Here is a 56,216-nt window from a genome sequence, read left to right as displayed (position 1 = left end):
AGATCGGCGGCGACTCCCGTGACGCCGACAAGCCGATGGCCTTCTCGTACTAGGCCGAGGGAGCTGCACAGTCATGGAACTGCACGACGTCTGGTTCGTCCTGATCGCCGTCCTGTGGATCGGCTACTTCTTCCTGGAGGGCTTCGACTTCGGGGTCGGTGTGCTCACCCGGCTGCTCGCCCGGGACCGGGCCGAGAAGCGGGTGCTGATCAACACCATCGGCCCCGTGTGGGACGGCAACGAGGTGTGGCTGCTCACGGCGGGCGGCGCGACCTTCGCCGCCTTCCCCGAGTGGTACGCCACGCTCTTCTCCGGCTTCTACCTGCCCCTGCTGGTCATCCTGCTCTGTCTGATCGTCCGCGGCGTCGCCTTCGAGTACCGGGCGAAGCGGCCCGAGGAGCGCTGGCAGCGCAACTGGGAGAGCGCGATCTTCTGGACCTCCCTGATCCCGGCCTTCCTCTGGGGCGTCGCCTTCGGCAACATCGTGCGCGGGGTGAAGATCGACCGCGATCTGGAGTACGTCGGCGACGTCTGGGACCTGCTGAACCCGTACGCCCTGCTCGGCGGCCTGGTCACGCTGACGCTGTTCACCTTCCACGGAACGGTGTTCACCGCGCTCAAGACCGTCGGCGACATCCGGGAGCGGGCGCGGACGCTGGCCCAGCGCACGGGACTGGTCACGGCCGTCCTGGCCCTGGTCTTCCTGATCTGGACCCAGGCCGACAACGGCAACGCCAAGAGCCTGGTCGCGATGGTCGTGGCCGTAATCGCCCTGGTCGCCGCCCTGGTGGCGAACCGGGCCGGGCGCGAGGGATGGTCCTTCGCCCTCTCCGGCATCACCATCGTGGCCGCCGTGACGATGCTCTTCCTGTCGCTCTTCCCGAACGTCATGCCGTCGACGCTGGACCCGGCCTGGAGCCTCACGGTCACCAACGCCTCGTCCAGTCCGTACACGCTGAAGATCATGACGTGGCTGGCCGTGATCGCCACGCCGGTCGTCCTGCTCTACCAGGGGTGGACCTACTGGGTGTTCCGCAAGCGGATCGGCACCCAGCACCTCGCGGAACCCGCACACTGAGGGCCTGTTTCACGTGAAACCGATCGATCCCCGTCTGCTGCGCCACGCCCGTGCCACCCGGCTGTTCCTGGTGGCGATCGTCGCCCTGGGCGCGGTCGGGGCCGGGCTGGTCGTCGCCCAGGCGATGCTCATCGCCGAGGTGGTGGTGGGTGCCTTCCAGCACGGCACCACCACCGGCGGCCTCCGCACCCCGTTGCTGCTGCTGGTGGCCGTCGCCTGCGGCCGGGGACTGGTCGGCTGGCTCACCGAGCTGGCCGCCCACCGGGCGAGCGCGGCCGTGAAGTCGGAGCTGCGCGGCCGTCTGCTGGAACGGGCGACCGCGCTCGGCCCCGGCTGGCTGAGCGGCCGGCGGACCGGTTCACTGGTCGCCCTGGCCACCCGGGGCATCGACGCCCTCGACGACTACTTCTCCCGCTATCTGCCCCAACTGGGGCTCGCGGTGGTCGTCCCGGTGGCGGTGCTGTCCCGGATCGTCACCGAGGACTGGGTCTCCGCCGCGATCATCGTCGCCACCCTGCCGCTCATCCCGGTCTTCATGATGCTGATCGGCTGGGCCACCCAGTCCCACATGGACCGGCAGTGGCGACTGCTCTCCCGGCTGTCGGGGCACTTCCTGGACGTCGTCGCCGGGCTGCCGACGCTGAAGGTGTTCGGCCGGGCCAAGGCGCAGGCCGAGTCAATCAAGCGCATCACCGGCGAGTACCGCAGGGCGACCATGCGGACCCTCCGGATCGCCTTCCTCTCCTCCTTCGCCCTCGAACTGCTCGCCACGCTCTCCGTGGCCCTGGTCGCCGTCACCATCGGCATGCGCCTGGTCCACGGCGACATGGACCTGTACGACGGGCTGGTCGTGCTGGTGCTGGCCCCCGAGGCCTATCTGCCGCTGCGCCAGGTGGGCGCCCAGTACCACGCGGCGGCCGAGGGGCTGGCCGCCGCCGAGGAGATCTTCGAAGTCCTGGAGACGCCCGCGCCCGAGCCCGGCACCCGCCCGGTACCGGCGCACGGCGCCCTGTCCGTCGAGGGGCTGACGGTCCGCTACCCCGGCCGCACCACGGACGCCGTGACGGAGCTGAGCCTGACCGTCGCCCCCGGGGAGACGGTCGCCCTGGTCGGGCCCAGCGGCGCGGGCAAGTCGACCCTCCTCGCCGCCCTGCTGGGCTTCGTCCGCCCCACGGCCGGGCGGGTCCGCGTCGGCGGCACCGATCTCGCCGACCTCGACCCCGAGCAGTGGCACGCCCGGATCGCCTGGGTACCGCAGCGCCCGCATCTGTACGCCGGGACCATCGCCGAGAACGTCCGGCTGGCCCGGCCGGACGCGGACGACACCGCCGTACGGAGGGCGCTGAGGGACGCCGGTGCGCTCGGGTTCGTGGATGCCCTGCCCGACGGCGCGGCCACGATGCTGGGAGAGGACGGCGCCGGACTGTCGGCCGGACAGCGGCAGCGGCTGGCGCTCGCCCGGGCCTTCCTCGCGGACCGGCCGGTCCTTCTGCTGGACGAGCCGACCGCCGCCCTGGACGGCGCCACCGAGGCGGAGGTCGTGGCCGCCGTGCGCAGGCTGGCCGCGGGGCGGACGGTGCTGCTCGTGGTGCACCGCCCGGCGCTGCTGGAGGTGGCCGACCGGGTGGTCCGGCTGGAGACCCCGGCTCCGGCCCCGACCCTGGCCCCGGCACCGCGCACCGCCGCACCGGAACCGGCGGCCCCGCCCGCCGCCGGAGCGCCGCGGGTGCCATCCGCCGACTCCGTTCCGGGCGATGCCCCCGTCGCCCAGGCCGCCCAGGTCGCCCAGGGCGTCCCGTCGGCCCCGGAGCCCAACGGTACGGCCCGGGCCGGGACGCTGGCCCGGGTACGGGCGATGTCCGGTGCCCGGCGCGGACGGCTCGTCCTCGCCCTGCTGCTCGGCAGCCTCGCCCTCGGCAGCGCCGTCGGGCTGATGGCCACGTCGGGCTGGCTGATCTCGCGGGCCTCCGAGCAGCCGCCGGTGCTGTACCTGATGGTGGCCGTGACCGCGACCCGGGCCTTCGGCATCGGGCGCTCCGTGTTCCGCTACGCCGAGCGGCTCGTCTCGCACGACGCCGTGCTGCGGATGCTGGCCGACACCCGCGTCGCCGTCCACCGGCGGCTGGAGCGGCTGGCCCCCGCCGGGCTGCGCCGCAGCCGCCGGGGCGATCTGCTCTCCCGGCTGGTCACCGACGTGGACGCCCTCCAGGACTACTGGCTGCGCTGGCTGCTCCCGGCCGGGGCCGCGGTGGCCGTCTCGGCGATGACGGTCGGCTTCACGGCCTGGCTGCTCCCGGCGGCCGGTGCCGTGCTCGCGGCCGGGCTGCTGGCCGCCGGGGCCGGTGTGCCGCTGGTGACCGCCGCCGTGGCCCGGCGGGCCGAGCGCAGGCTGGCCCCCGCCCGGGGCGTGCTCGCCACCCGGGTGACCGATCTGCTCACCGGCACCGCCGAACTGACCGTCGCCGGGGCCCTGCCGGCCCGGTCGGCCGAGGCCCGGCGCGCCGACGGCACCCTCACCCGGATCGCCTCGCGCACCGCCACCGCCACCGCCCTGGGCGACGGACTCACCGCGCTGGTCTCCGGACTGACCGTCGCGGGCGCGGCGCTCGTCGGGGCGGCGGCGGTCGCCGAGGGGCGGCTCGCCGGGGTGGCCCTGGCCGTCGTGATCCTCACCCCGCTGGCCGCCTTCGAGGCCGTCCTCGGCCTGCCGCTGGCGGTGCAGTACCGGCAGCGGGTGCGCAGGAGCGCCGAGCGCGTCCACGAGGTCCTGGACGCGCCCGAACCGGTGGCGGAGCCCGCCCGGCCGCGGCAGGCGCCCGCCTCCCCGTTCCCGCTCGTCGTCGAGGGGCTGACCGCGCGCCACCCCGGGCAGGACCGGGACGCGCTGGCGGGACTCGGGCTGACCCTGGCCGAGGGCCGCCGCGTCGCCGTGGTCGGGCCGTCAGGATCGGGGAAGACCACCCTGGCCCAGGTCATGCTCCGGTTCCTGGACCCGGACGCCGGTTCCTACACCCTGGCCGGGGTGGACGCCCGTGCTCTGGCCGGGGACGACGTACGGCGGATGGTCGGGTTGTGCGCCCAGGACGCGCACCTCTTCGACAGCTCGGTGCGCGAGAACCTGCTGCTGGCCCGGAAGGACGCCACCGAGGCGGACCTGCGCGACGTGCTGGCCCGCGTCCGGCTGCTGGAGTGGGCCGACGGACTGCCCGACGGCCTCGACACCCTGGTCGGGGAGCACGGCGCCCGGCTCTCGGGGGGCCAGCGGCAGCGGTTGGCGCTGGCCCGGGCACTGCTGGCGGACTTCCCCGTCCTCGTCCTCGACGAACCCGCCGAGCACCTGGACCTGCCGACCGCCGACGCGCTCACCGCCGATCTGCTGGCCGCCACGGAGGGCCGCACGACGCTGCTGATCACCCACCGGCTGGCGGGTCTGCACGCCGTCGACGAGGTGGTCGTCCTGGAGGGCGGCCGGGTGGCGCAGCGCGGGACGTACGCGGAACTCGCCGCCGAGGAGGGACCGCTGCGGACGATGCTGGAGCGGGAGACGGCGGTGGAGCGACTGGTGGGCGCGGCACGGTGACCGGGGGTCCCGGTCCCCGGGGCGCCCGGACGCGTTCCCCGCAGGCCGGGGCGGCCCGGTGGGCGGCGGCCCGAGGCACCGTGGTCCCGCGGTGGCGGGCCTGATGACCGGGCCCTCCGGGAACGGGGAGTCCCGGGAGTCCCCTGATCACCGGGGTCTTCCGGGGGCGAGGGTTCCCCGGTGACCGGCGTCGGCGGCGTCGGACGCTGACAGGTGGTCAGCGGCGGCAGACGGCCGGGGGCGAACGGTGGTGACCGCGCGGGACGCGATCAGTGCCCGGCCGGACCGGTCGTAGGCGCTGTACGGGTCCCGCGCACCCGTGCGGCCGGGGGGGACTGCCCGGCCGGGCGGGGACGTCGGCCGGGTGAAGGCGTCGGCACGGGGGAGCACGGGTCAGGGCATCCGTCCGGCCGCCCCACCCAGCGCTCCGCCCGCCGGGCCGGTGCTCCCCGTCCTCGCCGGGCGGCGCACCGCCGGGGCCGCCGTCCTGGGCAGGGTCATCCCGCCGGAGAGCGGCATCGTGGCCGAACTGACGGCCGGACGGGCCGTGTTCGTGGACGACGCCGCCACCGATCCGCGTCTGCGGGACGGGCCGGTGCGCGCCTACGGGCCGATCCTGCCTCTGCCTCTGCCCCTGCCCCTGCGGCAGCGAGGGGCGGGTCCTCGGCGGCCTCGTCATGTCCCGGCCCGGGGCGGGCGCCCCTTCACCCCGGAGGAGTGGGCCCCCGGCGCCCGGTTCGCGGCGCAGGCCGCCCCGGCGCCGGTCGTGGCCGAGGCCCGGCGGCACCGGGAGCGGCCGGCGGTCTACGAGGAGCGCGACCGCATCGCGCGCGATCTGCACGGCCTCGTCGTCCGGCGGCTGTTCGCCACCGGGGAGCTGCTGGAGGGCGCGCGGCGCGCCGCCTCCGTCCCCGACGTCCGCGACGGTGTCGGCCGGGCCGTGGACGAACTGGAGACCACCGTCCAGGAGATCCGCTCGGCGGTCTTCGCCCTGGGCCGTCCCGCTGAGGCCCCGGCCCCCTGACCGGGTGTGTGCTGCGCGAGATCGCCCCGGCCGCCGTACCGCTCGGCTTCGCCCCCGCGCACCGCCTCACCGGGCCGGTCGACACGGCCGTGGGCGATCCGGCGGGGAAGAACCTCATCGCCGCCCTGCGCGAGGCGCTGTCCAACGCCTTCCGGCACGCCCGCGCCACCCGGATCGAGGTCGCAGTCGACGCGGCGGTGGCCCTGCCGGACGGGACGCCCGCGGTGCGGCTGATGGTCGCGGACGTTGGCGTTCCCGAGGGCGGCCGGCGCGGCGGACTGCGCAATCTGCGGCACGGGCCGAGGCGCTCGGCGGCACCCTGAGCATCGGCCCGGGTCTCGGGGCGGACGGAGGGGGGACCACGGTGCGCTGGGAGGCGCCGCACTGAGCACCCGGGCGGCCGTGGCCGGGGAGGCGGTCGCGCGCGGTCCGGGAGAGCCGCGCGCCCCGCCCGGGAGGCGAGCGCCCCGTTCCCGGCCGATGTGGTGCCCCCGCCGTGCCCGTCCCCCCGCACGGCGGCGCCGGCCCGGTTGACCCGTGTGCAGCAGTCCCGCTGGGCCGTGTGCAGCAATGGTTACCCCGCCCGTACGACGCGGGCGGGACCGGGCCCCCGTCCCCGGGACACCATCACTGACATGCGCTCACCTCGCCGACGTCCGCCGCTCGTTCCGGTGCTGCTGTGCGCGCTGGCGGTGCTCGCGGCCCGGCCCTCCGCCGGCTCGGACGGGGACCGGGGGGCCGGGGGTGCGCCCGGGGCCGCCGAGGTGGCGCGGCTGTACGAGGCGGCGGCCCGGACCACCCAGGAGTACGAGAAGGGCCGCCGGGAGGCCGAGACCCAGCGGGCGAAGGCCCAGGAGTACGAGGAGCGGCTGGACCGGGAGCGGCGGCGCAAGGCGGTCCTGCGCGAGGAGCTGGGCCGTCTCGCCCGCGCCCAGTACCGCACCGGCGGGGGGCTGACGCTCACCGCCCGGGTGATCCTCGCGCGCGATCCCGATCAGTTGATGCGCAGTCAGCGGGTCGTGGCCCGGGAGGGCCGGGCCGTCGACCGCGCGGTCACCCGGAGCCGCCGGGCCGAGGCGCGGCTGAGCGCCGACGAGGCCAGGGCCACGGCGGCGTGGAAGGCGCTGGAGCGGCGCAACGCCGGGCTGGTGAAGCTGAGGAAGGACATCGAGGCGAAGCTGGAGACGGCGCGGGCCCGCATGGAGAGCGAGGCCGAGGCCTCGGTCTCGGCGGGCTCATGCCCCGGCGCGGTGCGGCTGGACCAGCCGGACGGGGACCGGGGCGACGCCCCGTGGGTCGCCCCGGTGCGGAGCTACGACCTGTCGGCGTCCTTCGGCAGCGGCGGGACGCGGTGGGCCGACCGGCACACGGGGCAGGACTTCGCCGTGCCCACCGGCACCCCGGTGCGGTCGGTCGGCATGGGCCGGGTGGTGACGGTGACGTGCGGCGGGGCCTTCGGCATCCAGATCGTGCTCCAGCACCCGGAGGGCTACTACACGCAGTACGCGCATCTCTCCGCGGTCGCCGTCGACCAGGGCGACCGGGTCGAACCCGGGCAGTGGATCGGGCAGTCGGGCACCACCGGCAACTCCACGGGGCCGCACCTGCACTTCGAGGTGCGGGTGACGCCGCAGATGGGCTCCGCGCTCGATCCGGTGCCGTGGCTGGCCCGGCACGGGGTGACGGTGTGAGCGGCCCGGGTGTCCGGGGGCGCCCCGGCGGTCGCCCCGCCGTGGGCACCGTCGTCGGGCGGCGGCCGGGGCACCGTGCGGGGCGGGCCGTCACCGGGTGACGGCCGGGGAGTCCGCCGGGCGGTCCCGTCAGCGGGCGGCCGTCAGGGAGCCTCCGCCAGCAGGCGCTCGATCACGACCGCGACCCCGTCCTCGTTGTTGGCGACCGTGCGCCCCGAGGCGGCGGCGATCACGTCCGGGTGCGCGTTGCCCATGGCGTAGGACCGGCCCGCCCAGGTGAGCATCTCGATGTCGTTCGGCATGTCGCCGAAGGCGACGACCTCCTCGTGGGAGATGCCGCGCTCGGCACAGCACAGGGCGAGGGTGCTGGCCTTGGAGACCTCCGGGCCGCTCAGCTCCAGCAGGGCGCTGGGGCTGGACCGGGTGACGTTGGACCGGGCACCGACGGCGAGGCGGGCCAGGGTGAGGAAGGCGTCGGGGTCGAGCGTGGGGTGGAAGGCGAGGATCTTGAGGATCGGCTGGTCGCCGGCCGGGCCGTCCGGGGCGAGCAGCTCCTCGGCGGGAGCAACGCTGTCGGGGGTCTCCAGGTGCAGCCGGGGATACCCGGGCTCCTGGTGGAAGCCGTACGTCCGCTCCACCGCGCACAGGGTGCCGGGCGCCGCCTCGCGCAGCAGCCGCACCGCCTCCAGGGCGTTCCGCCGGGGCAGCTCGCGGACCTTAACGAAGCGGTGGGCGCCGGGGCCGCCGTGCAGGTCGACGACGGCGGCTCCGTTGCCGCAGATGGCCAGGCCGTGGCCGTCGACATGCTTGCTGACGACGTCCATCCAGCGGGCGGGGCGGCCGGTGACGAAGAAGACCTCGATGCCGGCCCGCTCGGCGGCCTCCAGCGCGGCGACGGTCCGCGGGGAGACCGAGCGGTCGTCGCGGAGGAGCGTGCCGTCGAGGTCGGTGGCGATCAGCCGCGGGCGCGTGGCGGCGGCCGGGGCTCCGGGGAGGCGGGTCGCTGAGGTCACCCCGCCATTGTCCCGCATATGCCCGTACTCGCGGTCCTCCGCGCGCATATGTGAGCGACGGCTCCCCGGCCCTGCCGCCGGCCGCGCCGGTTCAGCCCTCCAGTTGGGGCAGCGCCTCCAGGGCGACGCGCTCGAAGACCCTCTCGTCGGCGGCGAAGTCCGAGTCGGGGATCGGCCAGTGCACCACGATTTCGGTGAAGCCCAGCTCCCGGTGGCGCCCCGCGAAGTCGACGAACGCGTCCACGGACTCCAGCGGACGGCCCCGGTCCGGGGTGAATCCGGTGAGCAGGATCATGTCCAGCTCCCGCGGGTCCCGCCCGATCCCGGCGCAGGCGTCGGCCAGCCGCTCGGTCTGCCCGCGCAACGCCGCGACGGACTGCTCCGGGGTCCCCTCCTCGTACAGCGACGGGTCACCCGTGGTCACCCACGCCTGGCCGTGCCGCGCGGCGAGCCCCATGCCGCGCGGTCCGGTGGCGGCCACCGCGAAGGGGAGCCGGGGGCGCTGCACACAGCCGGGGATGTTGCGCGCCTCGTGCGCCGAGTAGAAGTCGCCCGTGCAGGAGACGGCGTCCTCGGTCAGCAGGCGGTCGAGCAGCCCGAGGAACTCCGCGAACCGGTCGGCCCGCTCACGCGGGGTCCAGGGCTCCTGCCCGAGCGCGGTGGCGTCGAAGCCGGTGCCGCCCGCTCCTATCCCGAGGGTGATGCGCCCGGCGGAGAGGTCGTCGAGGCTGATCATTTCCTTGGCGAGCGTCACGGGGTGCCGGAAGTTCGGCGAGGTCACCAGCGTGCCCAGGCGCAGCCGCTCGGTGACGGAGGCGGCGGCGGTCAGGGTGGGCAGGGCGCCGAACCAGGGGCCGTCCCGGAAGCTGCGCCAGGACAGGTGGTCGTAGGTGTAGGCGGCGTGGAAGCCGAGGTCTTCGGCCCGCCGCCAGCTGTGCTGACCCTCGCTCCATCGGTGGACGGGAAGGATTACCGTGCTCAGTCGCATGCCTGCGACCCTATGTGCCGGTGACTGTGGGCGACAGAGCGCCAGACTCCCGGTGGGGGCCCTGTCGGTCCGTGGTGCGCGTGTGCGCTCCGGAGCGGTACCGGCACCCTTCAGTTCGTCGTCACTTCCCATCCCCGTTGCCGGACCACGGTGAGCGCGGGATGGCGTCGGCGTCGGCGCGCGCCGCGGGCCGCCGCGCGTCCTGCTCAGACGCAGGCCCATGCGGAGACCGCGAGTGTCCGCAGGCGGCGTCTCCGTGTGTTTCACGTGAAACGCGGGGGCTGTCCTCCGGCGGAGGGGGCGGGCCGGACGGCGGGGTCGGGGCCCGCCGGTCGCCGGAGCGGGGCCATGGCGTCCGCCCCGGGACTGCGGCGCCTACAGCGGTGGCCGTACCCGTGCCAGTCGGCGCAGCGCGCCCGGCAGGAACCGGGACAGCAGATGCGCGCCCCGGGCCTCGGGGGTGACCGGGACCACGGCGCGATCGTGCGCCACGGCGTCCAGGATCGCGTCCGCGACCTTCTCCGGAGGGTAGTCGCGCATCCGGTAGAGCCGTGCGCCGCGCTCCTGGCGCCGCTTCTCCTCCTCCGCGTCGACCCCGGCGAACCGGGCGGTCGAGGCGATGTTGGTGTTGACGATGCCGGGGCAGACGGCGGTGACGCCGATGCCCCGGTCGGCCAGTTCGGCGCGCAGGCACTCGCTGAGCATCAGCACCGCCGCCTTGGAGGTGCTGTAGGCGGGCAGCACCCGCGACGGCTGGAAGGCGGCGGCCGACGCGGTGTTGACGATGTGCCCGCCCTGCCCGCGCTCGGCCATCTGCCGGCCGAAGAGGCGGCAGCCGTGGATGACGCCCCACAGATTGACGCCGAGGACCTGGTCCCAGTCCTCGGGGGTGGTGTCGAGGAAGGCGCCCGACAGGCCGATCCCGGCGTTGTTCACCAGGATGTCGACCACGCCGTGGTCGGCGGCGACCCTTGCCGCGAGCCGCTCCATGGCCCGCGCGTCGGACACGTCGACGGTCTCGGCCCAGGCCGCCGGGGCGCCCCCGCGACGGCACAGCTCCGCGGTGCGGGCGGCGGTGCCGGCGTCCCGGTCGACGGCGAGCACGCGCGCGCCGGAAGCGGCGAAGGCCAGCGCCGTCGCCCGGCCGATGCCGCTGCCCGCCCCGGTGACCAGGACCAGGCTCCCGGCGAACCGGTCGGCGTGCCTCCCCCGCGGCACCGCCCGCGGGCGGCCGTCCTCGACGGCGGTGACGAACTCCGTGATCCAGTCCGCCAGCCGGTCGGGACGAGTGCGTGGGACCCAGTGGCCGGCGGGCAGGGTGCGGCGGGTCAGCCGGGGCACCCAGCGCTCCAGCCCGTCGTGGAGCCGCTCCGAGAGGAAGGGGTCCCCGAGCGGGGTGATGAGCTGGACCGGGGCGTGCGCGTGGGCGTCGGGGCGGGGGCGGCGCAGCCGGGGGCGGACGTTGTCCCGGTAGAGCCAGGCCCCGTGCGCGGCGTCCGAGGGGAGGGACGCGGTCGGGTAGCCGCCGCCCGGCACCTTCTCGATCCGCCGAAGGATGTCCGGCCAGCGCCTGCCGAGGGGACCGCGCCAGGCCAGCTCCGGCAGGACCGGGGTGTGCAGCAGACAGATGTACCAGGACTTGGCGCCCTGCCCGAGGAGCTGGCCCACCCGGCGGGGCGTGGGCCGCTTCAGACGGCTGTTGATCCAGTGGCCGAAGTGGTCGAGGGAGGGGCCGGACAGGGAGGTGAAGGAGGCGATCCGCCCCTCGGTGCGCCGGACCGTGACGAACTCCCAGCACTGCACCGAGCCCCAGTCGTGGCCCACCAGGTGCACGGGGCGGCCGGGGCTGACCGCGTCGGCCACGGCCAGGAAGTCGTCCGTCAGCCTCTCCAGGGTGAACCCGCCGCGCAGCGGCACCGGGGCCGAGGAGCGGCCGTGCCCGCGCACGTCGTAGAGGACCACGTGGAACCGGTCGGCGAGGCGGGCGGCCACCTCGGACCAGACCTCCTTGCTGTCCGGGTAGCCGTGCACGAGGAGGACCGTCGGCCGGTCCGGATCTCCCAGCTCCACGACGCACAGGTCGATCCCGCCCGAGCGCACCCGCCGCTCCCGCGCACCCCGAAGCACCGTCATTCCTCCTCCGCCCCGCACCCCGTGAGGTGCCGCCCGCCGCCGGGCCGCCCGACGCGCCGAATCTCCCAGCCGCTGGACCGGCCGTCAATGACGGTCCAGTCGCCGCCGGCGGAGACCGTCGGCCGGGAACCCGCCCTGGCCGGCACCACCCTGGACCGTCGTCCCGTGGGACCGTCCCCGCCCCGGAGCGTTCCCGCCCCGGACCGTCCCCGCCCCGGGCCCCGGAGCGTTCCCGCCCCCGGACCGTCCCGTACGGCCGCCCCCGCCCCGAGCGCCCCGCCGTCGTCCTCAGGCACCGCATCCCCTACGGGAACGTACGACTCCAGGCGGATCCCAAGACGGCTCTCCGGACTGACGACCCGCGTGGCGGAGCTCACTACCGTCGGTGGGGTGACTGTGATCGCGACCGAAAGCCTGAGCAAGCGGTTCCCCCGGGTGACCGCGCTCGACCGGCTCTCCGTGGACGTCGGACCCGGTGTGACCGGACTCGTCGGCGCCAACGGTGCCGGCAAGTCCACCCTGATCAAGATCCTCCTGGGTCTGTCCCCCGCCACCGAGGGCCGGGCCGAAGTGCTCGGCCTCGACGTCGCCACCAAGGGCGCCGAGATCCGCGAGCTGGTCGGCTACATGCCGGAGCACGACTGCCTGCCGCCCGACGTATCGGCCACCGAGTTCGTCGTCCACATGGCGCGCATGTCCGGCCTGCCGCCCACCGCCGCCCGCGAGCGCACCGCCGACACCCTGCGCCACGTCGGCCTCCACGAGGAGCGCTACCGGCCCATCGGCGGCTACTCCACCGGTATGAAGCAGCGGGTGAAGCTCGCCCAGGCCCTGGTCCACGACCCCCGGCTGGTCTTCCTCGACGAGCCCACCAACGGGCTCGACCCGTCCGGCCGCGACGAGATGCTCGGCCTGATCCGGCGCATCCACACCGACTTCGGCATCTCGGTCCTGGTCACCTCCCACCTGCTGGGCGAACTGGAACGCACCTGCGACCACGTCGTCGTCGTGGACGGCGGCAAGCTGCTGCGCTCCAGCTCCACCCGGGACTTCACCCAGACCACCACCACCCTCGCCATCGAGGTCACCGACACCGACGAGCACCCCGACGGCACCCGCGCGGTGCGCGAGGCGCTCGGCGCGCGCGGGGTCGCCGTCCAGGACGGCAACGGACTGCCGGGCGCCGGACACGTCCTGCTGCTCACCGGTGCCGACGAGGGGACCCACGACCTGGTCCGGGACGTCATCGCGGACCTCGGCCTCGGCCTGGTCCGCATGGAACAGCGCAGGCACCACATCTCGGAGGTCTTCCGGGACGGCGACGCAGAACGGAAGGAGGCGGCCGGCCGTGGCGACTGAGCAGCCCGTGCGGACACCGGACACCCCCGTCGGTGACCAGACCCGCATCCACGACATCGGCTACCGCGGCTACGACGGCCCCCGCCTCGGCCGCGCCTACGCCCGCCGCTCGCTGTACTCGCAGTCCCTCCGCGGCGCCTACGGACTCGGCCGCTCGGTCAAGTCCAAGGTGCTGCCGATGCTGCTGCTGGTCGTCATGTGCCTGCCCGCGGGGATCATGGTCGCCGTCACCGTCGTCACCAAGTCCGGCGAACTGCCCCTGGAGTACACGCGCTACGCGATCGTCCTCCAGGCGGTCATCAGCCTCTACGCCGCCTCGCAGGCGCCCCAGGCGGTCTCCCGGGACCTCCGCTTCAAGACCGTGCCGCTCTACTTCTCGCGGCCCATCGAGACCGGCGACTACGTCCGCGCCAAGTACGCCGCGCTGGCCTCGGCCCTGTTCATCCTCACCGCCGCGCCGCTGATCGTGCTCTACGCGGGCGCCCTGCTCGCCGAACTCGACTTCGCCGACCAGACCGAGGGGTTCGCCCAGGGGCTCGCCTCGGTGGCCCTGCTCTCCCTGCTCTTCGCCGGGCTCGGCCTGGTGGTCGCCTCGGTCACGCCCCGGCGCGGCTTCGGCATCGCGGCCGTCATCGCCGTCCTCACCATCAGCTACGGCGCCGTCTCCACGCTCCAGGCCATCGCCCACGTCCAGGACAGCACCGGTGCCGTCGTCTGGATCGGCCTGTTCTCCCCGGTCACCCTCATCGGCGGCGTGCAGTCCGCGTTCCTCGGCGCCGCCTCCTCCTTCCCCGGCGGGGCGAGCCCGAGCGACGCCCAGGGCGTGGTCTACCTCCTCGTCACCCTGGGCCTGATCGCCGGCGCCCACGGCCTGCTGACGCGCCGCTACAAGAAGGTGGGACTGTGAGCACCCTCAGCATCGACCACGTCTCGCGCTGGTTCGGCAACGTGGTCGCCGTCAACGACGTGACCATGACGATCGGCCCCGGGGTCACCGGCCTGCTCGGCCCCAACGGCGCCGGGAAGTCCACCCTCATCAACATGATGGGCGGCTTCCTCGCCCCGTCCACCGGCACCGTCACCCTCGACGGGCGGCCGGTCTGGCGCAACGAGGCCATCTACCGGGACATCGGCATCGTCCCCGAGCGGGAGGCGATGTACGACTTCCTCACCGGCCGCGAGTTCGTCCTCGCCAACGCCGAGCTGCACGGACTGGGGGCGAGGGCCGCCCAGGAGGCGCTCGCCACGGTCGAGATGGAGTACGCCCAGGACCGCAGGATCGCCACCTACTCCAAGGGCATGCGGCAGCGCGTGAAGATGGCCTCCGCGCTGGTCCACCAGCCGTCCCTGCTCCTCCTCGACGAGCCGTTCAACGGCATGGACCCGCGCCAGCGCATGCAGCTCATGGACCTGCTGCGGCGCATGGGCGACGAGGGCCGCACGGTGCTGTTCTCCTCGCACATCCTGGAGGAGGTCGAGCAGCTCGCCCGGCACATCGAGGTCGTCGTCGCCGGACGCCACGCGGCCAGCGGCGACTTCCGCCGCATCCGCCGTCTGATGACCGACCGGCCGCACCGCTACCTGGTCCGCTCCAGCGACGACCGAGCCCTGGCCGCGATCCTGATCGCGGACCCGTCCACCTCCGGCATCGAGGTGGATCCGGCGGAGGGCGCGCTGCGCGTCCAGGCCGTCGACTTCGCCCGGTTCACGGCGCTGCTGCCGAGGGTCGCCCGCGACCACGGCATCCGGCTGCTCACGGTCTCGCCGTCCGACGAGTCGCTCGAGTCCGTCTTCTCGTACCTCGTCGCGGCGTAGGAGGCCCAGCATGTACGACCCCACAGTTGCCCGGCTCACCTACCGGGCCCTGCTCGGCCGCCGCCGGGCGCTCATCCTGGGGGCGCTGCCCCTGCTGCTGATCGTCATCGCCGTGGTGGTGCGCGCCCTCACCGGGGCCGACGACCAGACGGCGGCGGACGTCCTCGGCGGGTTCGCGCTCGCCACCATGGTGCCGATCATCGGCGTGATCGCCGGCACCGGGGCCATCGGCCCCGAGATCGACGACGGCTCGGTCGTGTACCTGCTGTCCAAGCCGGTCAAGCGGCCGACGATCATCTTCACCAAGCTGATCGTCGCCGTCGCGGTGACGATGGCCTTCTCCGCCGTGCCCACCCTGGTCGCCGGGCTGATCCTCAACGGCAACGGCCAGCAGGTCGCCGTCGCGTACACGGTCGCCGCGCTGGTCGCCTCCATCGCCTACGCCGCGCTGTTCCTGCTGCTGGGCACGGTCTCCCGGCACGCGGTGGTCTTCGGGCTGGTCTACGCCCTGGTCTGGGAGGCACTGTTCGGCTCCCTGGTGCCGGGCGCCCGGACCCTCAGCGTCCAGCAGTGGTCGCTGGCGGTCGCCCAGCGGACCGCCGACGGGCAGCTGGTCGTCTCCGACGTGGGGCTGCCCACGGCCACGGTGCTGCTGGTCGCGGTCACCGTGCTGGCCACCTGGTACGCCGGGCGCAAGCTGCGCACGCTGACCATCGCCGGAGAGGAGTGACGGCCCACCGGCGGGGGCGCGGGCCGCACGGGGCGGCGTCGCCGCCGGTGGCTTGCGTCCGCTCTTAATCGGTGGCGTCCGGCCGCCCGGCACCGGCATGGTGGTGGGGCACGAGGCCGGGCGGCGCCGGTGTCCGGGCGGCCACTTCGAGCACGCGGGACATCCCGCGTGGGCCGTCGCGGAGGGGATCTCCGGCGCCGTGCGGCTGTCCGTCCGCCGGACGCGCGGTTCCGTACGGGCGGTTCGGTACGCGCGGTGCGAGAAGCACGCGGGACGGAGCGGCCGCGCGGGGCGGACGGCTCGCCCGGGCTGTGGGGTCCGGGCCGGCACGTGGCTCCAGGGGACCGGCCGCAGGGGCCGGGCGACGCCGCGGTACGTACGCGGGGCCGCCGCCGGGTCGGGGTAGGGCCGGCCGTGGCCGTCGGGGCGCCGCGCCGCGCGGGCGGGCGGGCGCCGATCGCAGCCCGGAGGCGGGCGCCGCTCTCAGCCGAGCAGACGCTCCAGGACGACCGCGATGCCGTCCTCCTCGTTGGAGACGGTCACCTCGTCCGCGACCGCCTTCAGCTCCGCGTGGGCGTTGGCCATCGCCACGCCCCGGGCCGCCCAGCCGAACATCGGCACGTCGTTGGGCATGTCGCCGAAGGCGATGGTGTCCGCGGCCCGCAGCCCGAGCCGCCGGGCCGCCAGCGAGAGGCCGGTGGCCTTGCTCAGGCCCAGCGGCAGCAGCTCCACGATCCCGGGGCCCGCCATGGTGACGGTGACGAAGCCGCCCGCGACCCGCCGGGCCGTCCCGGCCAGCTCGTCGTCGGACAGGGCCGGGTGCTGGATGTAGATCTTGTTCAGCGGCGCGGCCCAGAGCTGGGACGCGTCGGTGAGCGGCACCGTCGGCACGTCGCCGACGACCTCGTAGCCCGGACCGGCCAGCACGTCGCCGTCCAGCCCGTCCCGGCTCGCCGCCAGCAGCAGCGGGCCGGTCTCGGCCTCGATCTTGGCCAGCGCCACCGCGGCGAGCTGCCGGTCCAGGGTGACCGAGGTCAGCAGCCGGTGCTCGCCCGCGTGGTAGACCTGCGCGCCCTGGCCGCAGACGGCCAGCCCCCGGTAGCCCAGGTCGTCGAGTATGTGCCGTGTCCAGGGCACCGAGCGTCCGGTGACCACGAGGTGGGCGGCGCCCGCCCCGGTGACCGCCGCCAGGGCGTCCCGGGTGCGCCGCGAGACGGAGTGGTCGCCGCGCAGCAGCGTCCCGTCGAGGTCCGTCGCGACCAGCGGGTACGGGAAGCCCCCGGGCGCGGTGGCGCCGGGGGCCCCGTCGGCGGTCGGCCGGCTCACTTGGCCACCGGTTCCAGGATCTCCCGGCCGCCCAGGTACGGGCGGAGCACCTCGGGCACGCGCACCGAGCCGTCGGCCCGCTGGTGGTTCTCCAGGAGGGCGACGATGGTGCGCGGGACGGCGCACAGGGTGCCGTTGAGCGTGGCCAGCGGGCGGACCTTCTTGCCCTCGCGGACGCGGATCGACAGCCGCCGGGACTGGAACTCGGTGCAGTCCGAGGTCGACGTCAGCTCGCGGTACTTGCCCTGGGTCGGGATCCACGCCTCGCAGTCGAACTTGCGCGAGGCGGATGAGCCCAGGTCGGCCGAGGCGACGTCGATGACGCGGAACGGCAGCTCCAGGGAGGTCAGCCACTGCTTCTCCCACTCCAGCAGGCGCTGGTGCTCGGCCTGCGAGTCCTCGGGGAGGACGTAGGAGAACATCTCGACCTTGTCGAACTGGTGCACCCGGAAGATGCCCCGGGTGTCCTTGCCGTGCGAGCCGGCCTCGCGGCGGAAGCACGGCGAGAACCCGGCGTAGCGCAGCGGCAGCCGCCCGGCGTCGAGGATCTCGTCCATGTGGTAGGCCGCCAGCGGCACCTCGGAGGTGCCGACGAGGTACAGGTCGTCCTTGTCGAGGTGGTACACGTCCTGGGCGGCCTGCCCGAGGAAGCCGGTGCCGGCCATGGACTGCGGACGCACCAGCGCCGGGGTGAGCATCGGGGTGAAGCCGGCCGCCGTGGCCTGCGCGATGGCCGCGTTGACCAGGGCCAGCTCCAGGAGAGCGCCGACGCCGGTGAGGAAGTAGAAGCGCGAGCCGGAGACCTTGGCGCCGCGCTCCACGTCGATGGCGCCGAGCAGGTGGCCCAGCTCCAGGTGGTCGCGGGGCTCGAAGCCCTCGGCGGCGAAGTCGCGGTGGGTGCCGTGCGTCTCCAGGGTGACGAAGTCCTCCTCGCCGCCGACGGGGACGTCGGGGTGGACGAGGTTGCCCAGCCGCTGGAGCAGCTCCTGGGTCTCGGCGTCGGCCGCGTCGCGGTCCGCGTCGGCGGCCCTGACCTCGGACTTGAGCTGCTCGGCCCGCTTGAGCAGCTCCGCCTTCTCGTCGCCGGACGCCCGGCCGATGAGCTTGCCGAGGCCCTTCTGCTCGGCCCGCAGCTCGTCGAAGCGCACGCCGGACGAACGGCGGCGCTCGTCGGCGGACAGGAGGGAGTCGACGAGGGCGACGTCCTCTCCACGGGCGCGCTGCGAGGCGCGCACTCGGTCGGGGTCCTCACGGAGCTGGCGAAGGTCGATCACACCTCAAGGCTACCGGTGCCCGGTGCCGGCCCACGACCCGCTTTCCGGGGAGGCTTCCGCGGCCGGGTTCCGGCCATCCGCCGACGGCCTCCGGGCCGCCTCCCGGACGTCTCCCGGACTTCGCCCGGGGCGGGCCGCCGCCGCTCCTCCGCACGTCAAGGAAATCCCGCGGCCTCACCGGAACGAGGCCGTCCGGCATGACCGATTGACCGGATCGCCTTGTGGGAGAAGGGAGTTGGCAGAGGGCTGTCCACAGAACCGGGCGGATGCGCAGAGTTATCCACAGCCTGTGTGGAACATCTGTGGATGCGGGGCACCCCTCTTCCGGGTCATGTCCCCAAACCGCCCGCCCCTTCTCTTTCGGGTGAAATCGGCACACTCGCCGTCACTCCGGAGGATGGAGGGCGAGGGGTGGGTGGACGAGGGGTGGCGGGAAGGTCCGAGTGGAGCAAGGGTGCGCGAAGGAGGATATGTCGACTGAATCGCCCTACGGTGTCGACTTGTCCCCAGGTCGAGATGGGCACCTGTGGATAACTTCTGTGGACAACGACTATCGACAGATATGGCCGGTTCGGCGGCCGTGCCCGCTCCCGTGAGCGGTGCCGACAGGGCCCCGGCGACCGGCGCGGCCGGGCCGTCCGCCGACGGGGCCGTTCCCGGGACCGGTGATCAGAACCGGCCGTCCTGGCACCGGGCCACCCAGTCCGCCGCCGCCGCGAACTCCTGGTCCGAGGTCCCCAGCCGCAGCTCCGGCGCGTTCGCCGGGTCGGCCTCCGCCCGCGGGTACGAGCCGAGGAAGCGCACCTGACGGCAGACCCTCTTCAGGCCCATCAGCGCCTCGGCCACCCTGCGGTCCGAGATGTGCCCCTCGGCGTCCACGCAGAAGCAGTAGTGCCCGATCCCCGCCCCGGTGGGCCGGGACTGCAGCAGCATGAGGTTGATGCCCCGGGTGGCGAACTCGCCCAGCAGATCGCGCAGCCCGCCGGGGTGGTCGTCGCGCTGCCAGAGGACCACGGACGTCTTGTCGGCGCCGGTCGGTGCGGCCGGCCGGGCCGGGCGGCCCACCAGCACGAACCGTGTCTGGGCGTTCTCCGCGTCGTGGATGTCGGACTCCAGGACCTCCAGCCCGTACCGTGCCGCGGCGAACTCACCGGCGAAGGCCGCGTCGTACCGGCCCTCCTGCACCAGCCGCGCGCCGTCCGCGTTGGACGCGGCCGACTCCCAGGCGACGTCGGGCAGGTGCGCCTTCATCCAGTTGCGGACCTGCGGCTGGGCCGCCGGGTGGGCGGTCACCGTCTTGATGTCCGAGAGGCGCGTACCGGGGCGGACCAGCAGCGCGAAGGTGATGGAGAGCAGCACCTCGCGGTAGATCATCAGGGGCTGCCCGGCGACCAGCTCGTCGAGGGTGGTGGTGATGCCGCCCTCGACGGAGTTCTCGATCGGTACGAACGCGGCCTCGGTCTCGCCGGTGCGCACCGCGTCGAGTGCGGACTGCACGGAGACGTACGGGACCAGCTCCCGGGTGGCCGTCTCCGGCAGGGTGCGCAGGGCCACTTCGGTGAAGGTGCCTTCGGGACCGAGATACGCGTAACTGGCTGGCATGGGCTCACCCTAATGCGCCCCGGGCGGCCCGGCGCACGCTTCCGTACCCCGTCACCCCCGGGCGCGGGCGGCCGGACCCGGGGCAGGGCGAGCCGCCGGGACGGTGCCATGACGGTGCCGGGGGTCAGCCCTCCAGCAGCGGCTGTCCCACGTACTCGCCCCGCCGCGCCCCGCCCGGCACGGCGAACAGGCCGCTGGACTCGTGCCGGAGGAACGGCGTCAGGGCGTCCCCCCGGTCGAGCTTCCGCTGCACCGGCACGAAGCCGCGCAGCGGATCGGCCTGCCAGCAGACGAAGAGGAGCCCCGCGTCCGGGGTGCCGTCGGGGTCGAAGCCGTCGTGGAAGGAGAACGGGCGGCGCAGCATGGTGGCGCCGCCGTTGCGGTCGGGCCGGGTGATCCGGGCGTGCGCGTTGATCGGCACGACGAGGTTCCCCTCCGGGTCCGTCTTCTCCAGATCCATCTCGGTGGTCTCGCCGCCCCCGGAGAGCGGCGCTCCGTCGGCCTTGCGGCGGCCGATGACATCCTCCTGGGCCTTGACGGAGAGCTGCTCCCAGTCGTCCAGGAGCATCCGGATGCGGCGCACGACCGCGTAGGAGCCGTTCGCCATCCAGCCGGGCTCCCTGTCGCCGGGGCGGCCGGGGACGAAGACCCGGCCGAGGTCGTCGCCGGTGGGGTTGCGGGTGCCGTCGACCTGGCCCATGAGGTTGCGCGTCGTCATGGGCCGGGTGGTGGCGCCCGGTGAGCGGTTGAAGCCGTTCATCTGCCAGCGCAGCCGGGCGGCCGACCCGGCGTCCCGCTGGATCGCGCGCAGGGCGTGGAAGGCCACCAGGGCGTCGTCGGCGCCGATCTGCACCCAGAGGTCGCCCTCGCTGCGGGCCCTGTCGAGATGGTCGGAGGAGAAGTCGGGCAGTGGTGCGAGAGCGTCCGGCCGCCGGGCCTCCAGCCCGGTGCGCCCGAAGAAGCTGTGCCCGAATCCGAAGGTCAGCGTCAGGGAGGACGGCCCGGCGTCCCGGGCCACATCCGTGTCGCCGGACCCTGCGGGCTCGCCCTCCATCAGCCGCCGCGCCGTGTCCGACCAGCGGCGCAGCAGCGCGGCGGCCTCCCGGCGGCCCGCGCCCGCCGCGAGGTCGAAGGCGACGAGATGGCCGCGGGCCTGCATCGGGGTGGTGATGCCGGGCTGATGTTTCCCGTGAAACACCGCCCGCCCCTCGCCCAGCGAGGCGAGCGGTACGGCCCCGGAGGGCGCGGCGGCGTACCCCACGGCACCGCCCGCCGCGCCGAGCACGAGCCCGCTCGCACCGGCGGTGCCGAGCAGCCGCCGCCGGGAGATTCCGACGCGGGGTGCGTCGGTGCCGGTGCCGGAGGCGGTGTCCGTGGAGTCGGTTCCGGGCCCGGTGCCGGTGGTGCCGGCGCGGTCGCCGGTGGTGCCGCGGGACGGGGGAGGGGACTGGTCAGCCATGGTGCGGTTCAGCCGATCTGCGCGTTCTTCGAGACGGTCACCTGGTCGATGTCGGAGGTCCGCACGGTCACGGCGACCTCCCAGTCACCGGCCATCGGGATCTGCACCCCGCTCGCCGACCAGTGTCCGGTGGTGATGCGGTCGGGCACCACGGGCAGCGGTCCGACGCCCTTGCTCTTCAGGGTGAAGGCGACCTTCACCTCGGGGACGTCGTACGCGGTCCCGTCGGGCCGCAGCACATACAGGTGGACGGCGTTGCCGCCGCTGCGCCCGGGGTCGAGGTCGATCCGCGCCTCGCCCCTGCCGTCGGCGCCGCCGGTGTCGAAGGGCAGGGTCAGCGAGACCATGCCGGGCACGGTGGGGGAAGCGGCGGCTGCGCCCCCGCCCGCGGCGCGGGCCTCCAACTCGGTGCGCCCCGGCTCGGTCTGGGTCAGGGCGGTGGTGACGGCGAGCAGGACGACGGCGACACCGGCCTCGATCAGCACCGAGCGGCGCAGACCGGAGCGGTGCGGATCGGCGTCCCGCAGCCGCTTGCGCCGGGCGGCGTCCACTGCCGCGCGCTGCCGGCCGAGCTGGGCGGCCCGCCGCTGGTCGCCCGCGTCCCCGGCGGCGCCGGAGGTGTCCGGACCCGCCGCCCCGCCGGGGGAGGCCGTACCGGGGGCGCCGTCCGGATCCGTACCGGTGGCGGCACCACTCGGGCCCGCGTCGGCGCCGGCCGCGCCGACCTCCTCCCGTACCCGCGCCTCCCCGGCCGCGTCCTCGGCAGCCGCGGCAGCCGCGGCGGGCACCGGCTCGCCGATCCGCCCCGTCCACCGCTGGGAGAGGCGGGCGAGGATGAGCAGCACGGCCACGAGCCCGAGCTTGGCCAGCAGCAGTTGCCCGTAGCGGGTGTCGGTGAGCGCCGTCCAGGAGCCGAGCTGGCGCCAGGACTGGTAGGCGCCCGTCACGACCAGGACGACCACGCTGCCGAAGGCCACCCGGGAGAACCGGCGTACGGCGGAGGCGGGCACCGGAGTCTCCGAGGGCACCCGGGAGAGGGCGGTCAGCAGGGCGGTGAGCCCGCCGAACCAGGCGGCGACGGCCAGCAGGTGGAGGATGTCCATGGGCATGGCCACCCCGGCCTGGAGCCCGGTGGAGGCGTGCTCGGCCAGGGCCCAGCTCGCGGCGAACCCGGCCGCCACAGCCGTACCGCCGATCGCGAGCCCCACGGTCAGGCGGCGCCTCTCCGCCTCCTCCCGTCTGGCGTGGGCGCCGAAGAGCACGGCGACGAACAGGGCCGCCCCGCCCAGCAGCAGCAGCCGGAAGACCAGCGCCGCGCCGGCCTTGGTCCCCAGGACCTGCCCCAGCAGCTCCAGGTCGAGGATGTCCGCGGCCTTCCCGGACCCGGTGTAGGAGCCGCGCAGCAGGAGCAGGAGCAGGGTCGCCGAGGTCAGCGCCAGCCAGCCGGAGACCACCAGCCGTTGCAGGACCCGCGCCCCGGAGCCGGCCGGCCAGCAGGCGAGCACGAAGGCGGCGCCGCCGGCCAGCACGATGAACCCGGCGTAGGACACGTAGCGTCCGAGGCCGTACAGCCAGCCGATGGGGCCGTCGTCCGCGCCCCGGCCGGAGATCTGGACGGTGGTCTCGGAGGGCGCGCCGATGGAGAAGGTGTAGGCGCCGGCGACCGGATGGCTGTCGGCGGACACCACCTGGTAGGCCACCGTGTAGGTGCCGTCGGACAGGTCCGGGCGCAGCTTCACGGTGTAGGTCCTGCCGCTGCCCGTGGGGTCGCCGGTGTCGACGCGTTCGCCTCCGGGGTCGAGGACGCGCAGGGAGTCGGCGTCCACGGAGATCGACTCGGAGAAGCTCAGTGTCACCCGGGCCGGTGCCTTCTCGACCACGGAGCCCTGCGCGGGGTCGGCGGTGGTCAGTGCCGCGTGGGCGGCGGCCGGACCGGCGCCCACGAGCAGCGCGCAGGCCGCGGCCAGGAGCAGCAGCACCAGGATCCGGACGCGCGGGGCGATGGTCTGCGTCACGATGGTCCCTCCTCGGTTCCTCGGTGTCTCTCGGTGGTTCTCGTGGTGCGCCGCCGGTCCCCGGGGTCCCCCGGCGGGCGGCGCGGCGGGCGACGGCCGCCGGGCCGCCGCGGGGGCCGCCGTTCGCGGTGGCCCGGCGTCAGTGCCCGGACGTCCCGGTCTGTCCGGCGGGCCGGTAGGTGGGCGGCTTCACCGGCAGCTCGACCGTGAGCGGGCCGGACCGGGCGAACCGCAGCTCGACCGCGACCGTCTCGCCCTCCTGCGGCCGTCGCCGCAGGTTCTCGAACATCAGATGGCTGCCGCCGCTCTCCAGCACCAGCCGGCCGTGCGCGGGGACGGGCAGGCGGTCCGCCTTCTCCATCACGCCGTTGACGGTCCGGTGCACACTGACATCGCCCGCGTCGCTGGCGACCGAGGTCAGCTCGTCCCCCGTACCGCCCTTGTTGGTGATGACGAGGAACCCGGCGGCCATGGTCGGCGAGACCGGCCGGGGCATGTAGGCGGAGCCCGCGGAGAGTTCGGCGGGGGACGGCGACCCGCCGTCGGAACCGCATCCGGCGAGGAGCAGGGCCAGGGCCCCGGTCAGCGCGGTGGCGGCGGAACGGCGGTTCACGGGTTCTGCCCCTTGACGAGCTTGGGCAGGTCCTTGATGTAGTCGTCGACGGTGGTGTCCTCGCCGTACAGCACGTACCCGCCGTCGGTCTTCGGCGAGAAGGCGATGACCTGGGTGCCGTGCATGGAGACGATCTTGCCGTCCTTGTCCTTGGTGGACGGCTCGATGGAGATGCCCATGGTGCGGGCACCGGCCTGGATGGTGTCGAAGTCCCCGGTCAGCCCGATGATCTTCGGGTCGACACCCTTGAGCCAGGTGCCGAGCGCCTCGGGGGTGTCCCGGTCGGGGTCGGTGGTGACGAACACGACCTGGAGGGCGTCCTGATCCGCCTCGGACAGCTTCTGCTTGGCCACGGCGATGTTGCTCATGGTCAGCGGGCAGACGTCGGGGCAGTGGGTGTAGCCGAAGTAGACCAGGGTGGGCCGGCCCGCCGTCCGCTCGCGCAGGTCGTACTTCTCGCCGCCGGTGTCGGTCAGGATCAGGTCCGGCTTCTCGAACGGCTTGTCCAGGACGGTCGCCGCCTGCTCCGTGGTGTCCTCGGACACCACGGTGACGGGGGAGGCGCCGTCGCCGGAGTCACCGCCGCAGGCGGTCAGGGTCAGGGAGGCGGCGGCGAGCAGTGCGGCGGCCGCGAACGTCTTCTTGCGCATGGAGAGATGTCCCAGGGTGAGAGGTGCTCCGCCGCGCGCCGAGGCCCCGCCCGAGGGGGCGGGGTGTCCGGCGCGCGCCGGTGAGGGGCGGGCCGCCGCGGCGGCCCGCCCCCGCGGGATGGTTATGCCGGGCCCCCGGTGGAGCGCCGGCGCCCGGCCAGTACGGCGTAGGCGACGCCCGCGACGCCGACGGCGATGCCGACGACGCCGAGGACTCGGGCGGTGGTGTCGCTGCTGTCCCCGGAGGCCGGTGCCGCGGCGGTCTCCGCGGTCTTCCCGGTGTCCCCGGCGTCGGCCCCGGCACCGTCGGAGTCGGCCTTCGCGCCGGAGGCGCCGTGGCCGTCGGCCTCGGGGGCCGTCAGGGTCAGCACGGGCGCCGGGTTGTCGGGCTCCTCCTGGCCCTCCTGCGGCACCTCGATCCAGCGCACGACCTCCTTGTTGGAGTAGGTCTGGACCGCCTTGAACACCAACTCGTCGGCGTCCTCGGGCAGGGTGCCGACGGAGACCGGGAACTTCTGGAAGAAGCCGGGCTCGATGCCGTCCCCGTCGGCCGTCCACGTCACCTTGCTGACGGCCTCGGCGATCTTCTTGCCGTGCATCTCCAGGGGCTTGTCGAGCTTGGCCTTGGTGACCTTCGCCGTCCAGCCGGGCACCGGCTGCGGCATCACGGAGGCCAGCGGGTGGTCGGCCGGGAAGGTGACCTCCAGCTTGGTGGTGGCGGCGTCGTCGCGCTCGTTGGGGACCTTGAAGTCGACGACCGCGTAGCCGCCCTTGGCGGCGGTGCCCTCGGGCTGCACGCTGACGTGCGCGGACGCGGGGGCGGCCAGGGCCAGGGCGGCGATGCCCGCGGTGGCGCCGACGGCGGCGATACGAGAAAGCTTCATGGACGGAGTGCTCCGCTTCGCTGAGGGCGCACGGCCTCGGCCGTGCGTCCCGGTGAGGAATGGGGGGAGGGCGCGCGGACGCGCGCGAGCCGCACGACGGCGGCCCCGGCTCCCCCGCTCCGGCCCGGAAAAGGCGGGCGGAAGCGGAGACGGAACGGTGGTCGCGTCGCGTCAGGCGGCGAGGGCGAGGCGGTCCGGGGGTCCCCGGCGGATCACCGTGTGCTGGAGCGCCACGGTGTGCGGCCGGGCCGGGGACGGCAGCGCGGTGCGCGCCGGACGCGGGCCCGTGCGGGGCGCCCCGGCGAGACCGGCGTGCAGGGCCCGGACCAGCGCGAGCAGCGCGCGCAGTGCCCGGACGGACGCCCGCTCGGCCACCGCGCGGGCGGACTGGACGGACAGCCCCGCGAGCCGGGCCAGGGCCAGGTCCCCGTGGCGCAGCAGCCATCCGGCGGCGACGGCCGCCAGGACGTGGCCGAGCAGCATCGGCAGCGACGGCAGCATCGCGGCCGGCGTACCCGCCGCGGGCATCGCGTCCGCCGGGACGCCCCCCGCGGCCGTGCTGCCCGTTCCGTCCGGGAGCACGCGGGCGTCGGCGAGGATGCGCTGCGCCTGTGCCGGGCTGATCGCCGCCACGGCGGTCCCGCACACCAGGCGGGCGGCCTGCCGCACCAGCGAGGCGTCGGACGGCGCGCCGTTCGTGGCGGCGGCGGTGGAGGCGGTGCCGTGCTGGCCCAGCCCGAACACCATGTGCAGGGCGGTCTGGCCCACCGCCAGCAGCGCGGCGATCCCCGGCAGCGAGCGCACCCGCCCGGCCAGCGGGGCGGCGACCAGGGCCACCCCGAGGAAGCCCACGCCCAGCGACCACACGGGAACGGTGGCGCAGGAGGCGAGGCTGTGCCCGGCCGCGGCCAGCACGACGCAGACCGCGGCGAACACCGCGGCCCGCAGGAACCGGGGGCCGGTTCCGGAACGCGCCGGAGGCGGGTGGGGGGCAGTCATGGCGGGCCCATCATCCCACTGGAGCCCCGCGCTTCCCACGGCAGGTCCGGGTGACGCCGTCCGATCCGGTTGATCATGGTCCGCCCCGCCCCGTCCCGTCACGCCCCCCCGGGTGGCCGTGGCGCCCGGAGACCCACCCGCCGTACCTCGCTCGCCGTACCCCGTCCACCGTCCTTCGCCGCGCCGACGGCCCGTGGTGTCCCCGGCCCGCCGGGGCCCCGCGCCGGAGGACCGAGGAGCCCCCCGGTCCGCGAACTCGCCGGTTCCCCCGCCCGCGGACCCGGGCGGGCGGGCCGAGCGCGGCGCATCTGGTCCGGCACCGTTCCGTCGCGCCCCGGCCGGCCTGCCCGGGGCCCCGGACCGGTCCGCTCCCCGGGGCCGCGGCACCGCCGGACCCGCACGGCGGCGTCATCCGGGACGTCACCCAGGAGGTCCGTCGGTGGCTCCCGCCGGGCCTGCCCGCCCCCTCCCGCATACACCCGGGACCGTGGCGGGCGCGTCGGCCGGACGGGCGTTCTCCCGCCGGGACCGTGCTTACGTCCCGATCCGGAGGGCAATACGTAACGGTATGTCGAGCCGGGCCGGGAGGCTGGAGCATGAGCATCTGGTGGTCACTCCATCTGCGGTGCGAGGCTGCGAGCGTGCCCCTGGCCCGGCGGCTGCTGATCGGCACCATGGAGACCGCGGGCGTCGACCCCGACATCTCCTTCGATCTCTCGGTGGCGCTCGGTGAGGCCTGCGCCAACGCCGTCGAGCACGGCGGGGCCGACGCGCCGGGCGGCCCGTCGGAGGCGTACCGGGTCACCGCCTACCTCGACGGGGAGCGGTGCCGGATCGAGGTGGAGGACACCGGGCCCGGCTTCCCCGCCGGCGCGTCCGGCCGTCCGCCCGTCCCCTGCCGCTCCGTGCCTGCCGACGCCGAGCACGGGCGCGGGCTGGGTCTCATCCGGGAGCTGGCGGACCACGTCCACATCGGCAGCGCGCCGGGCCGGGCGGGGGCCGTGGTGAGCTTCGACAAGATGCTCAAGTGGCGCGAGGACGCCCCGCTGGTCGCCGTCTGACCCGTGCCTCCCGACGGGGCGCCCCCGGAGCACGCCCCGGACACGCCGATGGCCGGACACCCGTGAGGTGTCCGGCCATCGGCGTCCCGCCGTCCGTCCGGCCCGCGGGGGCCGCGGACCGGGAGGGGTGACGCGGGAGCGGCCGGTGGGCCGGGGGCCGTCAGCCCTTCAGCGAGGCCATCCACGCCTCGACGTCGGCGGAGCGGCGCGGCAGTCCGGCGCTGAGGTTCCGGTTGCCGTCCTCGGTGACCAGGATGTCGTCCTCGATGCGGACGCCGACGCCCCGGTACTCCTCGGGCACGCTCAGGTCGTCGGCCTGGAAGTACAGGCCCGGCTCGACGGTGAGCACCATGCCGGGCTCCAGCGTGCCGTCGACGTAGGCCTCCACCCGGGCGGCGGCGCAGTCGTGGACGTCCATGCCGAGCATGTGGCCGGTGCCGTGCAGGGTCCAGCGGCGCTGGAGGCCCAGCTCCAGCACGCGCTCGACCGGGCCCTCCACGAGGCCCCACTCGACGAGCCGCTCGGCGAGCACCCGCTGGGCGGCGTCGTGGAAGTCCCGGAACTTGGCGCCCGGCTTCACCGCCGCGATGCCCGCCTCCTGGGCGTCGTAGACCGCGTCGTACACCTTCCGCTGCAGCTCGGTGTAGGTGCCGCTGATGGGGAGGGTGCGGGTGACGTCCGCCGTGTAGTACGTGTGGGTCTCCACGCCCGCGTCGAGCAGCAGCAGGTCGCCGGAGCGGACCGGGCCGTCGTTGCGGACCCAGTGCAGGGTGCAGGCGTGCGGGCCGGCGGCGCAGATGGAGCCGTAGCCGACGTCGTTGCCCTCCACGCGGGCGCGCAGGAAGAAGGTGCCCTCGATGTAGCGCTCGCTGGTCGCCTCGGCCTTGTCGAGGACCTTGACGACGTCCTCGAAGCCGCGCACCGTCGAGTCGACGGCCTTCTGCAGCTCGCCGATCTCGAAGTCGTCCTTGACCAGGCGGGCCTCGGAGAGGAAGACGCGCAGCTCCTCGTCGCGCTCGGCGGTCACCTTGTCGGTGAGCGCCGCCTCGATGCCCGCGTCGTGGCCGCGCACGACCCGCACCGGGCCGGTGGCCCCGCGCAGGGCGTCGGCCAGTTCGCGCACGTCGGAGGCGGGGATGCCGTACAGCTCCGTCGCCTCGGCGAGGGAGTGGCGGCGGCCGACCCACAGCTCGCCCTGGCCGTCGAGCCAGAACTCGCCGGTCTCGCGGTCGGAGCGGGGCAGCAGGTAGATCGTGGCGGTGTGGCCGTCGGCCGTCGGCTCCAGGACCAGGACGCCGTCCTCGGTCTGGTTGCCGGTCAGATAGGCGTACTCGACGGAGGCACGGAAGGGGTACTCCGTGTCGTTGGAGCGGACCTTCAGGTTGCCCGAGGGGATCACCAGGCGGTCGCCGGGGAAGCGGGCGGACAGGGCGGCGCGGCGGGCCGCGGTCTCGGCGGCCTGCGCGACGGGCTCCAGGCCGTGCAGCTCGGTGTCGGCCCAGTGGGACCGCATGCTCTCGGCCAGTTCGTCGGACACGCCCGGGTACAGGCCGTTCTTGCGCTGCTTGATGGGCTCCTCGGTCTCGTTCTCCGGGGTCTCCGGGGTGAGCTCCTCCGCCACTTCATCCTCCTCGATACGGCACTGGACCACTCCCCATCGTACGGACGTGCGGAAGGGGGCCCAGAGGCGAAGGGCCTCTTACCCCCGGGGGTTACCGTCCGTTATGTGAATGTCTTCGCGGATTACCGTCCGTTAATCGAACCGAACCGCGAGCAGCACCACGTCCTCCGTGACGCCCGTCCCGGCACCTCCGTCCGGCAGCACGGTGCGCAGCACGTGGTCCAGGACGGCGTCCGGGTCCTCGCGGGCGGCGCGCGGCACCGAGGCTGCCGCCGCGTGCAGCCGGGCGAAGGCGCGGTCGGCGGGGTCGCCGGTGCGGTGCAGCAGCCCCTCCGTGTAGAGGAGAACCGTCTCTCCTGACGCGGCGTCGACCTCCACGCTCGGCGCCTCCCAGCAGGCGAGCATGCCCAGCGGCGCGGAGACCGAGGTCTCCACGTACTGGGTGCGGTTGCCGCCGATCAGCAGCGGCGGGCGGTGCCCGGCGCCGGCCAGGGTGATCCGGCGCAGCGCCGGTTCGCAGTAGCCGAACAGGGCGGTGGCCGAGCGGGCCGGTTCGGTGAGCCGCAGCAGCAGCTCCAGGTCGGACAGGACGGCGACCGGGTCCTCGCCCTCCATCACGGCGTACGCCCGCAGCGAGGCGCGCAGCCGTCCCATCGCGGCGACCGCGCTGGGCCCGGAGCCGGTGACGGAGCCGACGGAGAGGCCGAGGGCCGCGTCGGGCAGCGGCAGCGCGTCGTACCAGTCGCCACCGCCGTGCGGTCCGGTGAGGTGCCGGGCGGCGAGCCGGACGCCGGGGACCCGCGGCAGCCGGGTGGGCAGCAGTTCCTCGGCCATGGTCGCCACGGCCGTCCGGGCGCGCTCCAGTTCCAGCAGCCGGGCCAGGTGCTCGGCGGCGTGGCGCGCGTAGAGCCCGGCCAGCTCGCGCTGGCGCTTGTCCGGTTCGGCCGGCTCGTCGTACAGCCAGACCGCGGCGCCGAGGCGGCCGGCGCCGTCGGCGGTCAGCGGGAGCGCGTAGCTCGCGGCGTAGCCGAGGCGGGCGGCGACCTCGCGGTGACGGGGGTCGAGGCCCTCGCCGGACAGCAGGTCCGGTTCCGCGATGCCGTTGCCGGAGACCGGCAGCCCCTCCAGGATCCTGCCGTGCGCCAGGGAGTCGCGCGGCACCGTCTCGATGTGCCCGAGGTCGGCGCGGGCGAGCCCCAGCCCGACGGTGGTGTCCGGGCCCAGTCCGTCGGCCGGTTCCAGCACGACGAGTCCGCGCCGGGCGCCGACCATGGCCGATCCGGCGCGCAGCAGTTCCTGGAGGGCGTCGGGGAGGGTGGCGGTGCGGGTGAGGCGCTCGGTCAGCTCGTGCAGGGTGGAGAGGTCGAAGACCCATCCGGCGAGCCGGTCCTGGAGGAGGACGCCCGGGGCGTCGGGGCCCGGCAGGGCGTTCGCCGCGGCCGTGGGGGAGGCGCCGACGGCGGTGGGCGTGACAGTCTGTGCGGGGGGCGGAACCGTCGCATCGATTCCGGCCACTTTCGCAGGGTGCGGGGCGTTCATGTCTTCCCGCTTTCCGACCGGTGCTTACCGCTCAAAAGCATCGCAAACCCCCATGTCGTTCTGCGCAACCGGCAGTGTCTCCACATGTACACGCAGTCGTAAGGAGATGTCCAGCATTGTCCTGCTGGTTTTCCTGGTGTTCGCGGGGCGAATGCGACTCCCTTCCCGAACCCTTGCGGACATGCAAGGATGGCCTGAAACTGCCCCGGAGGACGGCTTGTTGCGGTCGACTGGGGGTGCTCCACAGAGCGTTACAACGGTCGTGACGGGTACCTGCTCGGAGAAGGCCAGGGGTGGCTGGGGGCCACTGGGAACCTGGTGACGGAACCGGGCGTCCTATCCACCGACGACCGTGCCCCATCCTCCCCTTGCGGAGGCGGAGAGAAATACGCGGAGCGGCAAAGCGCCATACTTCGCCACCCCGCGCCAGCCCATGCTTTTGCTGGACACAGTACGAACACGGTGCGGGAAGCGGTACGGACGCACCGCCCGCGAGCGCGGTCGACGCACGATCCCAGAGGGGCTCCCCCTGCCTTCCGCGGGGGTGCCATGCGCCGACAGTTACGCACAGCGAAGTGATTTGCACATGGTGTGATGTGACCACGGTGTTGCCAGGCGTGCAACGGAAAGGAACGAGCGCTCATGCGCGAGATCCTCGGAAAGCGACGCAGGCTCCTGTCCCGGCGCGACGACGGACGGCCTGAGCTGATCGACGCGGCCCTGACCTATGCGACGCGATGGCAGTGGCCCGTACTTCCCGGTGTGGCGGCCGACCCGCGCGCGCGGTCGCGCTGCGGCTGCCCGGACCCGGAGTGCACGGTGCCCGGCGCCCATCCCTTCGAGCCCGGTCTGCTGGCGGCCACCACCGACGCGCGCATGGTGCGCTGGTGGTGGACCAACCGGCCGACGGCGCCCATCGTCCTGGCCACCGGCGGCGACGCCCCGTGCGCCGTCTCGCTGCCCGCCGGGCCGGCCGCCCGCGCGCTGGCCGCGCTCGACCGCGCGGGGATGCGGCTGGGGCCGGTGGTCGCCTCGCCCACCCGCTGGTCGCTGCTGGTCAGGCCGTACTCCATGGAGCAGTTGGGCGAACTGCTCTACGCCAAGGACCATGTCCCCGGCTCCCTGCGCTTCCACGGCGGGGGCGGCTATCTCGCCCTGCCCCCCTCCGGGGCCGGGGAGGGCGGCATCCGCTGGGAGCGGGCGCCGCTGCCCGGCTCGGCCAGGCCGTGGGTGCCCGATGTCGAGGCCGTGGTGGACGCGGTGGTCGACGCCCTGATGGACACGGAGGTGAGCGCGCCGGAGCTGTAGCGGCGCGCGGCGCGGGCGGACTCGCCGCCCGTGCGGGGGTTTTGCCCCCTGGGAACGCGGTGGGGGCGGGGTCCGGACGGACCCCGCCCCCACCGCGTTCGTGCGTGTCCCGTCCGCGCACCGGGCCGGGTCCGTTCGCCGGGGCGACCGTTCGTCCCGGGGGACGGGCGTGGTGGGGGCGGGTGTCCGGGGCGCCGCCGCGGGACGCCCGCGCGGTGCGGCCGGGAACGCCGTGCGCGGCACGGAGCACGGCGCGGGAGCGGATCGGGAGTGCCCGCGGACGAGGATGCGGATGCCGCCGGGACGGAGTCGACCGGGCCGGATACGGACCCTCGCGGTTGCGTACGGGAAGCGATCCGCCCACGTTGGCGGGCGGTCGGCGACCGGTCGCGCGGTGCTCGCGGCGCGGCACATGGGAAGACCCGGTTGCTGGCGACGGGGGATGCACCAGCAACCGGGCTACGGGAACGGTAACAAGAGATCGGCGGTTAGCAAATTCGATCTCCCGATTTCCGGTCACCGATTGGCCTGTCTTTCCGGGGAGTTGTGACAGGAGTCACCTCCCGCGCCCGGTGGTCCGGCTGACCGGTCGGTCAGCCGGACCCCGGTGCCCGGCGCCGGCCTCAGCTCAGCGTGACCTGCCGGTTGGTCAGGCCGCCGCGGGCCCGGCGCTCGTCCGGGGTGAGCGGGGCGTCCGTGGCGAGGGCCGCGGACAGGCGCTCCGCGAACCCGGCCGCCGGCTTCTCCACGTCCTGCGCGGTGACCGTGCCCGGCAGATCCCACACGGGGACGGTGAGCCCGTGGGCACGGAAGGAACCCACCAGCCGGGTGCCCTCCCCGAGGCTGGAGAGGCCGGCCGCGTGCAGCCGGGCGAGAGCGTCCAGAAGCCGCTCCTCCTCGTGCGGCATGACCCACCGCAAATGATTCTTCTCGGGGGTCTCGCACCAGTAGGCGGCGTCCACGCCCGTCAGCCGCACGGTCGGGATGGCCGCGGCGTCGGCCCGCTCCAGGGAGGCGGCCACCTCCGGGGTGGCGTTCTCCGCGTCCGGGACCCAGAAGGCGAAGCCCTCGTGCACCTCCGGCGCGAACGGGCCCTCCGGAGCGAGCAGGTCCTGCAGCCGGGGCCCGTCGGCGGGGGCGCGGCGGCCCTTCACCGGGGTGCCCGGCTCGGCCTCCAGGGCCCGCAGCAGGGTGTCCGCGAGGTCGCGGCTGATGTCGCCGGAGGCCGTGTCGTTCTGCAGGCCGAGCAGGACCGAGCCGTCGTCGCGGCGCAGGGCGGGCCAGGCCATGGGCAGCACGGTGGCCAGGGTGACCGACGGGACGCCCTCGGGCAGGCCGTCCTTGAGGGCCAGCGGGACCGTCGCGGCCGGCACCAGCTCGCGCAGGGCCACCCAGTCGCACTCGCCGGGCAGCCCCTCGAAGGGGCGGTGCACCAGCTCGGTGGTGGCCTGGGCGGCTGCCCTGCCGTGGCACGCCTTGTAGCGGCGGCCGCTGCCGCACGGGCAGGGTTCGCGGGCGCCGACGACCGGAATCTCCCCGCCGGTGCCGACGGCGGGGGTTCCCTTGCCGGGCTGCGGGCGCCGGGCCTTCGTCTGGGGTCGCTTCTTGGCCATCGTGGGTGTCTCCCGGTTACGGCTCTGCTGATACGGGCGCGAGCCTAGCCGCTCCCACTCCGGCCGACGGGACCCTGTGGACAACGGGGGGTTTGCGGGCAACGGGGGCGTGGGGGAGGGGGATCGGGGCGAGGGGGCGGTGAACCCCGCGGTGGCCGCGTCCGCCCGGCACCGGCCGCCGCGCTCCGGGACGTGCGGCCGCACCGCCCGCGGGCGTGCCCGGCGCCGACGGCATCCGGCGCCGACGGCATCCGGCTCAACCCCGGTGCGGCGTCCCCGTACCGGCGCGGGAGCCCCCGTACCTGTGCGGGAGCCCCGTACCGGTGCGGGTCCATCCATCCGTACGCGTGGCACCACCGGCCCGCGGGGGGCGGAGCCGACGCGCGGCCCTCCGCACCCACCGCGGTGCGCGCGCCGGGTGCGGAGGGCCGCGCACCGCGCCCGGGCCGGGAAGACGGCACTACTGGGGCCGGAGAGCACCCACCCCCGGGCCGGAGAGCATCCCGCCCCGGGCCGGAGCCCACCGCGCCGTGGGTTCACGCGCCGGAGAACCGGCGTACTTCCGCGGGCCCCGCCCCCCTGCACGGGACCCCGGCCCCGCCCCGGTCAGCCCCGTTCGTCCAGGGCGTCCGCGAAGCCCAGCCCCGGCATCCGGGACACGGACGGCGCCGTGATCCGGGTGGCGAAGTCGTCCCTCCGGTGCCCGGCGTCCGGGTCGTACACATCGGCGTGCACGACCACCCAGACCGTGACCTCGCCGCGCACCCCGTCGCGCACGCCCCAGTCGTCGGCCAGCGCCGTGATGATGCTCAGCCCGCGGCCGCCGTGGGCGGTGACCGAGGGGGTCGCGGGGGCGGGGCGGGTCGGGCCGCCGCCGTCCGTGACCTCGACGATCAGCCGGCCGCGCGGATCCACCCGCCAGGCCGCCCGGACGTCGCCGTCCCCGGCCAGGGCGTCGCCCAGTGGCCGGCCGTGCTTGTACGCGTTGCTCAACAGCTCCGAAAGGACAAGTACGGCGTCGTCGACGACCGATTCCGCCACGCCCCCGCCGCGCAGTTGGTCACGCATCCGGTGCCGCGCTTCCCCCACGCCCGCAGGACCATGGGGAACGGCCATGCTCGACGACGTGGGCACCTCCTGTGCCACCACCAACGCCACCCCCGAGACCTCCTTCGCCCCACGCCACGGTGTGGATGCCCCATCGGCCTGAGCCGGAAACCGGCCGGTCCCCGTCCAGTGACGCATTCGACACGGGGCGCCACGGAGCGAACGCGCCGGAGCACTCCCCGTAGTCGGGTGGCCGGATCCTTTCGGTGCGGCGGAAGGGGAGAATGCGCCACCGGGGCCGCGGGGTCAAGGGGTGCGGACGGATCAGCGCCCGAGGTGGTCCAGGACGGCGCGTGGCCGGTTGGTGATGATCGCGTCCACGTCCAGACCGGTGCAGAGGTCCACGTCGACGGTGTCGTTCACCGTCCACACGTGCACCGGGTGGCCGGCCCGCTTGAGGCGCTCGATGTAGGCGGGGTGGTTCCGCGCGATCCGGAGCGAGGGGCCGGCGATCCGGACGCCCGCGGGCAGCCGCCCGTCCCGCAGCCGGGGCGAGACGAACTGCATCAGGTACACCGTCGGCAGTTCCGGCGAGGCGGCGTGCACGCGGTGCAGCGAACGGGCCGAGAAGCTCATCACCCGTACCGGGGACTCCTCGGCGCTCGCCGGGGCGTCCAGCCCGAACCGTTTCAGCAGCGTCAGCAGCCGTTCCTCCACCTGGCCCGCCCAGCGGGTGGGGTGCTTGGTCTCGACGGCCAACTCCACCCGCCGCCCCGCGTCGGAGACCAGCTCCAACAGGCGTTCGAGGGTGAGCACCGAGGTCGCCTCGCGGTCCTCGGGGCGGTGCTCCCACTCGGGCTCCTCCCCGCGGGCGCGGGCGGCCTCACGGGTCTTCCAGGACCCGAAGTCGAGGGCCGCCAGATCGGCCAGCTCCAGCGCGGAGACGGCGCCGCGGCCGTTCGACGTACGGTTGACGCGCCAGTCGTGGACGCAGACGAGGTGACCGTCGGCGGTCAGGCGGACATCGCACTCCAGGGCGTCCGCGCCGTCCTCGATCGCCTTCCGGTAGGCGGCCAGCGTGTGCTCCGGGGCCTCCTCCGAGGCTCCGCGGTGGGCGACGACCTGGATGGGGTGCTGCCGTGCGTGGGTCACCGCGTCATGGTGTCACCGTGCGAGGGTGGACGTGCGGACGGAGGTCTCTGGCCCCCGCCCGTTTGGTCGTGGATGACCTATATAAAGGAAGCCTGCGGACCCACAGCAACCGCTTATGGTGCTCTGACGGCCCGTGGGAAAAGCTTGGCAGGCTGCCGGGACCGGTACGGCGCCCGCGCATACGGCGGAGCGCGCGGCTCGCGCGACCGACACACCAGCCGTGGATCGAGGAGAGAAGCTGTGAGCACCGAGAACGAGGGCACCGCGGTACCCCCGGCCCCGCCCGCCCCTCCCGTGCCGTCGGCCTCTCCCGCAGCCTCCCCGCGGCAGGACGGCACCCCGGCCGACCGGCCCCCGGCCGACGGTGCGGCGGGCCCAGAGACGACGCAGCCGGAAGCGACGGGTCCGGAAGCGACGCGGCCGGAATCGGTGCGGTCGGAGGGGGCGCCACAGCCGTCCGAGCCGTACCGGGCGCCGCAGCCGCACGGGCAGACTCCGCCGCCCCACCAGCCGCACCGGGCTCCCACGCAGCCCGCGTACCAGGCGTTCCCGCCGCCGGAGCCGTACGGCGGCGATTTCCGGCCGCCCGCCGCCCACCCCTACGGGGCTCACCAGGGCGGGCACTCCGCCCCGGACCCCTCCTGGCCGCCGCCCCCGCCGCCCGCCGGGCCGTTCTACGGCGGTGGCAGTGGTGACGGCCACGGTGGCGCCTGGGGTGCCTCGTACCAGCCGCCGGCGCCGAAGCCCGCCCGCGGGCGGGGCGGGCTGGTGGCCGGGCTGCTCGTCGCCGCGCTGGTGGCCGGCGGTCTGGGGGGCGGCATCGGCTACACCCTGGCGAGGAACAACGACGACGGGGCCTCCACCACCGTCACCGCCTCCGACACCGGCGGCGCCGTCAAGCGCGATCCGGGCACCGTCGCCGACGTGGCCGCCACCGCGCTGCCCAGCACGGTCACCATCCAGGCCGAGGGCAGCAACGGCGAGGGGGGCACCGGGACCGGGTTCGTCTTCGACACCCAGGGCCACATCGTCACCAACAACCACGTGGTGGCCGAGGCGGTCGACGGCGGCAGGCTCTCCGCGACCTTCCCCGACGGCAAGAAGTACAACGCCAAGGTGGTCGGCCACGCCCAGGGCTACGACGTGGCGGTCATCAAGCTGGAGAACGCCCCCTCCGACCTGAAGCCGCTGCCGCTCGGGAACTCCGACAAGGTGGCCGTGGGCGACTCCACGATCGCGATCGGCGCCCCCTTCGGCCTGTCCAACACGGTGACCACGGGCATCATCAGCGCCAAGAACCGTCCCGTGGCCTCCAGCGACGGCAGCGCGGGCAGCAAGGCGTCCTACATGAGCGCCCTGCAGACCGACGCCTCGATCAACCCGGGCAACTCCGGCGGACCGCTGCTCGACGCCAAGGGCAACGTCATCGGGATCAACTCGGCGATCCAGTCCACCGGCAGCGGCGGCCTCGGCGGCGCGGGCCAGGCGGGCTCGATCGGCCTGGGCTTCGCCATCCCCGTCAACCAGGCCCAGTACGTCGCCAAGCAGCTGATCAAGCACGGCAAGCCGGTCTACGCGAGGATCGGCGCCTCCGTCTCCCTGGAGGAGACCACCAGCGGCGCCAAGATCACCGAACAGGGCGTCAGCGGCTCGGCGCCCGTCGAGCCGGGCGGCCCCGCGGCGTCGGCGGGACTGAAGCCCGGGGACGTCATCACCAAGCTGGACGACCAGGTGATCGACTCCGGCCCGACCCTGATCGGCGAGATCTGGACCCACAAGCCGGGCGACAAGGTCACGCTCACCTACGAGCGCGACGGCAAGCAGCGCACCACCGACCTGACCCTGGGCTCCAAGACCGGCGACGACTGAGCGGACACCCTGCGGGACCGCGCCGTTCACAGCGCCCACCGTCCCGGTAGGCTGTACCCGCTCCGCCCGGAGGCGGGCGCGACGCCGGGGTGGGTTGCCCGAGCGGCCTAAGGGAACGGTCTTGAAAACCGTCGAGGCAGCGATGTCTCCGTGGGTTCAAATCCCACACCCACCGCCAGGTCAGAGAAGTAGCAGGTCAGAGGGCGGGCCCCGGAATCCGGGGCCCGCCCTCTACGTGCACCTTGTCTCACCCTGACTCGCCTGTATCCCGATCCTGACCAGCGCGTATGGACCATGTGTGGACCAAGACCAGCGACTCAGCCGCCGTTGAGCCCCTGCTCGATGAGCGCGTTCGCCTTGTCCTGCTGGCCCCGCAGGATCTTGGCGTAGAACCGGAACAGGACCGTGAGGCTGTGACCGGCCCGCCGGGCGACCTCCACCGGATCCACGCCGGAGTTGATCCACAAGGACACCCCGGCGTGGCGCAGGGAGTACGGCACATCCGCGAGAAGAGTCTTCGCCTCCTTCGCCGAGAGGGCCTTGAGCCGGGCCGCGTCCCAGAGCGCGCAGTACTCGGTAGAGGTGATGCGCCCACCTTCGACCGCACGGAAGAGCCGGCCGTCATCCGCCACCCCGTACCGCTCCTTGTGCTCTCGAAGCATCGTGGTGAGGACCGGCGGGATGGGCACCGGGCGGGTGGCCTTGCGGGCACGTCGCTTCAGGCCGCGCTCGTCGTACGACTTCCCGTCGTCCGTCCAGCCAGACCCGACCTCCGGACGGCTCGCGGCGAGGACCAACTCGCCCCACCCGGAATCCGGCAGCGTGCAGTCCACATCCCGCAGTGCTGCGATCTCCGAGGGACGCATGGCGGCGTAGTAGAGGCACCCGAAGAACGCGGCCAGATGCTCGCCCCGGCCGCTGATCTGCCGCACAGCACTGATGAGGGCGGTGACCTGTTCCGGGTTGGGCACGTACCGGAAGTCGACCTCGTCGTCCTTCACTGGTGCCGCCCAGTCCACTCCGCCCAGCGGGTTCGCGGGGAGGATCGTCCGCTCGACGGCATACCGCAGCACGTTGCTCAGCACCATGCGCTTCCGGTTCACCGTGTTGTCGGCCGCAGGCTTCCCGTCGAGCCTCCTGGAGATAGCGTCCAGGGCCGCGCGCAGCCGGTCCGACCGGGCGACCTCGGTCATCTTGTACGTGTGCTCGGCGATCCAGGCGAGCGCGGCTGCGACGTCTGCCGGCGGCTCTTCGACTTGGTGCCGCAGTCGCAAGGTGCCCTCCTCGTCTCGCACCGCGCGGAAGGCCCAGCCGTAGAGCGCCTTCCGCAGCACAGGGGGCTTCGGGGCCCCGCGTTGGGTGGACGCGAATACCGGCGTGATGGTGGCCAGCGTCTCGGCGATGCTCGCCCGGTGCTTGGCCGCCGCGTTCGGCCACTTCATCAGCACGTAAGCGGTGGCGTGCTCGTACCAGCTGGGTGTGGTCAACGCCTCCAACTCCGAGGCGGGCAGCCCGGTCTCCTCGTCGAACTGCTCGCGGTTGCGCAGCGCGGCCAGCAGCTCGGACTGCCGCCCTTCTGCCTGCGGCTTGAGCGTGAAGCTCCGGGAGTGAGCCCGCTCGCCGACCCGCCACCGCAGCTGGAACGGCTTCGGGCGGCCCTTGCGCTGTCGGATGGACCAGATGTCTACGTCGTACGTGAGCATGTCTCTCCAGATAGGCGAGGGGGCCCACCAGCGGCGGGCCCCCTCGTTGCGGGGTGGGTCAGGCGGCGGCTTCCTCGCACTGGGACAGCCAGGCGTCGAGGTCCGAACGGCGAACGCGAAGCTGACCGTTGGGGAGCTTGAGCAGACGCGGGCCGTTGCCGCGGGCGCGCATCCGGTAGAAGGCCGCGCGACTCATGTCGAGCTCGGCCAGGACCTCGGGAAGCTTGAGCATCGGCTGACGTGCCACAGATCGGTTCCTTCGGCTCGGTCCGGGGTGCTGAAAACCCCGGAAAGTGCTGACAGAACTGACAGAACCTCGCCGTATGGCCTCTGACCTGCTGTTTTGTCCACTTCGGCCGCTGTGACAAAACCTCAAAAAACTCTGACAGAACCTCGAAAACCTAGGTTCTGTCAGGGCGGGCGCTCATCCCCTGGGGGAGGTTTTTTGAGTTCTGTCAGAGTTTCCGGAGGTTCTGTCAGAGCTCCGAAAGTGCTCGTCTGTGCAGGTCAGGCGGCTGGTCGGGAGGTTCTGTCAGTTCTGTCAGCGGTTTCGGGGGTTTTCAGGCGGCGGAGGTTACCCGGGGGTGGGTCTCGTAGCGGGGCGAGGGCGGCCGGCCGCCGCGCGTGCTGCGGGGCGGCGGGGGCTGCTGACGGAGCCAGCCGTGTTCCTCCAGGAGGTCCAGGGCGGGGTCGAGGTCGCCCATGGAGGGGAACTCGCTGCGGGGCATCGCGCGGAAGAGGTCGCGCTTGGTGAAGGTCGCGGTGCGGGTCTCGCTCAGGTGGGTCAGCACCGTGTGGGCGGCTTCCTGGGCGGGGTCGGCCTTCATGGCGTTGAACACGTCGAGGGCGTGGGCGGTGAAGTAGTCGCCGAGCCGGGTGGCGGCGGCCATCGTCTCGGCGGCGATGGGCCGGTGCCAGGCGTCCTCGGGGTGGGTGGCGAGGTGGAGGAGCCCGGCGATGCGGGCGACGGCGCCGTCGCGCTTGCTGGCCCAGTTGATGATGGGCGCGAGGGGGCCGTCCTTGCGCAGGCGGGATTCGGTGACGCGCTGGTAGGCGAGGAGGACGGCGTCGGCCTCGGGGGTGAGGGTGAGGGCGACGGGTTCGGTCCAGGCCGCGAGGGTCAGAGCGAGGTGCCCGAGCTTCTGGGCGTAGGTGCTGGCGGTCTCGGGGGCGAGGAGGTCGGGGGTGAGGTTGCGGTAGCCGACGAGGGACTCGGGCTTGGAGTAGAGGAAGCGGGCGAGCAGGCCGCGTCCGTCGGCGCCCTTGATCTGCCCGATGGCGTCCAGGACATCCGGCTGGACGGCCAGGCCCATGGTGATGGCCGGGGTCTCGATGTACTGGGCTTCGCGGACCTGGCGGTTCACGCGGGCCATGTCGCCGGCGTGGCCCTTGAGGAAGATGCCCATGTTCGGGGCGCCGGAGTAGCGGCCCGCGATGATCTCGAAGATCTCGCCCTCGGGGGACAGGATCGAGATGCGGCCGTCCTGCTGGGCGAGGAGCGTCGTCAGGGACTCGGCGGTGACGTCGTCGGCGACGAGCTGGGGCTCGGCCGGGACGACGGCCCGTTCGGCGGCCTCGGACAGGGTGACGGCCTGGGCGGTCAGCTCGGCCAGCTTCTCGGGCTCGGCGTTGGCGGCCAGCTTCTCGGCCCTTTCGGCCGCGGCCTTCGAGATGCGGGCCGCTGCGGCGGCCTCGGCCCGCTGGGGTGCGGTGAGCTCGATCAACGCCTTCTCGGCGGCGAGCAGGGGCTTGGTCATGAGCCCGAACACGGCGCTCTTGCGGTTGCCGGGCGGCAGGGCGACGGCGGTGTAGAGGTTGACCGGCTCGCTCCACTGCCCGCGCACGGACACCGTCAGGCGCCCGCCGGCGGCCGTGCCGACGACCGCGAGCGCCAGGCACCCGGCGAGGTCGACGGGCGTCTGCGTCTCCTCGGCGACGCCCGCGGTCATGGCGGCGAGCCAGTCGGGCAGCGCGTCGACAGGGAAGGCCGGGAGCGTGCCGCGCGGGTTGAGCGGGACGGGCTCGTCCCAGACGGGCCCGGCGATGTCCTCGGCGGTCATCTCCTCGAACCCGGCCCACAGCTCGGGGTCGTGCGGGCTCATGCGGCTTCCTTTCCCTCGGTGAGCAGCGGGCAGGTGGTGCGGTGGCGGGTGTGGTCGGCGGTGAGCCGGGCGACCTGGTGGTGTCCGAACGCCTTCAGGTCCCGGCCGCAGGAGCACCACGAGTGGGCGGTGGGCATCGCGTTGCGGCCGGCCGCGCCGATGTGGAGCATCGCGAGGATCCTCGGCCCGGTGGCCGGGTGCGGGTCAGAACCAGAAGGGACGCCTTCGGCGACGACCTTTCGGGCGCCCACGGTCCGCAGGCGCACCGGCTGCTCGGCGGCAGCGGGCCGGTCGGTGGCGGGAGGGCATTCCAAGGGGGGAGGGTTCTGGGGGCTCATGCCGCCTCCCGGGGCCGGGCCTTGCGGATGGAGCTGTCGAGGGCGCTGCGGATCGTGGCGCGGCACTCGGCCGCGGTCAGGCCCCTCGCCTCCCCCGCCCCTTGGAATGCCTCCTCCACCACCGCGCGGTCGAGGTCGCCCCACGCGACGAACCGCCCCACCAGGAACGCGGACCGGTTGAGCGTGTTGTTCGCCTGCTTCGCCGGCGCCGCCTGGACGTTGCGGCACTCCCGCTCCAGCGCCGCTCGGGCCGCCCGGCTCCCGCTGACCCTCGGCACGGTCAGAGGAGCGGCCGTGCGGGGCCGTGCGGGCTCCTGGCGGGCCGTGAGCGCTTCCATGAGCCATCCGGGCAGCGGAAGGACCGGGACGTCGTCCAGGACCGTGTACGCCCCGCTGGGCGTCACGCTGCCGGGAGCGACGACGTACCCGCCCCACGCCCGTGTGTCCACCAACTCACCCAACAGCCCAGCGGAGTTGCCGAGACGCGAGGTGTCCGGGGCGGTGAAGTAGAGGTGCTGGCCACCGGAGGCGGTACCGGCCCGGAAGGTGCCCGGCAGCGGCTGTCCGGCGCGCTCGCACAGGGCGGCGAACACCTCGGCGCCGGTGGGGCCGGCGGCGCCGTCCTTGGGCATGTCGAGGTCGACGACGACGAGCCCGGACGGTCCGGTCGCCAGGCCGATGTTGAACGGGGCCTGCGCCCACGCGCGGGTGATCCGCTCGGGGTCGGTGGTGGCCCGTTCCTCCCACTTCACGTGCCCGCCCGCGCAGGCCCCGGTGCGGGGGCAGCGGGCCTCGCCGTGCAGGGCGGGGCGCTTCGTGCCGGGGCGGAGCGGGAAGACCGCCCAGCCCCGGGCCGCGGCGTCGAGCGCCGCCTGAAGGGTGCCAGGAGCAGCCGTCAGCACGCGGCCTCCTGCCGCGACACGTTCGGATAGGTCATGCTGGGTATCTCCAGTTCTGTAGAAGGTGCTGGTGGACGAGGGCGGCCCCGGTCTTTGGCGAGAGGGGGGCCGCCCTCGGCGCAGCTACGGGCGGTTGTGGCGGGCGCCGAGCAGGGCGAAGTGGAGGGCGGACTCGGCGAGGACGCCGTAGGCGTAGGCGGCATCGGCCTCGCCCTGGGCCACGTCCAGCGCCTGGTGCATCTCGTTCGCCTCGTGGTCCGCGAGGTACTCCTGGTCGGCGAGGGCTGAGGCGTACTCGCCGGCGGAGTCGCACTCCCACCACCGCTGGCGGGCCTTGGCGAACTTGGCGCTGTCGCACCAGCGGTCCAGGCCCGCCATCACGGGCGGGATGGGGGCGAGCTCGGCCGGGATGCTCAGGTGCCCCTCGGCGGTGAAGCCCAGCTCGACACGGGGCGGCTCCTGGCCGTCGAGGACGCGCAGGATGGCCCAGGCGGTGCCGTAGGCGTAGCTCAGGGCGGCGTCGGTGTAGAGGCGCTCCATCCGGTTGCGGCACTCCTGGAGCACCTTCCCGATGCCCATCACGGCGCGGTCGTGGGGCCGGGGCGGGGTGAACAGGCCGGGGACGGTGATCTCGCCGTCGAGGAGGCGGACGCGGTCGAGGTCGTACTGGGCGACGGCGGCCTTGGCCGCCTGGAGGGCGGTGCGGGTCTCGCGGGCGGCGGCGCCGAGGGCGTAGGCACTGTCGGTGAGGGTCTCGAACCAGGGCAGGGTCTTGCGGGTCATGCGGGTGCTCCTCAGAGGTTGGAGAGGGCGTCGATGACGCTGTTGGTGAGCTGGTTGATGGGGGTGGCGGCGCCGGTGGAGGCGAGGAAGAAGCCGAATCCGGCGGCGGTGAACGCGGAGCCGTAGCCGAGGTTTTCGGCGCGCAGGAGGAAGAACAGGACGAGCCCGAACAGGGCGACGAGCGAGACGGTTATGGCCACGGCGGTTCTCCTTTCGGGGAGCGGGTGTGGTCAGCGGTGCTTGTGGCGGATCAGGTCGCGGCAGGTGCCGGGCAGGTCGGCGACCCAGTCCCAGTCGTCGAGCGTGATCCCGTACTTGGCGCCGGCCGCGAGGAGCAGGACGAGCAGGTCGTACGCCTCGTCGAGCTCGGCGGCGGTGGGCGGCGTGCCGTGCCGCTGGACGGTGGCGAGGCGCTGGGCGAGGTGGCGGCCCTGGGCGTCGGTCATGCCGCGGACGGCGAAGTCGACGGCGTGGCGGGTCTCGGCCTCGGTCAGGAGCTCGTCGATGATCCGGTCTGCCCACTCGTGGGTGCGGTGCTCGGAGTCGGATTCGGCGCGGATCTGGCGGATGCGGTCGCGGGAGATCATGCGGCGGTCAGCCGATCTTGCGGATCTCGTGGGCGTGGACCAGGACCGGGGCGATCCAGATGCTGATCCGGTCGACGGTCCAGCGGCCGTCGGTGAGCGGTCCCGGGGGGACCTCGTCGAGGACGCGGCCGGTCTTGCCGATGGCGCGCGGGTCGTCCTCGCACGCGACGATCAGGACCTTGTCTCCGGCGTTGAACATGTCTGTCTCCTCAGGTCAGGAGGCCTTGGGGCCGTGGGGCTTGCGGGTGGTGTCGGGGTGCTCGTGCTTGCGGGCGTTGTTGCCGAGGCGGGCGTCGGCGTCGCTGAGCGGCCTGTTGCCGGCGAAGCCGTCGCTCTTCTGGCCGGGGCGCTTCATCGGGGCTCCTGGGCGGTGGTGGTGCGGCGGGCGTGGGTGGCGGCGGTGCGGACGAGGGCGAGGACCTCGGCGCGGGTGCGGCCGGTGGCGTCGTTCCAGCGGTGGTAGGGCTCGGTGATTCCGCGGGCGGTGAGGACGGCCTGGAGGCGGTGGCCGGCGGCGATGGCGGTGGGCTCGTCGCCGTAGCCGAGGCGGAAGAGAGCGGCTTGGGCGCCGAGGATGCAGCGGCGCCCGGAGGTGGAGCGGAGGGCGCCGCGGTGCCAGCCGTAGCGCTCGATGACGAGCGCGGTGAGCTCCAGGTGCTCGGCGACGCTGATCTGCCTCCCGGCTCCGTGGAGTTGGCGCAGGAGCGGGAAGGCGAGGACCCAGTCGGGCAGGAGCCGCAGCGCGCGGGTGGGCGGGGCGAGGGTCGGCGCGGGCCCGGCCGTCGGGGCGGGGGTGCCGAGGGCTTCGGCGATGAGTTCGGCGGTGGTCTTGGTGACGAGGGGGTGGGCGGTGGTGCGGACGCGGGCGGTGAGGTACTGCTCGATCTCGCGGACCAGGAGCGCCGCCTCGTCGGCGAGCTCGGGGGCCGGGACGGCGGGGGCGGTGAGGGTCTGGGCGGTCACAGTGCCTGACTCCTTATGTACCGGTTTGAGCTAGGACAGAGACCTGGACGCGGCCCGGACGGCTCCGCATTTACGCAGGTCAGAGAGGTGGGCAACCTGGACGGATCCGGGCCCGACCCGGACGCGGGCGTCCAGGTCGGGGTGTTTGGCGTCCAGGTCGGAGTCCGGTCCGCCCGGGGGTAATCCGGGTCGAACCGGGCACCCGTCCGGGTTGCGTCCGGGTCGGAATCAGGCGGTAAGTCCGAATCGGGCGGTGGCGGCGGCCTCGACGCGGGCGAGCGGGTAGCCCGCGAGGCGGGAGCCCTTCTCGCCCCAGGGGCGCTTGGCCTTCTCCTCGTCCGTGCGCTGGACGAGGGCGGCGAGCTTCTCGGCCGTGACTGGCACGTACTGCGACTTGAGGTAGTCGAGGATCACCTGGCCGGGAAGCCAGTCCACGGTGATCTCCTCCTCGGCCTTCTCCCGGTCCATGCCGCCGTTGACGGCCCGCTGCCGGGCGGCGATGTCCTCGACGAAGAAGCAGGAGAGGACCTGCGCGAAGACCGTGGCGTCCTCGTCGCCCTCGTCGGCGAGCGCGGTGAGCTGGTCGATGAGCCGGAGCGGAGCCTTGGGCAGGGTCCCGGCCGCACGGCGCCACTCGGTGGCACGCTCGATCAGGGCGGTGACCTGGTCGTCGTCGTAGAAGTCGGCGCGGACCATGGTCGGGTTGGTGCCCTCGGCCCACAGCAGGCCGGCGCCCCGCATCTCCGACTGGATCGTCTTCGCGCTGTAGCCGGACGCGGCGGCGCCCTTGCCGAGGATCGTGTCGGACGCCTCGGGGGTGGTGCAGCGCAGGGCCCACCGGATGGAGAGCAGGTCGCGCAGGGAGGTGTCGACGACGTCGGAGCCGGGCTTCTGGGTGGCGCAGAAGGTGATGATCCCGGCCGCCCGGCCCCGGGAGACGAGGTTGCGGAGCTTGCGGGTGATCTTCTTCCCGTACTCGTCGTCGGTCGTGTAGAGCATCAGCTCGTCGACCCACAGGAGCTTCTGCCGCAGCTCGGGGTACTTGTCCGCGAGGTCCTCGGTGACCTTGCGCCTGCCGAGCTTCTTCAGCAGCGCGTAGCGGGCCTTCATGTCCCTCAGCTCGTCGTCGAGCATCTTGTCGAACGCCTCGGGGTCGGCGTCGCCCTCGTACGCCTCGCAGAGCGGCTCGAAGGGCTCCAGGTCGCCGCCGCCCTTGCCGTCGGCCAGGTGCAGGATGACGCGCGGGTCGAGCGCGGCGGCGAGCAGGATCGTGTTGCCCGACCCCGACTTGCCCGCGCCCGGCTCGCCGCCGATCAGGCCGGAGCGCTCCACGACGGAGATGGACTGGTGGATCCCGCGCACGTCCGGGCCGATGCTGATCCGGCCCCAGAAGTTCGCGGGCGACTCCAGGGCGAGGAGCGGGCCGGGGACGGGGGCCTGGGTGAACGGCAGCTCGCGGCTCACGTAGAGCTCGATGCGGCCGGCGCGGCCGCGCTTGGCGACGGAGACCTGGGCCTCCTCGACGCCGAACGCGGCGGCGAGCTCGTCGGTCGCGCGGATCGCCTTCTTCGCCGGAACCCCCGGGGGCAGGTCGAGCACGGCCGTCCAGGCGCCGCGGGCGTCGAGCATCGGCATCTGCACGACGCCGAGGGTCTCCTCGGAGCCGATGACCTTCGCGGCCCGGAAGGTCTGGTCGAGCATGGGGGCGGTCATGCGGTCGCCGTCGCCGAGCGAGCGCCAGTCGCTCGTCCAGTCCGCCTCCTCGTCGTACGGCTTGCGGCCGACGAACGCACCCCCGGCGAACGTCGATAGCAGCCCTGCGGTCAGGCCGAGGCCGCCGGCCATCGCGTAGCCGGTGCCGATCGCGGCGAGCGGCGGGCCGTAGGCGACGCCGGCGCGGAGGTTGCGGGCGCGGTTGCGGTCCTTCTTCGCCTTTTTGTGCAGCAGCACGGCTTCCTCGGCGGCCTTCGTCGCCTTCTCGGACGCCTTCATGGCGAGTTCCTTCTTCGTGCCGAGGATGCGCGGGGTGAAGCGGGCGTGCCGGGCGGCGAGCTTGGCCTCCCTCGTGAGGACGTGGGCGGTGTGGGCGGCGGACTGCACGCGCACGCCCTCGAAGCCGACGACCCACTCGTGGGTGCGGCGGGCGCCGCGGCCGAACTGGCGGACGTGGCCGCGCTGGGTCGGCTGACGGCGCACCCAGCGGCGGAAGTCCCGCCGCCGGGCCCGGTAGAAGACTCCGGCCCACGCGGCCCAGCCCTCGGCGGAGTACATCCAGGCGGGGATAAGCGGGGCGTCGGCGTCGAAGTCGTCCAGGTCGACCTTCTCCACCCGACCCACCACCGGCGCCGGGGCGGTGGGCTTGTCGAGGATGACGCGTGCGGTCTCCAGGACCACCGTGCGGTCGTCCGGGCCGACCGTCGGCGGCTCGGCCGGCATCGGCGGCACGGTCACCGGGGCGGGGCGGAGGAACGTGACGGTCGCCATCGGCTCCGGGCCGGAGGCGGCGGGAGCGGGGGTGTGTTCGGTGAGGTGCTCGGTCATGCTTGCTGTGCCTCCTGGTGAGGTAGCGGGGCCCGGCCGGTGCTGCCAGGCGAGGGCCGGGCCCCGCGTACATGGGTGGTTCAGGCGACGTGCAGGCGGCGCTGCTCGATGACGCGGTTGCGCAGAACGGCGGCATCGACGCGGCGGATCTGGAGCTTCTTCGCCAGGCCGTGGGCGGAGATCTGACGGCCCTCGGCGACGAGCTCGGCGGCGGCCGCGAGGGCGTCCGGCAGGAGCGCTTCGAGCTCCTCCTCGGACTTGCCCTCAGGGCCGTCCGCGCGGCCGGTCGGGGCGGGAGTCGAAGGGGCGTTCTCCCCAAGTCCCGCTTGAGATGTGGGGGTCTGGGCGAGTTCGGCGAAGGGGTTGAGGCGGGCGGCCTTGAAGCCGGTCTCCAGGAGCTCCTCGCGGACGTTGTCGCCGAGTTCGAACGCGGCCCCGAGCTGGAGGACGGCCTCGGTCGCGGTGGCGTAGAGCTGAGCGGACAGGCCGGGCTCGGCGCCGGTGTGGATGCGCCACGCGGCGGCGAACGCCGCCTCGTCGTCGAGGACTCCATACGGCAGGGCGGCCTGGAGCTTGACGGCCTGCTCGACGATCTGCGGGTGGTGCTTGCGGCGGGCGGCGACGTGCGCGCGCCGCTCCTTCTCCGCCTTCTTCTCGGCCTTGGTCTTGCCGTGGGAGCCGTGGGTCTTCAGGTCCCAGATGTAGATCGCGAACAGCGAGGAGGCGCCGAGGACGAACGCGACCCACGGGTGCTCGCCGTACGCCTCCAGGCCGTGCCAGACGTTCACCGCGGCGGCGACGGTGGCGACGGCCCAGGTGCCGATCCGGTACTTCCTGGGTTCACGGCCGGCGTCCTCGGCCTGCTTGCCCATGAACGTGATCGCCCAGGCGCCGCCCTCCAGCATCGCCGCGAGCAGGCCGGCCATCGGCGCGGCCACGCTCGCGCCGGTCAGGGCGCCGATCTGGGACAGGATCGCCGGGACGATCGAGGCGACCATCACGAACGCCACGAACAGCGTTGCCGGGTTCGCCTTCAGCCAGCGGATGAGCTTGGCGCGCTTGGCGGCCGTGGCCGCCTTCTTCGCCGCCTTCTCGGCCGCGCGGGCCTTCTTGTCGGCCTGCTCCTGGCGGCGCTTGGCCTCGGCGTCCTTGCGCTTCTCCTCGGCCTGCGTGGCCTCGCGCTCGCGCTGGGCGTCGAGCTCCAGGCGGCGGTCCTCGCGGTCCTGGGCCCGCTCGGCGGCCCGGTCGGCCCGGCGGTCTTCGCGGTACGAGCTCATCGAGCACCTCCGGCAGGGGTGGCGATTCCGTACAGGACGTCGGCGAGCTCCTTGCGGAGCTTGGGGGAGACGCGGGCGAGGCGGAACCGTCGGGCGAAGCGCTCGTCGACGGCCGTCGCGGCCCGCGCGATCGTCTCGGTGACCAGACTCAGGAGCGCGACCGCCCCGGCCACCAGGCCGAGCGTGAGCTCCAGGACGGTCAGCACGAACAGCAGGATCTGAGCGGCGGTCCTCACGACTCCTCACCCGCCTCGTGGCGGTCGGCGCGGAGCAGGAGGCGGTGGACGGCGACCACGCCGAGGCCGGCGAAGAAGCCGATCAGGGTGAGGTCTCGGACGCCGATGACCTGGCCCCAGCTCTCGACGCCGACGCACAGGGCGATGAGCGCCCAGTAGGTGATGCGGTTCACGCGGCACCCCGCTCGAAGCCGAGGGCGGAGCGGCGGGGGAAGGCCAGCACGCGGGCGCCGAGCAGGCTGCGGTAGTAGGCGAGGTCCTCGGCGTCGATGTCGGTGTCGGCCTCGGTCTCCAGGACGGCGACGATGTCGCGCAGCGCGTCCTGGCCGGCCGCCGAGTCGAACTCCAGCGTCTCGGCCGGGTCGGAGTCGAAGCCGAGCGCGGCCTCGATCAGCTCGGCCCGAGTAACGATCCTCTGACCAGCAACGATCACGTTCATGGGTCGTACTTCCTCTCGCAGGGGTTGGAACGGCCCGAAACGAGGCCCCGGTGTCCGACCACCGGGGCCTCTTGCCGTTTGGAGTCGTGGGAACTTCCGGCTCCCCGCCACCCCGCCCGTACGAGACGGGCGGGGGAGGCAACCGGCCGCAGCCGAGCGGCTGTGGAAGTCGTGGGGTACTGCGTCGGACCTCCGACTCGCGTGGTGCCGCTGACTCCGGGGAGGTCCGGTTCCCGGAGCGCGTTGCGGCGTCAATGTCGGCCACGCGGTTCTTTAGAGCCGACTGCGTGTCCCCCATGCGGGGTGTGGGGCCCGGTTGTGACGCGGGCCCGGTCTCGATCGGCTGGTCTCCACTCGCCTCGGTCGGCGTCCTCACGACCGTGTTGCTGCGGTGGATCACGCTGTTCAGTTCTCAAGCACCAGTCGCTTCCATCGAGCACCGCCATAGGCGGAGCCCTCCGGGCGTGAGGTACATGTAGTACCTGTTCCTCAGGATGGAGTGAACGGTGCGCGGCGTCAAGTCCTTCGGCTTTTCGGCTTCGCGAGTCCGCCCCGCTGAGGTCCCTAAAGCGTGGCTTGATCAGGCGCGACGACGAACCCCGCGCTTGCCCAACTTCAGGACGTCCTCGCTACGGTGGAGTCGTCCCAAGTCGTCCCTCAGGGGGAGTGCACGGCATGGCCAATGAGCGGTTGCGCGGCGCGATCGTCGAAAGCGGTATGACGCTGGACCAGATCGCTGAGCGACTGGGGGTGTCGGCGAAGACCGTGGAGCGCTGGGTCAATGAGCCCAAGCGTCAGCCGTACCGCCGGTATAAGTACGCGACGGCATCCCTTCTCGGGCGGGAGGTGTCCTACCTTTGGCCCGAGGAACGGACGTCGGCAGAGGTGACTGAGGCGGGCAACGCCGAGTTGGTCCAGCTGTACCCGCATCGCTCGGTCGTGCCGAATCGGCTATGGGCGCAGCTCTACGCCTGCGCCACGCGACACTTCGACGTGCTGGTCTACTCGGGCTTCTGGCTCACCGAGGACGCTGCGTTCCACCAAGTCGTGAAGGAGAAGTCGGCCGACGGTCTACGGATCCGGTTCATGCTCGGCGACCCCGACTCAGCCGCCGTCGCTGTGCGCGGCGAGGATGAGGACATCGGCGGCGCCATGGCGAGCAAGATTCGCAACGCCCTGGTGAACTACACGCCGCTGTTCGGGCTCCCCGGGGTCGAATTCCGGCTGCATTCCACCACGCTCTACAACTCGATCTACCGCGCCGACGACGTGATGCTCGCCAACGGACACCTGTACGGCGTCGGTGCCTACATGGCGCCGGTCCTCCATCTTCAGCGCGTGCCCGGCGGGGAGCTGTTCGACGCCTACGCGGAGAGCGTTGAGCGCGTCTGGGATAGCGCCCGCCCCATCTCGTCGCCCACTGACCTGCGAGGATCGGACGCATGAGCCGGATCGACTACTTCCGCGACCCCAAAGCGCCCAAGGCCAACTCGGTGGTGCCTTCCGTGACGGTCGTGGTCCGCGACGACCACGGGCGCCTTCTCCTGATCCACAAGACGGACAACGACCTGTGGGCACTTCCCGGCGGCGGCCACGACATCGGCGAGCGGATCGGCGACACGGCCGTTCGTGAGGTGGAGGAAGAGACCGGGATCCGCGTCGAGGTCGACAACATCGTCGGGCTCTACACCGACCCCAATCACGTTCTCGCCTACGACGACGGCGAAGTGCGGCAGCAATTCTCCATCTGCTTCCGGGCCCACCCGGTCGGGGGCGCTCTCCAGACCAGCAGCGAATCGAAGGAGGTCCGCTGGGTGGACCCGGTGGACCTCGATGGCTTGGACATTCACCCGTCCATGCGGCTCCGCATCGCGCACGGCCTGGACGAGACCCGGCGAGCGCCCTACATCGGCTGAGCGCCGGCCGCGGCGGTAGTCATCCGGAGTTCTACGCGCTCGTTCGCGGCGTAGATCTCCGGCGCCGCCCGCTGGATGAAGCGGCCGACGATCGTGTCCGGCCCGTACCGCCGCACGATCTCGTCCAACCGGGCCGCCGGCGTCGTGTGCTCGCCGTCAGGCGTCGTCGTCATGTCGGAGACGATGAGCGCGTCCACCAGCTCCGGTCGCTCCAGTTCGAACTCGGACTCCAGCTCATGACGGAGCCCCCGCTCCTCCGCCTCCAGGAGCGCGCAGGAGTGATGGGCCACGAGCCGCACGACTCGTTCGTCGGCACCCTCCTGGTCGCGGAGGAACCGCGCGCCGTCGAGCGGGTGGAAGCCGGTCGTGGCGATGGAAGGGGAGTACCCGACGTCGTGCAGGACGGCCGCGGCCTCCAGCAGCTCGGCGTCCGTGCCGAGGATCGGGCTCAGGGAACGGGCCCGCTTGGCGACGCCGAGGGAGTGTGCCCAGCGGCGCGGCAACGGTTCGGACAACATCGATTCGGAGAGCGAGTACGCCCACTCGGTAAGCCCCATGGGTGCCAAGGCTACGTATCCTTCGGGTTCGTCGGGAGAGCGCGAACGGTGCGGCCCTTGCCGTGGACCGTGGCGAGCAGGCCGGTTCCCTCCATCTGGGCGAGGGCGTGCCGGACTGCCGTACGGGAGACGCCGAAGCGCTCGCACAGCTTCGACTCCGACGGATAGGCATCGCCCACCGCCAGCGACTCTTCCGTGATCAGATCGGTCATGCGATTGATGAGCGGCCTGATGGGCTTGCTGGACACCCGCCAGCCGGCGCCGGGAACGGAGGTGACGAGCTTCTCCGCCTCCAGGGTCTTGAGCGCGCGCCGGATGGTGTTGCGCGAGACGTCGTGCGTCCGCATGAGAGCGGCCTCGGACGGGAGCGAGTCTCCGTCCAGCCCCTTCTCGATGTCCTTTCGCAGCGCATCGGCGATAAGCAGATAGGTTCCGCGCGGGCTGGCCTCCGGCACGGCACCTCCTTCCGGGAGCGACGACTGTTGCCCAGGGTCGCACGTGGCGGCGGAGAACCCCGAGAGGGCCGTTTCCGGACCCTCATGGACCATGTGTGGACCAGAGCCGCCGCGCGGCGACCTTGAACCGGGGAAGGGGCAGGTGAGGGCGGGTATGGCTGCTGCGTGCCGATCGGCCTTGAAAACCGTCGTGGCGCGAGTCACCGTGGGTTCAAATCCCACACCCACCGCATGAGAACGGCCCCTGACCATTGCCTATGGTCAGGGGCCGTCGCAGTCCCCAAGCCCGTTCGGCACCCCTGTTCCCCCCGGTTTCCCGCTCGATCGGGCACGGATGGGGCACGCGGGGGGCACGCCGGGGGCACGCCCCACGGCCGGGACCAGTCGCAGGAGTTCAGCAACTGCGCCCACGCGGGACGGGACACGGCGCCGGTCGGGGGACGACACGCTCCGCGTCCGCCCTATCGGTTGATGGGGATCTCGTAGACGATCTCGCAGTGCGCGGCGGGCACGACGATGTCCGCCGTCTCCACGGGGCGGCCGGAGTCGCTGTAGTACGTGCGCCGGATGTGCGTGACCAACGCGGCCTTCTGGATGCCGAGTAGCGAGGCCTCCTCGGCGGTCGCCTGCCTGGGCTCCGGCATCTCCACGGCGTGGCTGACGGTGATTCCGATGGCGGCCATCCGGTTCACCACGCCTGCCCCGGCGTGCGGCCCTCCCTCGGGGAGGACGACGAGAGTGCCGGTGGTGAGGTCGTACGGCTCCCAGCTCGTCGACAACTGCACGGGCCTGCCGTTGGCCAGGAACTCGTAAGCGGTCCGCACGCACAGATCGCCTTCGGCGATGCCGAGACGCGCGGCGATCTCCGCCGGCGCCGGGACCTTGGCCTCGGTGCGGCTCTCCCAGTCGCCCTGCCTGCCGACGGCCTTCATGTCCGCCCGGAACGGCGAGCCGCCGGGCTGTTCACGCGCCGAGGAGCGGACCATCCGCACGCGCTGCCGGGGCTCGGCGACGTACGTGCCCGATCCGGCCCGCCCCTCCAGCACGCCTTGGGAGATCAACAGCTCCTGCGCCCTGCGCACGACGTTCTCGCCGACGCCGTATTCCTGGCCGATCTGGGCGCGGGAGGGCAGACGGTCCCCCGGTGCCCACGCGTGCTCCGCGACGCGCCGCCGGAGTTCGTCGGCGATGCGGAGATAGGGCGGCTGCTCAGGCATATGGAAAATCTAGTCCACTAGCTCTAATCTAGTTAACTAGCTTCACTCAAGGTGACTGTCGGTGAGGGAGGGCTGCCCTGTGCCCGCTTCGGGTTTGAGCGCGGCGGCTCTCGCCGCCCGGCTGTCCGCCCTCGGGCTCACCACACGGGTGGAGGAACACCCTCGGCACACATCGGTGGAGGCGGAGTTACCGGATTCGCTCTCCGCCGAGACCTGGCGGGAGGTGCTGGACGCGGTGGCTCCTGCCGACCGGTTCGGCCTGCTCGCCACCCGCATGAACGGCCGCACCCTCTGGGCGGTCGTACGTAAATCGGTCCCCACGACGGGCGATGTCGGGGGACCGGGCCATCAGCGATAGGAGCTGACCAGCGTGCTCAACCGTATCCGCCGTGCCCTCTCCTTAACCAGAGTGCGGCAGGCCTCCGGCGGCAGGCACCGCCGTCCTCCTCAGGCTCCTTCTCGGCGACCGGTGACCTCAGCCGACCGCTCCCGCCCCGTTGACGTGCTGCCGCCCGCCTTGGGCCGGGTCACCGCCGAGGACGCGGGCGCGCCCCTGCTCGCGGGCGAGGACATCGCACTCGTCCGCCCCTACGTCCTGGCCTGGGAAAGTCGGGTGCGGAGCCGGACGGTCCTCGTCGCGCCGCACTTGCCGGCCGATGCCCGGCCGCTGGCCATGGCGGGGGCCCACTGATGTCCCCCGGTCAAGAGCCGCGCCTCACGGGCGCCTCGTCCTATCGTTCGGCCGACTGCCGCATCGGCGCGCACCTCGTCTGCGCGGAGTCCTCCCCGGAGGCGGCGCCGGTCGGCCTGCCGGTGGTCTATGAGGCGTGCGACTGCCCGTGCCACTCGACGGTCGGCCCGGCTGTTCGGGCGGAGGTGGCGGGGTGATCGAACGGTTCCCCCACGGCGCTCTGTTCTCCAACGTCGAGATCACCGCGGCCACGGTGCGACGCGGCGACATCATCCAGCTCGGCGGCCGGACCTGCCGGGTACGGGATCTCTTCCAGCTTCCCCGGGGAGGCAAGCGGCTGGTCTTCGACTCGGGAGAACTGCTGACCATACACACGCGCACGCGGCTCATCGCCGTACGCACACGGAGAAGGTGGTGACCGGCCGGGTGTCTCCCCGCTACCACGAGATCGCCGGGGATCTCCGGGACCAGATCACCGCCGGCCATGTCCAGCCGGGCGAACGCCTGCCGTCCGAACTCGCGTTGGCCGGGCGCTACGAGGTCAGCACGGTGACGTTGCGCCATGCCCTCGCTCTGCTCCAGGGCGAAGGGCTCCTGGTGAAGGTCCACGGCAAGGGCAACTTCGTCCGCCGCCCCCTACGGAAGATCACGTACGTGGGCGGCTGGGGCACCATGGACCTCTCGACCGCGGCCGGGCCGTCCTTCCGCGTCACCGTCCGCAGCGCCTCGGTCCAGGCCTCGGCGTACCTGGCGGACTTGTTGAGGGTCCCGCCGGGAAGTCCCCTCGCCGAGTTCTTCTGCCTCGGCCTGGAAGGCGAGGTACCGCGCGGGCTGGCCCGCATCTATCTGCCGCGGGACCTGGCCCAAGCCGAGGTGTTCGACGACGACTCCGACCGCCGCGAGGCGATCGCACGCTTCGCCGTTCTCGGACCGTCGCCGGCCGTCGTTCGGGAGACGGTGAGTGTCCGTCTCCCGACAGCGGACGAGGCCGCGGCCCTCCGCATCGGCTCCCAGGCGGCCGTGCTCGCCGTTACACGCCTTGCGACCGACCCGGCCGGCCGCGTCCTTGAGGCCGCGCTCCTGGCGTTCCCGGGAGACCGCGTCGAGGCCGTCTTCACCGTTCACCACATGGCCGAGGAGAGGAAGACTGGGGGATGACGACGCCGGACAACGAACTGAGACTCCTTCCGTGGACCGGTCCGGGAGGCAAGCCCTGCTACCTCAGTACCGAAGACCGGAGAAGCTACATGTCCCGGTTGGCGGACAACATCGAGGCGGTACAACTCGGGACCGCGGCCGAACTGCTGGAGCAGGCGTCGGAAATCCTCACCGACCAGGACACGGACCCGACGGAAGCCCGGCGTTTGGCGGAAGAGCTGACCAGGGCCCTCCGGGACGTCCACCGGGTGGCCGTCAGCCGGGGGCACCTGCTCGCGGCGAGTACGACGCAGGAGGGGTGAGGGCGGCCCTGAACTGTTCACCTAGAGGATGACAACCTACCCAAGGGGGAGGGAGGCCCAGTCGCAACCAGGGCCTCCCTCCCCCCTTGGACGTGCGAGTCCCTGGGACCGCGTCACCGGATACTACCGAAAGCGCAACCGACGGATCGCGGCTCGAACCCCAGCCGACGACAGTCAGCCACGATGGCGGGTGCGCCGACCGACCAGGCGCGCGTGTGCCTCGCTGTACCCCCACTGGGCTCAGCCACGCTACTATGCCGTCGACCAGAGCCAGTCGCGCCGACGGAAGCGTGGCGGGCAGGGTTTGCCTGATGACCGCTTCGTCCCGAAGCAACTTGAGTGAACGCCGGACCTTGGGGCGGTGTGCCTCTCACCTGCTGCGATGGTCCGCAGGTGTGCGCGGTTGTCCGCCGCTGTCTGTCGGCGTTGTCACGCAGTTAGAACTCCTAACGAAATGATCTTTGAGGTGGTTGGATCACTCCGGGACTGTTGATCCGGGGGTGTGGGGTGGCTCGGCCGAAGCCGTGGGATGTTGATGACGCGTTGTGGGCTGTGGTCGAGCCGCTGCTGCCGAAAGTGGAGCGTCGGGCCCGGCATCCCGGGCGCAAG

Annotated in this window: 54 protein-coding genes, 1 tRNA gene and 2 pseudogenes (1 of these 57 running past the window's edge); 21 read left to right on the top strand and 36 right to left on the bottom strand. The window is 73.4% G+C overall.

The genetic code is table 11. The features are described from left to right. The 5 genes and pseudogenes from GTY84_RS27290 to GTY84_RS27270 form a co-directional block, all read left to right on the top strand. Window positions 1-53 carry the end of a cytochrome ubiquinol oxidase subunit I gene (locus GTY84_RS27290; RefSeq protein WP_161229065.1) on the top strand. 1,453 nt of this gene lie to the left of the window's left edge, so only the last 53 of its 1,506 coding nucleotides appear in the window; the start codon falls outside the window, past its left edge; the stop codon is at window positions 51-53. A gap of 20 nt (window positions 54-73) precedes the next feature. Further along, the gene (gene cydB, locus GTY84_RS27285) at window positions 74-1,078 is read left to right on the top strand and encodes a cytochrome d ubiquinol oxidase subunit II (protein WP_161229064.1); all 1,005 of its coding nucleotides are present in this window, start codon (window positions 74-76) and stop codon (window positions 1,076-1,078) included. Window positions 1,079-1,091: 13 nt separating this feature from the next. Further along, window positions 1,092-4,658, top strand: a complete 3,567-nt coding sequence (cydD, locus tag GTY84_RS27280; protein ID WP_161229063.1) for a thiol reductant ABC exporter subunit CydD — start codon at window positions 1,092-1,094, stop codon at window positions 4,656-4,658. Window positions 4,659-5,145: 487 nt separating this feature from the next. Continuing rightward, window positions 5,146-6,070 (top strand): annotated as a pseudogene (locus tag GTY84_RS27275) (histidine kinase); the annotation flags it as partial. A gap of 247 nt (window positions 6,071-6,317) precedes the next feature. Further along, complete coding sequence (locus tag GTY84_RS27270) at window positions 6,318-7,373, top strand: M23 family metallopeptidase (protein WP_161229062.1); 1,056 nt, start codon at window positions 6,318-6,320, stop codon at window positions 7,371-7,373. Window positions 7,374-7,516: 143 nt separating this feature from the next. On the opposite strand, the gene GTY84_RS27265 is transcribed toward GTY84_RS27270, so the two are convergent. The 3 genes from GTY84_RS27265 to GTY84_RS27255 all read right to left on the bottom strand — a co-directional run bounded on the left by GTY84_RS27265 (window position 7,517) and on the right by GTY84_RS27255 (window position 11,507). Beyond that, window positions 7,517-8,404 (bottom strand): Cof-type HAD-IIB family hydrolase, encoded by an 888-nt coding sequence (locus GTY84_RS27265; protein ID WP_202551883.1) that lies wholly within the window; start codon window positions 8,402-8,404, stop codon window positions 7,517-7,519. Between the two features lie 73 nt (window positions 8,405-8,477). Further along, the gene (locus GTY84_RS27260; RefSeq protein WP_161229060.1) at window positions 8,478-9,374 is read right to left on the bottom strand and encodes an LLM class flavin-dependent oxidoreductase; all 897 of its coding nucleotides are present in this window, start codon (window positions 9,372-9,374) and stop codon (window positions 8,478-8,480) included. Between the two features lie 375 nt (window positions 9,375-9,749). Continuing rightward, window positions 9,750-11,507 (bottom strand): SDR family oxidoreductase, encoded by a 1,758-nt coding sequence (locus tag GTY84_RS27255; RefSeq protein WP_161229059.1) that lies wholly within the window; start codon window positions 11,505-11,507, stop codon window positions 9,750-9,752. Window positions 11,508-11,903: 396 nt separating this feature from the next. On the opposite strand from GTY84_RS27255, the gene GTY84_RS27250 reads away from it, so the two are divergent. From GTY84_RS27250 to GTY84_RS27235, 4 genes are read left to right on the top strand one after another with little or no spacing between them, the layout of a single operon-like run. Further along, window positions 11,904-12,866, top strand: coding sequence for an ABC transporter ATP-binding protein (locus GTY84_RS27250; RefSeq protein WP_161229128.1), 963 nt, complete (start codon window positions 11,904-11,906; stop codon window positions 12,864-12,866). Then, window positions 12,856-13,773 (top strand): ABC transporter permease, encoded by a 918-nt coding sequence (locus tag GTY84_RS27245; protein ID WP_161229058.1) that lies wholly within the window; start codon window positions 12,856-12,858, stop codon window positions 13,771-13,773. The genes GTY84_RS27250 and GTY84_RS27245 overlap by 11 nt, the downstream gene beginning before the upstream one ends. Next, complete coding sequence (locus GTY84_RS27240) at window positions 13,770-14,681, top strand: ABC transporter ATP-binding protein (RefSeq protein WP_161229057.1); 912 nt, start codon at window positions 13,770-13,772, stop codon at window positions 14,679-14,681. Before GTY84_RS27245 ends, GTY84_RS27240 begins: the two co-directional genes overlap by 4 nt. 10 nt (window positions 14,682-14,691) lie before the next feature. Further along, entirely contained in the window at window positions 14,692-15,411 is a 720-nt protein-coding gene (locus tag GTY84_RS27235) for an ABC transporter permease (RefSeq protein WP_161229056.1), read from the top strand. Window positions 15,412-15,894: 483 nt separating this feature from the next. Here the strand turns inward: GTY84_RS27235 and GTY84_RS27230 are convergent, their stop codons facing one another. The 9 genes from GTY84_RS27230 to GTY84_RS27190 form a co-directional block, all read right to left on the bottom strand. Continuing rightward, the gene (locus tag GTY84_RS27230; RefSeq protein ID WP_161229055.1) at window positions 15,895-16,737 is read right to left on the bottom strand and encodes an HAD-IIB family hydrolase; all 843 of its coding nucleotides are present in this window, start codon (window positions 16,735-16,737) and stop codon (window positions 15,895-15,897) included. Next, window positions 16,734-18,011: a serine--tRNA ligase gene (serS, locus tag GTY84_RS27225; protein WP_161229054.1), complete on the bottom strand. Its 1,278-nt coding sequence runs from the start codon at window positions 18,009-18,011 to the stop codon at window positions 16,734-16,736. The genes GTY84_RS27230 and serS overlap by 4 nt, the downstream gene beginning before the upstream one ends. A 669-nt stretch (window positions 18,012-18,680) precedes the next feature. Beyond that, entirely contained in the window at window positions 18,681-19,613 is a 933-nt protein-coding gene (pheA, locus tag GTY84_RS27220; protein ID WP_161229053.1) for a prephenate dehydratase, read from the bottom strand. Window positions 19,614-19,737: 124 nt separating this feature from the next. After that, window positions 19,738-21,072, bottom strand: coding sequence for an iron uptake transporter deferrochelatase/peroxidase subunit (gene efeB / locus GTY84_RS27215; RefSeq protein WP_161229052.1), 1,335 nt, complete (start codon window positions 21,070-21,072; stop codon window positions 19,738-19,740). Between the two features lie 8 nt (window positions 21,073-21,080). After that, complete coding sequence (locus GTY84_RS27210) at window positions 21,081-23,087, bottom strand: copper resistance protein CopC/CopD (protein WP_161229051.1); 2,007 nt, start codon at window positions 23,085-23,087, stop codon at window positions 21,081-21,083. Window positions 23,088-23,226: 139 nt separating this feature from the next. Further along, complete coding sequence (locus tag GTY84_RS27205; protein WP_161229050.1) at window positions 23,227-23,700, bottom strand: copper chaperone PCu(A)C; 474 nt, start codon at window positions 23,698-23,700, stop codon at window positions 23,227-23,229. Further along, window positions 23,697-24,350, bottom strand: coding sequence for an SCO family protein (locus GTY84_RS27200; protein WP_161229049.1), 654 nt, complete (start codon window positions 24,348-24,350; stop codon window positions 23,697-23,699). The genes GTY84_RS27205 and GTY84_RS27200 overlap by 4 nt, the downstream gene beginning before the upstream one ends. A 122-nt stretch (window positions 24,351-24,472) precedes the next feature. Beyond that, a complete protein-coding gene (locus GTY84_RS27195; protein WP_161229048.1) occupies window positions 24,473-25,234 on the bottom strand; it encodes a YcnI family protein in 762 nt (253 codons plus the stop codon). 171 nt (window positions 25,235-25,405) lie between these two features. Then, window positions 25,406-26,233 (bottom strand): hypothetical protein, encoded by an 828-nt coding sequence (locus tag GTY84_RS27190; RefSeq protein ID WP_161229047.1) that lies wholly within the window; start codon window positions 26,231-26,233, stop codon window positions 25,406-25,408. A gap of 596 nt (window positions 26,234-26,829) precedes the next feature. Here GTY84_RS27190 and GTY84_RS27185 point away from each other — a divergent pair. After that, the gene (locus GTY84_RS27185) at window positions 26,830-27,294 is read left to right on the top strand and encodes an ATP-binding protein (RefSeq protein WP_161229046.1); all 465 of its coding nucleotides are present in this window, start codon (window positions 26,830-26,832) and stop codon (window positions 27,292-27,294) included. A gap of 160 nt (window positions 27,295-27,454) precedes the next feature. On the opposite strand, the gene GTY84_RS27180 is transcribed toward GTY84_RS27185, so the two are convergent. Continuing rightward, window positions 27,455-28,915, bottom strand: coding sequence for an aminopeptidase P family protein (locus GTY84_RS27180; protein WP_161229045.1), 1,461 nt, complete (start codon window positions 28,913-28,915; stop codon window positions 27,455-27,457). A 132-nt stretch (window positions 28,916-29,047) separates the two neighbouring features. Then, complete coding sequence (locus GTY84_RS27175; RefSeq protein WP_161229044.1) at window positions 29,048-30,454, bottom strand: GAF domain-containing SpoIIE family protein phosphatase; 1,407 nt, start codon at window positions 30,452-30,454, stop codon at window positions 29,048-29,050. Between the two features lie 642 nt (window positions 30,455-31,096). On the opposite strand from GTY84_RS27175, the gene GTY84_RS27170 reads away from it, so the two are divergent. Then, a complete protein-coding gene (locus GTY84_RS27170; protein WP_161229043.1) occupies window positions 31,097-31,762 on the top strand; it encodes a bifunctional DNA primase/polymerase in 666 nt (221 codons plus the stop codon). 623 nt (window positions 31,763-32,385) lie between these two features. Here GTY84_RS27170 and GTY84_RS27165 read toward each other — a convergent pair. The 3 genes from GTY84_RS27165 to GTY84_RS27155 all read right to left on the bottom strand — a co-directional run bounded on the left by GTY84_RS27165 (window position 32,386) and on the right by GTY84_RS27155 (window position 35,574). Then, complete coding sequence (locus GTY84_RS27165; protein ID WP_161229042.1) at window positions 32,386-33,375, bottom strand: DUF5926 family protein; 990 nt, start codon at window positions 33,373-33,375, stop codon at window positions 32,386-32,388. A 606-nt stretch (window positions 33,376-33,981) separates the two neighbouring features. Beyond that, window positions 33,982-34,620, bottom strand: coding sequence for an ATP-binding protein (locus GTY84_RS27160; protein ID WP_161229041.1), 639 nt, complete (start codon window positions 34,618-34,620; stop codon window positions 33,982-33,984). A gap of 126 nt (window positions 34,621-34,746) precedes the next feature. Beyond that, entirely contained in the window at window positions 34,747-35,574 is an 828-nt protein-coding gene (locus tag GTY84_RS27155) for a glycerophosphodiester phosphodiesterase (protein ID WP_161229040.1), read from the bottom strand. Between the two features lie 240 nt (window positions 35,575-35,814). Here GTY84_RS27155 and GTY84_RS27150 point away from each other — a divergent pair, with 240 nt between their 5' ends. Continuing rightward, the gene (locus GTY84_RS27150; RefSeq protein WP_161229039.1) at window positions 35,815-37,443 is read left to right on the top strand and encodes a trypsin-like peptidase domain-containing protein; all 1,629 of its coding nucleotides are present in this window, start codon (window positions 35,815-35,817) and stop codon (window positions 37,441-37,443) included. An 88-nt stretch (window positions 37,444-37,531) separates the two neighbouring features. Then, window positions 37,532-37,621: transfer RNA gene (locus GTY84_RS27145), tRNA-Ser, on the top strand. 139 nt (window positions 37,622-37,760) lie between these two features. Here the strand turns inward: GTY84_RS27145 and GTY84_RS27140 are convergent. The 16 genes from GTY84_RS27140 to GTY84_RS27070 form a co-directional block, all read right to left on the bottom strand. Further along, on the bottom strand, window positions 37,761-39,146 hold the full coding sequence (locus tag GTY84_RS27140; RefSeq protein WP_161229038.1) for a site-specific integrase: 1,386 nt from the start codon (window positions 39,144-39,146) through the stop codon (window positions 37,761-37,763). Window positions 39,147-39,204: 58 nt separating this feature from the next. Then, window positions 39,205-39,393, bottom strand: a complete 189-nt coding sequence (locus GTY84_RS27135) for a helix-turn-helix domain-containing protein (protein ID WP_161229037.1) — start codon at window positions 39,391-39,393, stop codon at window positions 39,205-39,207. A 313-nt stretch (window positions 39,394-39,706) separates the two neighbouring features. Continuing rightward, window positions 39,707-41,248 carry a YfjI family protein gene (locus tag GTY84_RS27130; RefSeq protein WP_161229036.1) on the bottom strand — a complete coding sequence of 514 codons (1,542 nt, stop codon included), beginning with the start codon at window positions 41,246-41,248 and terminating at the stop codon, window positions 39,707-39,709. Then, window positions 41,245-41,562: a hypothetical protein gene (locus GTY84_RS33185; protein ID WP_202551899.1), complete on the bottom strand. Its 318-nt coding sequence runs from the start codon at window positions 41,560-41,562 to the stop codon at window positions 41,245-41,247. The genes GTY84_RS27130 and GTY84_RS33185 overlap by 4 nt, the downstream gene beginning before the upstream one ends. A 20-nt stretch (window positions 41,563-41,582) precedes the next feature. Then, window positions 41,583-42,488, bottom strand: coding sequence for a bifunctional DNA primase/polymerase (locus GTY84_RS27125; RefSeq protein WP_345943539.1), 906 nt, complete (start codon window positions 42,486-42,488; stop codon window positions 41,583-41,585). 120 nt (window positions 42,489-42,608) lie between these two features. Next, the gene (locus tag GTY84_RS27120; RefSeq protein WP_161229035.1) at window positions 42,609-43,268 is read right to left on the bottom strand and encodes a hypothetical protein; all 660 of its coding nucleotides are present in this window, start codon (window positions 43,266-43,268) and stop codon (window positions 42,609-42,611) included. An 11-nt stretch (window positions 43,269-43,279) separates the two neighbouring features. Beyond that, window positions 43,280-43,468, bottom strand: a complete 189-nt coding sequence (locus GTY84_RS27115) for a hypothetical protein (protein WP_161229034.1) — start codon at window positions 43,466-43,468, stop codon at window positions 43,280-43,282. A 30-nt stretch (window positions 43,469-43,498) separates the two neighbouring features. Beyond that, window positions 43,499-43,855 (bottom strand): hypothetical protein, encoded by a 357-nt coding sequence (locus GTY84_RS27110; RefSeq protein WP_161229033.1) that lies wholly within the window; start codon window positions 43,853-43,855, stop codon window positions 43,499-43,501. Window positions 43,856-43,862: 7 nt separating this feature from the next. Further along, window positions 43,863-44,054 carry a hypothetical protein gene (locus tag GTY84_RS27105; protein WP_161229032.1) on the bottom strand — a complete coding sequence of 64 codons (192 nt, stop codon included), beginning with the start codon at window positions 44,052-44,054 and terminating at the stop codon, window positions 43,863-43,865. Window positions 44,055-44,069: 15 nt separating this feature from the next. Continuing rightward, on the bottom strand, window positions 44,070-44,210 hold the full coding sequence (locus GTY84_RS27100; protein WP_161229031.1) for a hypothetical protein: 141 nt from the start codon (window positions 44,208-44,210) through the stop codon (window positions 44,070-44,072). After that, on the bottom strand, window positions 44,207-44,818 hold the full coding sequence (locus GTY84_RS27095; protein ID WP_161229030.1) for a hypothetical protein: 612 nt from the start codon (window positions 44,816-44,818) through the stop codon (window positions 44,207-44,209). The genes GTY84_RS27100 and GTY84_RS27095 overlap by 4 nt, the downstream gene beginning before the upstream one ends. Window positions 44,819-45,046: 228 nt before the next feature. Further along, window positions 45,047-47,359: an FtsK/SpoIIIE domain-containing protein gene (locus tag GTY84_RS27090; RefSeq protein WP_161229029.1), complete on the bottom strand. Its 2,313-nt coding sequence runs from the start codon at window positions 47,357-47,359 to the stop codon at window positions 45,047-45,049. 80 nt (window positions 47,360-47,439) lie between these two features. Further along, entirely contained in the window at window positions 47,440-48,636 is a 1,197-nt protein-coding gene (locus GTY84_RS27085) for a hypothetical protein (RefSeq protein WP_161229028.1), read from the bottom strand. Beyond that, window positions 48,633-48,872 (bottom strand): hypothetical protein, encoded by a 240-nt coding sequence (locus GTY84_RS27080; RefSeq protein ID WP_161229027.1) that lies wholly within the window; start codon window positions 48,870-48,872, stop codon window positions 48,633-48,635. The genes GTY84_RS27085 and GTY84_RS27080 overlap by 4 nt, the downstream gene beginning before the upstream one ends. After that, entirely contained in the window at window positions 48,869-49,045 is a 177-nt protein-coding gene (locus GTY84_RS27075) for a hypothetical protein (protein ID WP_161229026.1), read from the bottom strand. Before GTY84_RS27075 ends, GTY84_RS27080 begins: the two co-directional genes overlap by 4 nt. Beyond that, window positions 49,042-49,311 (bottom strand): hypothetical protein, encoded by a 270-nt coding sequence (locus GTY84_RS27070; protein ID WP_161229025.1) that lies wholly within the window; start codon window positions 49,309-49,311, stop codon window positions 49,042-49,044. Before GTY84_RS27070 ends, GTY84_RS27075 begins: the two co-directional genes overlap by 4 nt. Window positions 49,312-49,986: 675 nt before the next feature. Here GTY84_RS27070 and GTY84_RS27065 point away from each other — a divergent pair. Together GTY84_RS27065 and GTY84_RS27060 are read left to right on the top strand one after the other, a co-directional pair. Then, window positions 49,987-50,757, top strand: coding sequence for a helix-turn-helix transcriptional regulator (locus GTY84_RS27065; RefSeq protein ID WP_161229024.1), 771 nt, complete (start codon window positions 49,987-49,989; stop codon window positions 50,755-50,757). Continuing rightward, entirely contained in the window at window positions 50,754-51,227 is a 474-nt protein-coding gene (locus GTY84_RS27060) for an NUDIX domain-containing protein (protein ID WP_161229023.1), read from the top strand. The genes GTY84_RS27065 and GTY84_RS27060 overlap by 4 nt, the downstream gene beginning before the upstream one ends. On the opposite strand, the gene GTY84_RS27055 is transcribed toward GTY84_RS27060, so the two are convergent. The 3 genes from GTY84_RS27055 to GTY84_RS27045 all read right to left on the bottom strand — a co-directional run bounded on the left by GTY84_RS27055 (window position 51,215) and on the right by GTY84_RS27045 (window position 53,456). Then, window positions 51,215-51,784: an HD domain-containing protein gene (locus GTY84_RS27055; RefSeq protein ID WP_202551865.1), complete on the bottom strand. Its 570-nt coding sequence runs from the start codon at window positions 51,782-51,784 to the stop codon at window positions 51,215-51,217. The genes GTY84_RS27060 and GTY84_RS27055 overlap by 13 nt on opposite strands. Window positions 51,785-51,795: 11 nt before the next feature. Beyond that, window positions 51,796-52,239, bottom strand: coding sequence for a winged helix-turn-helix domain-containing protein (locus GTY84_RS27050; RefSeq protein WP_161229021.1), 444 nt, complete (start codon window positions 52,237-52,239; stop codon window positions 51,796-51,798). 461 nt (window positions 52,240-52,700) lie between these two features. Continuing rightward, window positions 52,701-53,456 carry a GntR family transcriptional regulator gene (locus tag GTY84_RS27045; protein WP_161229020.1) on the bottom strand — a complete coding sequence of 252 codons (756 nt, stop codon included), beginning with the start codon at window positions 53,454-53,456 and terminating at the stop codon, window positions 52,701-52,703. Between the two features lie 79 nt (window positions 53,457-53,535). Between GTY84_RS27045 and GTY84_RS27040 the strand changes: the two genes are divergently transcribed. The 6 genes and pseudogenes from GTY84_RS27040 to GTY84_RS35055 all read left to right on the top strand — a co-directional run. After that, window positions 53,536-53,814: a hypothetical protein gene (locus GTY84_RS27040; RefSeq protein ID WP_161229019.1), complete on the top strand. Its 279-nt coding sequence runs from the start codon at window positions 53,536-53,538 to the stop codon at window positions 53,812-53,814. Between the two features lie 111 nt (window positions 53,815-53,925). Beyond that, window positions 53,926-54,147, top strand: a complete 222-nt coding sequence (locus GTY84_RS27035; RefSeq protein WP_237532704.1) for a hypothetical protein — start codon at window positions 53,926-53,928, stop codon at window positions 54,145-54,147. Between the two features lie 193 nt (window positions 54,148-54,340). Beyond that, window positions 54,341-54,565, top strand: coding sequence for a hypothetical protein (locus GTY84_RS27025; protein ID WP_161229016.1), 225 nt, complete (start codon window positions 54,341-54,343; stop codon window positions 54,563-54,565). Beyond that, a complete protein-coding gene (locus GTY84_RS27020) occupies window positions 54,562-55,305 on the top strand; it encodes a GntR family transcriptional regulator (protein ID WP_161229015.1) in 744 nt (247 codons plus the stop codon). The genes GTY84_RS27025 and GTY84_RS27020 overlap by 4 nt, the downstream gene beginning before the upstream one ends. Further along, window positions 55,302-55,607: a hypothetical protein gene (locus tag GTY84_RS27015; protein WP_161229014.1), complete on the top strand. Its 306-nt coding sequence runs from the start codon at window positions 55,302-55,304 to the stop codon at window positions 55,605-55,607. Before GTY84_RS27020 ends, GTY84_RS27015 begins: the two co-directional genes overlap by 4 nt. A 507-nt stretch (window positions 55,608-56,114) precedes the next feature. Next, window positions 56,115-56,216 (top strand): annotated as a pseudogene (locus GTY84_RS35055) (IS5/IS1182 family transposase); the annotation flags it as partial.

The sequence above is a fragment of the Streptomyces sp. SID8352 genome, from assembly GCF_009862265.1.
Taxonomy (GTDB): Bacteria; Actinomycetota; Actinomycetes; order Streptomycetales; family Streptomycetaceae; genus Streptomyces.
Note: the sequence above shows the minus strand (reverse complement) of the source record. Positions and strands in the feature narration are given on the sequence as shown.

Coding starts and splice junctions, on each gene's coding strand:
- cydB (WP_161229064.1), top strand. CDS start 74: ATGGAACTGCACGACGTCTGGTTCGTCCTGATCGCCGTCCTGTGGATC.
- GTY84_RS27270 (WP_161229062.1), top strand. CDS start 6,318: ATGCGCTCACCTCGCCGACGTCCGCCGCTCGTTCCGGTGCTGCTGTGC.
- GTY84_RS27265 (WP_202551883.1), bottom strand. CDS start 8,404: ATGCGGGACAATGGCGGGGTGACCTCAGCGACCCGCCTCCCCGGAGCC.
- GTY84_RS27260 (WP_161229060.1), bottom strand. CDS start 9,374: ATGCGACTGAGCACGGTAATCCTTCCCGTCCACCGATGGAGCGAGGGT.
- GTY84_RS27255 (WP_161229059.1), bottom strand. CDS start 11,507: ATGACGGTGCTTCGGGGTGCGCGGGAGCGGCGGGTGCGCTCGGGCGGG.
- GTY84_RS27235 (WP_161229056.1), top strand. CDS start 14,692: ATGTACGACCCCACAGTTGCCCGGCTCACCTACCGGGCCCTGCTCGGC.
- pheA (WP_161229053.1), bottom strand. CDS start 19,613: ATGCCAGCCAGTTACGCGTATCTCGGTCCCGAAGGCACCTTCACCGAA.
- efeB (WP_161229052.1), bottom strand. CDS start 21,072: ATGGCTGACCAGTCCCCTCCCCCGTCCCGCGGCACCACCGGCGACCGC.
- GTY84_RS27200 (WP_161229049.1), bottom strand. CDS start 24,350: ATGCGCAAGAAGACGTTCGCGGCCGCCGCACTGCTCGCCGCCGCCTCC.
- GTY84_RS27195 (WP_161229048.1), bottom strand. CDS start 25,234: ATGAAGCTTTCTCGTATCGCCGCCGTCGGCGCCACCGCGGGCATCGCC.
- GTY84_RS27190 (WP_161229047.1), bottom strand. CDS start 26,233: ATGACTGCCCCCCACCCGCCTCCGGCGCGTTCCGGAACCGGCCCCCGG.
- GTY84_RS27185 (WP_161229046.1), top strand. CDS start 26,830: ATGAGCATCTGGTGGTCACTCCATCTGCGGTGCGAGGCTGCGAGCGTG.
- GTY84_RS27175 (WP_161229044.1), bottom strand. CDS start 30,454: ATGAACGCCCCGCACCCTGCGAAAGTGGCCGGAATCGATGCGACGGTT.
- GTY84_RS27170 (WP_161229043.1), top strand. CDS start 31,097: ATGCGCGAGATCCTCGGAAAGCGACGCAGGCTCCTGTCCCGGCGCGAC.
- GTY84_RS27165 (WP_161229042.1), bottom strand. CDS start 33,375: ATGGCCAAGAAGCGACCCCAGACGAAGGCCCGGCGCCCGCAGCCCGGC.
- GTY84_RS27160 (WP_161229041.1), bottom strand. CDS start 34,620: ATGCGTCACTGGACGGGGACCGGCCGGTTTCCGGCTCAGGCCGATGGG.
- GTY84_RS27140 (WP_161229038.1), bottom strand. CDS start 39,146: ATGCTCACGTACGACGTAGACATCTGGTCCATCCGACAGCGCAAGGGC.
- GTY84_RS27130 (WP_161229036.1), bottom strand. CDS start 41,248: ATGAGCCCGCACGACCCCGAGCTGTGGGCCGGGTTCGAGGAGATGACC.
- GTY84_RS27120 (WP_161229035.1), bottom strand. CDS start 43,268: ATGACCCGCAAGACCCTGCCCTGGTTCGAGACCCTCACCGACAGTGCC.
- GTY84_RS27110 (WP_161229033.1), bottom strand. CDS start 43,855: ATGATCTCCCGCGACCGCATCCGCCAGATCCGCGCCGAATCCGACTCC.
- GTY84_RS27105 (WP_161229032.1), bottom strand. CDS start 44,054: ATGTTCAACGCCGGAGACAAGGTCCTGATCGTCGCGTGCGAGGACGAC.
- GTY84_RS27100 (WP_161229031.1), bottom strand. CDS start 44,210: ATGAAGCGCCCCGGCCAGAAGAGCGACGGCTTCGCCGGCAACAGGCCG.
- GTY84_RS27090 (WP_161229029.1), bottom strand. CDS start 47,359: ATGACCGAGCACCTCACCGAACACACCCCCGCTCCCGCCGCCTCCGGC.
- GTY84_RS27085 (WP_161229028.1), bottom strand. CDS start 48,636: ATGAGCTCGTACCGCGAAGACCGCCGGGCCGACCGGGCCGCCGAGCGG.
- GTY84_RS27070 (WP_161229025.1), bottom strand. CDS start 49,311: ATGAACGTGATCGTTGCTGGTCAGAGGATCGTTACTCGGGCCGAGCTG.
- GTY84_RS27065 (WP_161229024.1), top strand. CDS start 49,987: ATGGCCAATGAGCGGTTGCGCGGCGCGATCGTCGAAAGCGGTATGACG.
- GTY84_RS27060 (WP_161229023.1), top strand. CDS start 50,754: ATGAGCCGGATCGACTACTTCCGCGACCCCAAAGCGCCCAAGGCCAAC.
- GTY84_RS27055 (WP_202551865.1), bottom strand. CDS start 51,784: ATGGGGCTTACCGAGTGGGCGTACTCGCTCTCCGAATCGATGTTGTCC.
- GTY84_RS27045 (WP_161229020.1), bottom strand. CDS start 53,456: ATGCCTGAGCAGCCGCCCTATCTCCGCATCGCCGACGAACTCCGGCGG.
- GTY84_RS27015 (WP_161229014.1), top strand. CDS start 55,302: ATGACGACGCCGGACAACGAACTGAGACTCCTTCCGTGGACCGGTCCG.